Genomic DNA, 54,190 nt, shown 5'->3' with positions numbered 1-54,190 from the left:
TATTTTGAGGTTCCGGTTGGATTCGAACCAACCTACTAACTCTTGCGGAGTTAGGCCTACCACTCGGCCACAGAACCATTTTTTGGTATACGCTCTTAGTATACAGTTTACCACTCACCATTCACCACTCACCACTCACCATTCACCACTCACCATTCACCGTGAACTAATTTTCTGATACAAACATACGGGCTCTTTTGTTGTGCTGACTCATACAGAATTGTTATTTTCAAGCTAGTCCAGCAGCTATAGAAAAAATAAAGCACTCCCCCCCCTCCTCTTTCTCCCTTATGCTGGACCATAAGCCTATTGTAATTCTGTACCACACTCAGGCGTTCAATCACAGCTATCTTTACCGTGTAGAAGGAAAAATAACATCCTTCTCTGCTTTTATTAATTTAATTGTATATACCATGAAAAAAGTAACGTTTTACCACGCAGGATGTCCTGTATGTGTGAGTGCAGAACAAGATATCTTACACCTAATCACTGACCATGCTATTGATATTGTACACTTAGGAGAAGAACCTTCTAAAATACAAGCGGCAGAACGCGAAGGAGTACAATCTGTACCTGCCCTAGTATTGGCCAATGGTCATGTATTACACCTCAATTTTGGCGCTTCTATTGCCGATCTAAAATAAGAGAAGCCCACACAAAAAAACGCTGCGTTTAACACGCAGCGTTTTTTTTTATCTTCCAGATATAGTACATGTAAATTCCCTCTCACAAGCTTGCCTCGGCAAAATAGCGCACCATATAATACAATCCCCAAGCAACGACTACAATGATCGTAATCCACACCCAATACGGAATACTTTGAGGCGTTTCACTCCCTGTAATTAAAAAGGTTTTTTGATCTGCTTTTCCATAGGCATTAACCATAATATCAACAATGCCATCCACTACAGCTTCTTCTTTAATCCCTTCAACAGCTATGGCAGGTCCATTTCTAACCGTGAAGGGAATCTTTCGAATCCCTTCTTTACCTGTATAATCCTTACTAACAATGGTTAGCATATGATCACCATCAATCAGTTTATGGGTATCCAATGCAAAGGTAATGGGTGTTTCCAAAACAGCTATGGGTTGGGTCTCTTCATCAAGGAAGAGGTAAACTTTACTTTTTTGTTCCATGATACAACTCATTTAAAACTGTTCTTTTGATGTGGCTATCGCTCCTTTCTCCTGGCTTAATCAACCATTTAACTGAAAAAATCAATGTGAAGATCACGACAATAGCAACTGCTGTAATAATAAGATAATCCCATTGACTATCAGGGCCTGAACCGTGTACAATTCCCTTTAATACTTTTGGCTGATTGCGTTCACAAACAGGACAGGCCATCAGGGTTCCCGTGGTAAAAAAAACGAGTAACCCCAGGATAATGTTTTGTTTTACTTTCATTGTTTAGCTTTCATTTCATTAATATAATCCATGATCTCTTTTACTTCCTCTACTGTAACTAAAGGGGCTTGATTTCCCCAATTATTTCGTTCGTAATTGACAATAGCGGTTACTTCTTTAGCCGTCCAGTTAAGGTTTGTTCCTACAGCTGGCATTACTCCATATTCTCCTCTGGCATCATATCCATTCATGATAATATCCACAAAGAGCTGTAAGTTCTCTGCCATAACAATCGGGCTGTTTTTCAATGGGGGAAATGCACCAGCTAATCCTTCACCATTCGATTGATGACAAGTCGCACAATTCGTTGCGTAAAGGTTTTTTCCATCCACACCTGTATCTGCTGTTCCTCCTTCTACTTGAACGGTTGCTTTTTCCTTCATTGGATACAGAAATTCAGGTGCTACACTAGCTCCAGGTAATTTCGCTTGTTTGAGTTCACGCAAGTATGCCACGAGATCCAGCGCTTCTTCCGTCGCAACTACTTGTCCTTTTTTGGGGTTGCCAAATCCCTCAGGTACGGATACAATAACATCCGTATCAGACGGGCTGTGTTTGTATTGGAATAAAAAAGGATAGGCGGGCATCACGGATTCTTTTACGACAATTCGCGGATTAAACAGGTGTACAAGATGCCAATCGATACTGGGTTGTCGTGTACCTATATCGGTTAAATCGGGTCCTGTGCGTTCTGTTCCCATCAATGTAGCAGTATTCGTCCATACATCGATCCGTTTATTGCCTGCATAATCAACAGACATAGACGGTCTACTCCCCCATTTTCGATCCATTTCAACATTTCGCACTTGCTGACTGTGGCAGGCGACGCATCCATTGGCTATAAATACTTTTTTTCCGCGTACTGCTGCCTCACTTAGAGGCTCCGCATCGGGCAATGGCTGGATTCTCGACTGATTATCCAAGGCTGGGATAACAGCGACAAACAGCGTTAATACAACAAATAATACACTGGCAACGAGGTATAATTTTTTATGATTATTGAAAATATCCATGAATAAAAATTAAGAGTTTGTACTAGACTTGATTTGATCTTGTAGTTTTTCAAGGGCAAGGGTGACGCTTGCCGTTTCTTTGGGGTGAGGCGATCGAATCATGCTGTAAAAGTTAAAGGCAAAAAACACATGAGAGATCCACATCAAACTGCCCCCAATGGCGCGCCATAACCAATAAGGCATCATGAGCTTTACGCTTTCAATAAAAGGTGCATCTCCCATCCACAGCATACCGCGTAAGGTTCCGCCATACATTAAGGGAATTGAATAAAATAGCAACCCGATCAGTGCTAGCCAAAAATGGGCGCCTACTGTAATTTGTGGTGCCTCTCTTCCCGTTAGTTGTGGTACTAACGCATAAATACCGCCCCATAGTAAAAAAGCAATAATACCATACATAGTTAAATGCGAATGCGCTACGGTAAAATCAGTAAAGTGCCACAGTAAATTGGTAAAGCGAAAAGACTCTGCTGTTCCTTGTAGTGAACCCGTAAAGTAAAAGATGATGCCCACCACAAGAAAAGGCACCGTATAGCTATCTCTAACCTTGTGCCATGCCCCATTAAAGGTCATAATGAAGTTTGTCGTTCCCGCAACTACGGGAATCACCATCCCAACACTGGCAACAATAGCGACTGTTTGCAACCACCAAGGAATGGCACTGAATACAAAGTGATGCGTACCAATAAGGGTATAAAAAAGAATTTGCGTCCAAAAAGCCAAGATTCCCAAACTATAGGAATAAATGGGTTTATTGAGCTGTTGGGGAACGAAGTAGTACACAATTCCCAAGGTAAACAACATAAACCACATTCCTACCGCTTGATGCATATAGTAGCCTTGTACAATAGTTTCACCTAATCCGTCTTGCCAAAAGGGAAGATAGCCTACCACGGCCACAACGCTAATAAAAATAACCGCAGCGACAATATACCAATTGGAAATATAGATTTCTTCTGTTTTACGCTGTGCAATGGTCTTGAGGTAGTTGCGCAAGGTAAAGTATAACCCCAAGGCAAAGAGCAACATAATCGGCCAAATGTACTCGCGATATTCACCTCCTCCATTGTTAATACCCGCCATTAAACTGATCGAACCAAGGAAGACGGAGGCATTAATCAAAATGAGCGAATACCACGCCCATTTGTAACTCGCTAATACCGTATTGCTTACACGAGGAACAATATAGTAACCTAAACCAATCATCCCCAAGGAAGACCAGCCCCAAAATACGGCATTCGTATGTACGGGACGCAAGCGACCGAAACTTAACCAACTGGTTTGATCGATATCTGGAGCGACAAACTTAATCCCCAGGTACTCACCTACTGTTGTTCCAAAAAGCAACCAAAAACTCGCTGTACCCAAAAACCAAAGAATTACTTGAGTAAGCTTAGGATCGATATCGAGGTTCTTTTCATTTTTTTTCTTTGCGGCTACCACAGGTAAGCCATCGCGTTCCTGAATGCTGATCAATCCTTTCTGATCTCGCGCTTCTTGTGCTCCTGATAATTCCTGATCCGAAAGCGTATAATCCAACGCCTCTTTGCGCTGCATAAACACCTCCAGATCTTCTTCTGATAAATTCTCGAAATAGTGAATTAAACGATCTACTTCTTGGTTGTGTAGCTTTTGCCGTTGACTCTTAATAATGTGATAGACTTGAACCGCCATCATCCAACCTCCCAAAATAATGGGAATGGCAATTAGTATAAAAATAATCCAAATGCCGGGCTCTTTTAAAAGTGGACGATCCTCCAACCGCATCGAGGTCTGTGCCCATAGCGGGAGTTGAAAAAAGAACCCCAGTACCAATGCAATAGGCTGTTTTTTTGATCGTATTAAATCAAGCAATTGCTTCATTTGATTGGACTTCAAGCAAGACAACGGTTGCTCTTCTTTCTTCAACTGCGCTGTTTTCCTTTGCTGATACGCCTGTAATAGTTGTTTGGCTTCAACATATAAAAATCCACAAACGATTACCGTTAGTACTGTCATGGCGATCAGAAGTAAAATCGCGGTATTGCTTTCATTAAATGCAAAAGACAACGGCTTCATCGCAGGTGTTTCTATTGCTATGGGGGGTATAAAAAAAGAAGTGCTCAACGGAACAACACCGTCCGTAAAAAAGACAATTTTCATGCTAAGTATGTATTACAGTTTATTTCAAAGACTTACAACAAGGTTGAATCCTCATCAAATGAGTCTTAATTACTCACTGCTTTAAGGACTCCCTTTTATTTAAGTCAAAGGTAAAAGACATCTGAACCATTGGAATAGTTCAGATGACACAAACTTAGCTAGACCAGATTTTAGCCCAATAAAAGCAAACGAAAACCACATGCTGTACAGGAATACAACTGTTTTACTACTGCATGGCTGCTAGGTCAAAATTATTTTCCTTTTAGGAGCACTTCCTCTTTCAATACAATCTCCGTATTAATTCTACTAATTTCAAGTGTAACATCAGGAGAAGACTGTAGTTGTTCTTTCAATTTTTCTTTTTCAGTCAACGTTAATTGCCCCACGTTTTGTCCATTTACTACCTGTATTGTATCCCCCACTTGAATTCCAGCTTGATGCGCAGGTGAATTATGCCAAATAAATGTGACCATCAATTCCCCATTTTCTATCCTTGTTTTCAATCCTTTTCCACTAAAATTCGCTTCGAACTTTTTGTTTTCATACGGGGCGAAATAAAACTTGTTGCCGTGTAGGATTACGCGGTAGTAAGACAACCACTCTACTCCTAGATTGCTTTCCTCATCTTCTTCCACATCCGCTAAAAAGGTCGGAATCAATTGTTTTCCTACCTTCATGGATAGAGGCAACAGTGCGGTTTCTCCTGAACTAACCCCAAAGGCATTTGTACTCAATACACCTTCTCCTGTAATATAATGAGAAGCGTATGGCTTTACCTTTTCAAACATAATAGCACTCAAATAAAACAATCCGTTATAGCCCGTATCAAAATAAATCCCCTTTTCCTTCACCTGATCAAAGTACGTCAATGTAAGCAAGGGAGTGCCAATGGCGGTTTTCTTTACTTTTAAACAAGAGAAATTAGCGGTCTTCCATTGCGTATCGAAATGACTTGAAATCACAATTGCATCGTGATACAGGTCAAAATCCCACACACTCTTGGCTGTCATATTGCCTCCAAGAATTCCATCAATACCCAAGTCGTCAAAAACCGACAGGTCTTCCCGCATAAACACAAAATTTTCAAAGGTTAAATTCCCCATTTTCACAGCAGGTATAGTAACGTATTCGACCTCTTGTGTGTTTTGCATGGCGTCCATGATAGACAGACGTTCTAGAAAAACAGCATCAACATCTAATCCTTTTCGAATTGTTGAAGGAGCTCCAGTATCTACTAGAAAAACATACTCCTTTCCTTTTATTTCCACTGTTACATAAATCAGCTTATCTACCCTTGTATAGCTTAGTTGTTCCTTGTAAACGCTTGGGCTAATTGTTCCTCGTTTAAATATTCCCTTTTGGGCCATTGTATGCAGGTGAATTAACACAAAAAACAAAACAAACAGTATCTTTTTCATAACATAAATAATTATTAATACAAATTAACACATTAAATACTAAATAAAATAAAAAGCACATCTAAATTAACATAAAAAACAACTTTAAACACAAAAAGAATGACGTGATTTTCTTACACCTCTCTCTTGTAATCAGAGGATTTTTGGTGATACATGACATTAAAAACAAGAAAAAGGATAAAAAACTCCTTTATTAACACTTTTGTGATCTGAGTCATAAAATACTCCCTTCATCTAGGGCTAACTTTGGGTTACAATAATATCTAAACTATATCAAGATGAAATCAAAAGCGCTATCATTTATGCTACTAACAGGCTGTTTTACCCTTCTTTCTTGTGGAGACAAAACTGCAAAACCCACATCAGACGGAACAGTAACAACAAATGAAAGAAAAGTAGAAGTTCCTACAGAAACGAAATCTACTTCAACAGATGCAAATGCACCTGCTTCGGAACGCGTAGATTTAGTAAATAAAGGAAAAGGACCGATCAAAACCCTTGTGTTAGGTGACATTGATCAAGCCATGGCTACGAAAGGTCAAGAAGTATTCAAAACGATGTGTACGGCTTGTCACAAGCCTGATAAGAAATTTATCGGACCAGCTCCTAAGGGTATCTTAGAACGTCGCACACCAGAATGGGTAATGAATATGATTTTAAACCCAGAGAATATGATTGAAAATGATCCATTAGCACAAGAGTTATTAAAAGAATTTAACGGTGCACCGATGGCGAATCAGAATCTAACAGAAGAAGAAGCCCGTGCCGTTTTAGAATATTTTAGAACACTGTAACTTAACACCATAACGTATGAAAAAGTTTATCAATTTAACCTTAATGAGTTGTCTGGCGGGCTTTACCTTAGTCAGTTGCACGAAATCAGGACAGAATAGCAAGGGGGCGCTCTCGTCGAATGCCGCAGAAAAAGTATATGTTGCACCAGGAGAATATGACGAGTACTATGGTTTTTTCTCTGGAGGATTTAGCGGTCAGCTCTCCGTATATGGCTTACCCTCAGGAAGACTTTTTAAAGTCATCCCTGTTTTCTCACAAGATCCTGAAAAAGGGTATGGCTATAGTGAAGAAACCAAGCCCATGTTAATGACCTCTCACGGATTTATTCCTTGGGACGACTCCCACCACCCTGATATTTCTCAAACCAATGGGGAATTAGATGGACGTTGGATTTTCATCAACGGGAATAACACCCCGCGTATTGCACGTATTGACTTGGAGGATTTCAGTACAGCTGAGATCATCGAAATTCCAAATAGTGCAGGGAATCACAGCTCGTCTTTCGTAACGGAAAACACGGAATATGTTGTAGCAGGAACGCGTTTTTCTGTGCCTATTCCACAACGCGATATCTCTATTAAAGAATATAAAGGGAATTTTAAAGGAACGCTATCTTTTATCAAAGTAGACCAAAAATCAGGAGAAATGGATTTGTCTTTCCAAATTCAAATGCCTGGTTTTAACTATGATTTATCCCACCCAGGTCGCGGAAAATCACATGGTTGGTTCTTCTTTACAACCTATAATACGGAAGAAGCACACAGCTTACTAGAAGTAAATGCCTCTCAAAATGACAAGGACTTTATTGCGGCGGTAAACTGGAAAAAAGCCGAAGAATACATCAAAGCTGGGAAAGGAAAAAAAATGCCAGTGAAGTATGCGCATAATAAATTTGACAATGCCACACATATGGCTACGCATACGATGAAAGAAGAGGTGTTAATCCTCGATGCCAGTGAATTCCCTGATTTGGTGTACTTATTACCTACGCCAAAATCACCGCACGGTTGTGATGTTGATCCTTCTGGAGAATACATCATCGGAAATGGAAAACTTTCGGCTAACCTAACGGTACACTCTTTTACTAAAATGCTAGATGCCATTGAGAAAAAGAAATTTGATGGAGAAGCTTATGGTTTACCTATCTTAAAATTTGAAGATGTATTAGCAGGTGTAGTAGAACAACCTGGATTAGGTCCGTTGCATACCGAATTTGATGGTCAAGGCAATGCATATACGACGTTCTTTATCTCATCTGAAGTTGTAAAATGGAAATTGGGTACTTGGGAGATTATCGATCGCAAGCCAACGTATTATTCCGTAGGACACTTGATGATTCCTGGGGGGAACTCAAGAAAACCAGATGGTAAATACTTAGTAGCGATGAATAAAATCACCAAAGACCGTTACTTACCTGTTGGACCCGATTTAAATCACTCCGCTCAACTCTATGATATTACAGGGGATAAAATGGAACTATTGCTCGATTTCCCTACAATTGGTGAACCGCATTATGCAGCGGCAATCAAAGCGGATAAGATTAAGGATAAATCTCGACAAATCTATAAGCTCGATGAGAATAAACACCCTTATGCCGTAAAATCACCAGCTGAAACTAAAGTAACGCGAAATGGAAATGAAGTACACATCTATATGACGATGATTCGTAGTCACTTTACCCCAGATAATATCGAAGGTGTAAAAGTAGGTGATAAAGTCTTTTTCCACGTAACGAACTTAGAGCAAGACTTTGACGTTCCACACGGAATCAGCATGTTGGGTGCTAATACATCCGAGCTCCTCGTGACACCGGGTAAAACAGAAACTTTTGTATGGGAACCTAAACAAGTAGGTGTTTGGCCTTTCTATTGTACGGATTTCTGTTCGGCTCTTCACCAAGAGATGCAAGGCTATGTACGCGTATCCCCTGCGGATTCAAACATTCAACTTTCTTGGTCGCTAGATGATGAATAACGTATCATAACAAGCCGCTTTTAATTTTAATCTTTAAAGGACAGGAAGTAAAATTCCTGTCCTTTACAAACAAAAAAGTATGAAAAAATCCTCTATTTTAATGATAGTGGGCTCATGTTTACTCCTATCCTTATTCTACTTTCCACTTTGGAACATTGAACTAGGAGCTCCACAATATCCAATTCCACTAGGAATGAATATTTATATTGATGGGATTAAGGGCGTAGGAGAATTTGATCTTCAAAATATCGATGGTTTAAACCACTATATTGGGATGAAAACCATTCCCAAAGCTGAAGATATGTGGGAATTTACCGTTTTCCCAATCGTAATTGCCACTATGGCCTTCTTGGGAATTGCCTTGGGGATTGGAGGTTACTTCAATAAGGTAAAACCTTCTTTTTTCTTGGGTTGGTTGGTTGTCATGGTTATATTAGGTCTCGCAGGAATGTATGATTTTAACTTGTGGTTGCTTGATTACGGAAGTGATTTAGATCCACATGCAATCATGAAAATGGTCGATGCAAACGGCAATCCATTAACCTATGAACCTCCCCTATTTGGACATCGAAAAATATTAAACTTCGACGCGTATTCTTATCCACACCTCGGTGCTTATCTCATGGCTTTGGGTATGGTATTGATCTTTATCGCTTATTTCGTTGGAGCAAAATCTAAAAAAAATTAGTATGAAACCAATCGCTTATCTTATTCTTATCCTCCTTTTTGTCTCTTGTACAGTTAAAGTACAGCCCATTGAATACGGGACAGACGATTGTGATTTTTGCAAAATGGGCATTGTCGATGCGAAACACGCCGCTCAATTGGTAACTACCAAGGGCAAGAACTACAAATTCGACGCCATCGAATGTATGTTGCATTACCTCGCTGATACAGAACATCCAGAGAAAGAATACTCGCATATCTTGGTCGCTGATCTACGCAACCCAGGGACATTAATTCCCGCTGAACAGGCGAATTTTATTATCTCAAAGAATATTCCCAGTCCAATGGGAGCCTTTCTTTCAGCGACACAAACCAAGGAAGATGCACAAAAATTACTAGACGAGTTTACAGGTGAACGCTATTCATTCACCACCATTCGTCAACAAATGTCGCATCACTAATCACGAGCAGGGCTTTAACTTCTTTAGTACTATGAAAAAAACACTTGAAATACTATGCATTCTTATTTTTCTTGTATCAGGATGGAATACAAAGGCCAAAACCATTACCGTTCAACCCAACTCCACAATCAATACGATTAAAAAAGCCATCGACATAGCCGAAGCCTATGATTTGATTGTCGTTGAAGCAGGAACGTATAAAGAAACGGAAATTCACATCAAAAAGCCACTCACCCTACTCAGTAAAAACGCCATCGTTGATGGTGAAAACAAAGGAGAAATCTTCCTTATTCAATCGGACTATGTCACGATTAAAGACTTCACTATCATCAATGTAGGAACGAGTTATATCAAGGATTACGCCGCGATACGCGTAAGGGAAAGCAAACACTTTATCATTGAAAACAACACCATTAAAGAGCTTTTTTTTGGTATTTACCTCGAGAAATCCAAGGACGGGAAAGTACTGTCCAACAAGATTTACGGCAAGGCGAAAAGTGAATTTAATTCGGGTAATGGCATTCAGTTGTGGTATTGTAACAACATTGAAATCAAAGACAATTACGTCGAACGTGTACGCGATGGTATTTATTTAGAATTTTCTAATTACTGTACCATTCACAACAATATCAGTAAGAACAACGTGCGCTATGGCTTGCATTTTATGTTCTCCAATCACGATGTAGTGACAAATTGTTCCTATACCAATAACGGAGCTGGTGTGGCGATTATGTTTTCCAAATTCATGAAAATGAGTTACAACTTATTCAGTGATAATTGGGGATCTGCTGCCTATGGTGTCTTGCTAAAGGAAGTCAATGATACAGAAATTAGTCGCAATGTATTTAAAAACAACACCACGGCTATTAATATCGAAGGATCCAACCGCGTACAGTACCTACACAATGATTTTATTAGCAATGGATGGGCCTTGAACTCCAGAGGAGCCAATTATCAAAACATCGTAAATTACAATAACTTTTTAAACAACTCCTTTGATTTGCTCTATCAAGGTCAACTCAATCAAAACAATTTTGACCTCAACTATTGGAGTAATTACACGGGCTATGATTTAGACAAGGACGGGATTGGCGATGTACCACACCGACCAATTAAACTCTTTTCGTATATCGTAAATAAAACGCCAGAATCTATTATTTTCTTGCGTAGTCTATTTGTCGACATCATCGATTTCTCAGAAAAAGTATCCCCTGTATTTACACCCGATAACTTAGTAGATACTCAACCTTTTATCAAACAAATTCAACATGATTACGATCACTAATTTACATAAAAAATTTGCCGACAATCAGGTGTTAAAAGGAATTGACCTCACGATTGGGCAAGGCGTACTCGCTATATTGGGTCCCAATGGAAGTGGTAAAACAACCCTCAATAAATGTATTTTATCCATGGTCTATCCCGATCAAGGAACCATCGAAATTGAGGGTAACAACATTGCCAACCAATGGCAATACCGAGAGAATATTGATTATTTACCTCAAATTGCCAATTTCCCCAATACACTTACAGTATTGGAATTAATCCATATGATCAAAGATTTGAGAAACGACAAACAAAAAGATCACCAACCCCTGGTTGAGTTATTTAAGCTCACTCCTTTTCTCAACAAGAAACTCAATAAACTATCGGGAGGAACCAAGCAAAAAGTTAATATTTTATTGGCCTTTATGTTCGATAATCCCATTTTAATTCTCGATGAACCAACTACTGGACTAGATCCTGCAGCGATGATCCTATTAAAACAATTGATTATCAAAGAGAAACAAAAGGGAAAAACCATTATCGTTACCTCTCATATTATGAGTTTTGTTGAGGAAATATCCGATCAAATTATCTTTATTCTCGAAGGAAAAATATACTTCAAAGGCAGCATTGACGAACTAAAAGAAACGACAAAACAAGACAACTTTGAACATGCTATTGCTAACCTTTTAATTGATTCTTATGCTTAAAATTCTAAAATATAGCTTTTTCGATTTAATGCGCAGTAGATGGAGCTACTTCTATTTGTTCTTCTATCTTGCGCTTGGATTTGTCTTGCTATTCCTCAATCGCGATATAGGAAAAGCCATTATTACCTTGATGAATGTGATCATTGTTCTTGTTCCCCTAATCAGTACGATTTTTGGTATTATGTACTACTATGATTCCAAGGAATTTACAGAACTCTTGCTCGCTTTACCCATCAAGCGATCTTCTATTTTTATTGGGCAGTATTTAGGCGTGGCCCTATCACTATCGATGAGTTTACTTATTGGTTTAGGTATTCCCTTTATCTGCTATGGACTTTTTGCCTCTGATATTATCTTCGAATTTCTACTTTTGTTGGGTATCGGTGCTTTTCTAACTTTTATATTCAGCGCTTTAGCCTATAATATCGGATTGCGAAATGAAAATAAAATCAAAGGATTCGGACTGGCTATCTTGTTGTGGTTATTCTTAGCAGTCGTCTATGATGGTATCTTTTTGAGCATCCTCATGGTCTTTGGCGATTATCCGTTGGAAAATATCTCCTTGATTGGTACGATCTTAAATCCCATTGACTTATCGCGCATTATGATCTTACTCAAACTCGATATCTCAGCACTTTTAGGTTATACTGGAGCTGTATTCAAAAAATTCTTTGGCAGTGGATTAGGTAGTTTACTTTCCTTTGCTTTATTAACGCTGTGGACTGTACTTCCTATTTTATTAATCTACAGAACAGGGAAGAAAAAGAATTTTTAAATATGGGAGATTGGAGATTGGAAATGGGAGATTGGAAATGGGAAACCGTAACGAAGTGTAGATTCATCTAACACTAAAACAAAATATAAAATCAGTGAGATACACCGTACAAACCTCACAACGAGCGAACCGCGCGAAAAACAAAAAACAAAGAGCAAAGAGCAAACCGTAATGCAATGAAGGTTCATCGAATACCAAAATAAAATATAAACTAAGTGAGATAAAGAACAAAAAAAGGCGGTTCATCCTGAACTTCACCATTCCAATTAAAGGTATGCGTCTAAAAATTAAAGTATAGCTGCGACCAAAAGAGTAGCTTTGAGTATAAAACTATATAATTATCCCTGTTTAATATCGTAATAAGAAAAGCGCACACCACTAAAAAAACGTTCAGGCAAGATTAACTCACCTGAACGTTCGACTCATAACATAAAAAAATAAAAATAACTGGTTTAATTTGTTTTAGACGTCATTTAGTTGTTAGTTCACTTTGTTCTACTTCTTGCTTTGCCAAGTCTAAAGCTTCTGCATAAGTTTTCACCACAAGAAGCTTATGTCCCCAATACTTTTGAAAAACAACCTGAAAATCAAGTGCTACTTGACGTTTGATCGGATCAGGTTCTACCTGAATCATCGCTAAAACTTGGGTAGATAGTGCCTCTCGATTCTTCTTCATCCAAAGGTTCATCTTTTTCATATGGACTTTATCGCTCTTGGTTTCCTCCACATCTGGAGCACTTACTTCATTGATCATAACAAATGTTTGTCCCCGTTGAAGTAAAGCTTCATAGTCTGCAAAGTATTGATCTTGATTTTTCTCTTTTTGTGTCGATGCAATAGACACACGAACAATAGGAAATTCGGCAACGTTTATGGTACTCATGATCTTTTTTTACAAAGGACTGACTTTACCTCATCCAACGCAATGGAGATAAATGAGATCAGAATGGACAAAACCAAGTTTTTTTTATTTTACACCCTTCATTTGGCTTCCAATGTTTTTTTGATTTCTTTCGCAAGAAACGAAAAACCCAACTGAAATTTGATATTTTTACCATAGACTTATTATATACACTTCATCCACTTGGTCTATTCCTATGCTAGCACTTCTTACCCATCTTTGTGATAAATACAACATTGACGAATCTGCCTTAACGCTTTTACTATCCAACATGGAGCTGGTTACCTTTGAAAACAAGGAAATCATTTTGGATCATACCCATACAAAATCCACCTTTTACATCTTGTCAAAAGGTATTTGGCGCGCGTATAAAATAGTTGATGGAGATGAGAACACCCTGTGGTTTGAACGCTATAGCGATTTGATTTATAGCGAAATTGAGCCAAATTACCTATTGGAGTCCGTGGGTGAAAGTAAAGCTTATTACATGGATAAAAAGGAACTGGATGCCCTTTGTTTGGCCTCTCACGAAATTTCCAATTTAATACGCATCTTGATCGAAAAATTCTACTTTGACGTCACGCGTATCTCTGTTGATTTATCCCATCAATTAGCCAAAGAACGTTACCTGTCTATCTTAGAGAACGATCCTGAATTATTTCAATTGGTTCCCCAAAAGTACATTGCTTCTTTTTTGGGCTTGACCCCACAATCGTTGAGTCGCTTGAGGAGAAAAATTGTTGGCAATTAAACGAAGTTACCAAATGGTAACGTTGATTGAGGGATAAACTTTTATTCTTGCAAAAAAAGTTTACCATGACTCAGGTTATTGATTTACAAGATTGGAAGAAGAAATTCATCCTTATTTGGATGGGACAAACCTTTTCTATTTTAACAAGTTCCATTGCGCAATTTGCCTTGGTACTTTGGATAGGTATGGAGACAGGATCCGCCAAAGTACTCGCTTATGCCACAATTGCAGGTTTATTACCTCAAATTCTCTTAGGTCCATTTGCGGGGGTATTAGTCGATCGCTGGAACAAAAAAGCAACCATGATTGCTTCAGATAGCTTTGTTGCACTTTGTTCAGCAGTAATCGCCTTACTCTTTTACTGGAATTTACTAGAACTGTGGTCTATTTACCTGCTCTTAGCGCTTCGCTCTATTGGAGGGGCTTTTCACACACCTGCGATGAAATCAACCGTACCCCTACTCGCACCAAAAGATCAACTGGTACGCGTAGCAGGAGTCAATGAAGTAATCCAATCGGTTGCTTTTATCAGTGGTCCTGCACTAGGCGCTTTCTTGCTCTTGCATTACAGCATGACCCTTGTGATGCTCTTAGATGTTATAGGCGCTTTTATAGCCTGTATCATGTTGCTATTCGTTGCCTTTCCCAAAACAAAGAAAAGAGTTGAAATTACAGCATCTATTTATAAAGATATGGTAGAAGGCGGTCGTATCATCCTGCGAAATAACCCCATGTCGTGGTTGCTCTTTTCCGAAATTATTGCGCGATTCTTCATTTTTCCCGTTGTAGCTGTAACACCGCTAGTAACCTTAAACTACTACAAAGGAACTCCCTATCAAGTGAGTTTAATTGAGATACTCTTTGGTATTGGATTACTATTCGGCGGTGGTTTACTCGCAGTGCTCAATCAACGTTTTCGAAAAATATCCCTCGCCCTAGTGGGGTATATCCTCTTGGGACTTGCCCTCTTAATTTGTGGTTTGCTCGCTCCGCATTTGTTTATACTATATGCTGTATTAACTGTTTTTCAAGGAATTGCTGTTCCCCTTTACGAAGGATCTATTACCGCATTAATCCAAACTCAATTTGAGTCCCAATACCTCGGAAGAATCTTTGGATTAATCGGTAGTATTTGTCAAATTCCCGCCATTATTGGTTTGCTCTTCACCGCAGAATTAGCCGATCAATTCGGCGTACAAAATGTATATGTAACTGGTGGTATTGCCTTGTGCTTTTGTGCGGTATTCGTAGGAAGTAATAAACGCATGCGACAATTGAAGTGAAACTTGGACTTTCTAAATAAAAACAAGCGAACAAATCGCAACAAAGTTTTAATTCATCAGATATAAAATTCGTGCGATAAACCACGCCTATAAACTAGAGGGATAAAAAACACTACATAAAATAGTTCTCTCCTTCTATCAATCTTTACACTTAAATTAATATATTCGATTAATTTTAACTTTAAAAACAGAAAAATGGGATTGGTAAAAACGATACTCTATAAAATCTCCGAGATAATAGCATTGGAGCAAGTGAAGAAACAATCCATTTTCCCTTACTATCACCTCGTCCACAACGATCAAAAAGAGCATATCAAACACCTCTATTCCTATAAAAATATCGAGCATTTTCAAGTCGATCTCGCTTTATTACATACGCATTACACCACACTTCCACTAGAACAATTATTAACAAAAAACAGTAGTAAAAATACCTACTTACTTACTTTTGATGATGGATTAAGTGAAATATACACCACTATTTACCCTCTTTTAAAGGAAAAGAAAATATCTGCTATCTTTTTTATTAACCCCAACTATGTGGATAATCACAAAATGATGCACAGACACCGCTTAAGTGTTTTGTATTCTCACATCGAAAAAAATAATATCGACGCAACAACCGCAAACAAAATAGCCAAACTTTGCCATTTTACTTATACAAGTACTTTGGATTTCAAGCAGAAGTTCTTAGCTTTAAAAGCGCAACAAGAGCAGCTTATTGAAGCTATTTTTGATCTATTACAACTGGATGAAAAACAGTATTTAAGCAAGCATATGCCTTATATTACTCGTGCACAGATTCAGGAAATGATGGATAATGGTTTTTATTTTGGAGGACACTCCATGTCGCATCGCCCGCTAAACGAATTGTCTTTTGAAGAGCAAAAGAGCGAAATATTAGACTCCGTAGCTTGGCTCAAAACACACTTTGGTATTACCTATTCGCTTTTCGCTTTTCCGTTTAGCGATAGGGGAATTTCCAAACGATTAATCACCGCTTTGTTTGAAATGGATCCCAACCTAATCTTATTTGGTAATTCGGGTATCAAGCAAGATATTGATCCGCGGATCATACAGCGTTTTTCGTTAGAAAATCCAAGGCTGGATACGCGCAAGGTTATTATAATGGAAAATTTATACAAATGGTACAACCAAAAGATTGGAAAATATAGAATTAAAAGAAACTAATGGTGAAAGAGATCAAAGAAATACAGAAGAAAGATATTCCTCAGTTGATGGAAGATACTACATTTTGGGATCATCCTTTTCTAGCTGTAAGCAAGCATCGGTTGTGGTCACACTATCACAATCCCACTTGTGCTGATCGCGATATTGTTCTATTATTAGCTTATATAGACGGTGAACTTGTGGGCTATATGGGCGCATATACTGATTTTGTCTATACGGGAGAACAAAAACAAAAGATTGCTTGGTTATCTACTTGGTGGGTCCATCCTAAAACAAAAGGAACGGGAATTGGACGCTTACTTTTAGATACCATGTACACCAAACAAAATGGGCAAATTGGGATTTCTCAATTTACGCCTAGTGCAAAAAGAGTATATGACAAATCAGGGTATTTTATGGATCTCAAAAGCAGTCCGGGAATAAAAGCTGTGTTGCGCAGCAATTTGTCTTTTATCATTCCAACACTCCTGCCAAAAGCGAAATTTTTATACCCTTTTTTCGACTTTGCTGATCGTGCTTTGAATGTATTGATTAATGCTCGACTTAGCTTTTGTCGTCGAACCCTGCAAAAAAAGCTCAAAAACACTACAATTGACTACTTACCTTTTCCCGACACAGCCGTAAGAATGCTAATTGACACCTACGGAAAACAGGATATTGCTCAAAAAAGCAATGCTTTTTTTAACTGGCTCAAAACTTACCACTGGGTGTATGAAGCTCCTTTACTATCCAATACAACAAAAGATCGCTATGTCTTTTCAATGTACGACCAATCATTTGGGTATTATTTTGTAAAAATAAGTGAGCACAAAACTTGTATTGGTTTCATAGTCTTACAAAAAAGAGGAACGACACTCAAAGTGTTGTTTACGTATTTTGATGATAAAAAGTATGGTGAATTGGTAGCTAACGTAATTAAACAACACGCTATCCAACTAAAGATCCGAGAAATTATTTGTTATGATCCCGCTATTGTTACAGCACTATTTTCTTCTTCTATTTTCTTATACAAAAAAGAAAAAGTCAAACAATCTATTATATCCAAAGCTTTTGGTCTAGAAGATTGTAGCAATATTCGCGTTAATTTTGGCGATGGCGATTGTTGTTTTGCGTAGTCTCTTCTTAACCTTAGCAAAATTATACAACTAAAATTTCTCCCTTGAGAAAATATAAAAACAAAAGAAAAGCGCGACCTACTACAACTAAGTCGCGCTTTATTTATTATATCGATCCCGAATTGGGTTATTCATAAACTATCGTTTGATAATCTAACGGAATTTTACCAAAGTAAATTGCCTTGACGATTCCGTCAGACACTCCTATTTTGGGTACGTAGATTTGCTTAGCACCGCTGGATTTCATGGCAAAGGCATAGATGCGCAAGGCTGGGATAATCACATCGGCACGGTCGGGATTCAATCCCAATATTGCAATGCGTTCGTCATACGTCATTTCAGATAATCGCGTCAACTGTTGATTCAAATAACTATAGCTCAATGGCTTATCCTGACTTTTACCGGACATCTTAAACGCCTTATTGATGTTTCCTCCTGATCCAATGACAACAATATCATGCAGGTGTTTGGTTTCTTCTTTTACCCAAGTTTGAATGTCATTCCACACGCTTTTTGACACCATATCGTTCAATAGGCGAACGGTTCCATTGCGGAAGGACTTCGAAGCGATCGGTTCACCTTCTTTAAAGATGGTAAACTCTGAGCTACCTCCTCCTACATCAACAAACATAACATTCTTCGTTTGATTGATGTAGTTTTTTAAATCTGTCGAAGCAATAATCATTGCTTCTTTCTCTCCGTCTATAATATTAATTTTAATCTTTGATGCTGCTAAAACGGCTTCTGCCACTTCCTGTCCATTATCTGCTTCGCGCATAGCACTAGTAGCACATGCCATAAAGCGCTCTACTTTGTTGACGCGCATCAACAAATAAAAAGCTTGCATCGCTTCTATCATTCGCTGTTTGGATGCTACACTGATTTCTCCTTCTGTAAAAACATCTTGCCCCAAACGGATGGGAACGCGAATCAATGAACTCTTATTAAAAACAGGATCTTTGCCTTTGGTTTCCACGATATTCATAATCAACAAACGCATGGCGTTAGAACCAATATCAATGGCAGCATATTTCTTTATCTTTAACATATTATTCTTTCAGTTTGTTCATGTAATAACGATACATTTCTCGTTGTGATTGGTAATCCGCTTCTCCGTCTCTCTCTCTGTATTTGTTGGTTAAATCGCCCGATTGAATCCGCGTTTTCACATTGCCCTTCCACCCTATCTCAAAGGTTTCAATTAATTCTTTTTTGATTTTATCATCGTAAATGGGGCAGGTCACTTCCACGCGTTCATCTAAATTACGCGTCATAAAATCTGCCGACGAAATAAACACCTCGGGATTGTTGTTGTTTCCAAAAATATAAATACGCGAATGCTCTAAAAAGCGATCTACCACGCTAATTGCCTCTATATTCTCACTCATCCCAGGAATACCAGGAACTAAACAACATATACCGCGAATAATCAATTGTATTTTTACTCCTACATTACTCGCTTCATATAGGCGATCTACCATTCTCAAGTCAGATAGACTATTCATTTTCAATCGAATTGAAGCAGGCAATCCATTTTTAGCATGGCGAATCTCGCGATCAATTAGCTTATTGAATCCCGATCGGGTGTAGTGTGGTGATACCAAAAGATGTTTGTACTTGTGTACGCGATAATTCACTTGTAAAAATTCAAATACCTTAGAGACATCTTTCATAATCTGATTATGCGAAGTCAATAGGGTTACATCGGTATATATTTTCGCTGAACTCTCGTTAAAATTCCCAGTAGAAACAAATCCATAGCGCTTAATCTTTTTATTTTCCAAGCGTTCAATCACGCAAATTTTGCTGTGTACTTTGAGTCCTTTTACCCCAAAAATAAGCTGTACACCTTCAGACTGCATCAATTCGGAATAATAGATATTACTCGCCTCGTCAAAACGCGCTTGCAATTCAATTTGAGCGATTACTTTTTTTCCATTTTTAACTGCATTAATTAGCGAGCTAATAATCTGAGAGTTTTTTGCCAATCGATACAACGTAATCTTAATCGATAATACCTGTGGATCCAAAGCAGCTTCACGCAAAAGACGCACAAGGTAGGAGAATGATTGATAAGGCGTATAAATGAGGTAATCTCTTTTTTGTAGCTGTTGGATAATACTATCCTCCATATCAAGACCTACAACAGCGGCTGGTATTTGTTTAGGGTAAGTCAAATCCGAACGCCCTAAGGTTGGAAAACTCATATAATCACGTCGGTTGTGATAACGTCCCCCAGGAATAATACTATCATTCATCTCAATCTCCACATTTTCGAGCAAATAGTCCAATAAATCTTGGTCCATTTCTTGGTCATAGACAAAACGAACAATTTCTCCCTCTTTACGATCTCTTACCCCACTGGAGATTTTCTCCACAAAGGACTTGTGTAAATCTGTATCTACACCTAGTTCCGCATCACGGGTAATTTTAATCATGAAGGCTTTTTCGGCTTTATAATCGAAAATACGGAAGATTGACGCTAGGTTATCACGGATAATATCGTCGATCATGATGATGTATTTTTTATCATCATCTGAAGGTAGCTCTACAAATCGATTGACAATATTGGGAATTTCGATAATAGCGTATCGCGTCCCCTTTTCTCGCTTATTGGCTTTACTTCTTTTACTGCGCAACTCTTCATCAACCTCAAGTTTAACAGCCAAATACCCATGCGTATCGCGCAACAGGGGGAAAGGTGCTAAATCACTGAGGATAACCGTTACTAAATCATGTGATAGCGTATGTAAAAAATAATCTTTGACGAAGGCTTTTTGCTTCTCATTGATTGTTTTTTCGTTGAGGATAAATATTTTTTCCGCTTCCAGCTGTTTTTCAATTTCAGCTAGAATACGCAAACTTTCACTTTGCAATACAATTACGCGGTTGGTAATTTGCGTCAACAAATCTTTGACAACTACACCACTTCCCAATCGGCGGTTGCTTTGTCCCGTTAGCACCATACGGCGAATGGTTGCATACCGCACTCTGAAAAATTCATCTAAATTATTGGAAAAGATACCAATAAAACGAAGTCGTTCGAGTAAGGGGACAGTGACATCTCCTGCTTCTTGTAGAACTCTCTCATTAAAAGCTAACCAGCTTTTCTCACGATCAACGTAAAAATATTTTGGTGTTACAGTAGTTGTATTCATTTTTTATTTTAAATCTCTTGGAAAAACTTTACTTATTACAGTTCCGTTTTTAATCGCTTTCCAATCCTCTTGGGGAAAGTCCATCACGACTACTCCTGAGGTTGGTACATTATCAATCGAAACCATACCAAATTTATTAACAAAATCTGTGATAGCATCATTATGTCCAAAAATAATCAAGGCATTGTGTGTATTTTCACATTTTTTTATCGTTCGCGCTAGTTTCTTGACATCGAAAGTATAAATATCTTCTTTTTCAATGACATAAGCAGGATTGATTTCTAAGTTTTGACAAAAAATAGTAGCCGTTTGTTTCGCGCGTTTGGCTGTACTGGTCCAAACAATAAACCGTTCAGGCAAAAGAGAGCTAATCGCCTGCGAAACTAAAAGAGCGTCTTGTACGCCTCTATCTTTTGAGATGGGCCTATTTTTATCTTCCGTTATAGTATCCCAACACGATTTGGCATGTCTAATTAAAATAAGCGTTTTCATAACTAATTATTTTTTTCACTATATTAATTAACAAAATAGTGGTTATTTTATTTTCTTTTTTCATAGTTCTTATTAAATCTAAGAAAAAAAATTAGAAAAAAATATATTTTAAGCTATAAAATAAAAACTTTACTTTTGAACCTTACACTTTAAGCTAATACAATGAAAAAATTCTCTATTGAATTCAAATGGGCCGCTTTGGCAACCTTAGCAGCTTTGATTTGGATGTTTATAGGAAAATCGATGGGATTTCACACGGAAAAGGTGCGTTATGAAGTACTTCTTGAAATGCTCTTTAGTTTTTTACTCTTTATTTTCTACTGGTTGGGTATTCGCCAAAAGAAGAAAGAGTATTACGATAATGTCATCCAATGGCAACAAGCGTTTATGACGGGATTGGTCATGTGTGTGATGATCACGCTCTTCTTCCCTATTGTTCAATTCATTACATTCAACCAAGTGAGTCCTAATTTTATGGAGACTCTGGCACATGCGTTAATCAATGAAGCTAATATGACACCGGAGGAAGCGTATCAAAATGCTTCTTTTGACTTATTTTTAAGAAATGGAGTGATGAATAATCTCTCATTTGGTATTATCTTTACTACTATTATTTCGTACGTTCTAAAGACAAAAAACTACGATCAAATAAAAGCTGCTGCACAAAAGCCCGAGATGGTAAAAGTGAAAAAGCAAAAAGGTAAAACAAAACGAAAATAACACAAACACCCGAACAAAATGGATATCAGAAATATACCTCAAATAAAAAATACAGAAGCTGATAATTTCTTTTTATTAGCTGGACCTTGTGCCATTGAAAATGAAGAAATGGCCATGCGCATTGCAGAGCACATCATCAAAGTAACGGATAAGCTACAAATTCCCTATGTATTCAAAGGGTCTTTCAAAAAGGCAAACCGTTCGAGAATTGACAGCTTTACGGGTATTGGCGATGAAAAAGCTCTAAAAATCCTTGCTAAAGTTGGAAAGGAATTTGGTGTTCCAACGGTAACGGACATTCACGAGTCTTCGGATGCAGCCTTGGCAGCTGAATATGTAGATATACTACAAATTCCAGCATTCTTAGTTCGTCAAACGGATTTAGTCGTTGCTGCTGCTAACACAGGAAAAGTAGTCAACTTAAAGAAAGGACAATTCATGAGCCCAGAAAGCATGAAACACGCGGTGCAAAAGGTATTGGATTGCCACAATGAAAACGTCATGGTGACGGATCGCGGAACTATGTTTGGTTACCAAGATATGATTGTTGATTATAGAGGAATTCCAACGATGAAGCAATTTGCTTCTACGGTTTTAGATATTACGCACTCCCTACAACAACCCAACCAATCGAGTGGTGTGACTGGTGGTCGTCCTGACTTAATCGAAACAGTAGCAAAAGCAGGTATTGCTGTTGGTGTGGATGGTATTTTCTTAGAAACCCACTTCAATCCAGCAGAAGCCAAAAGTGATGGTGCTAATATGTTACACCTAGATCACTTCGAAAACTTAATGACAAAATTAGTAGCAATTAGACAAACGGTTCGTCAGTTTTAATGCTAACTTTTATACTACAAAAGGATGCTTAGGCATCCTTTTTTTTATTTTAATTCTCAATCTCAATGTCGTTTTCAGTGGCATAAACTACTATTCTAGCGTATGCTACTTCGTCTTTATACTTGGGATGTTCCTTGTAGTAATAACATAAACGCTCTACTGCATAAGCGTAACCCTGATGTGTTATCGCTGCTTCATAGTGTTCTATTGCCATTTTTTCGCTTGATTTGATTCCATAGCCATGATCGTATAGAATTCCATAGTAAATATGAACATACGGTTCACCGCTGTTGCGTTTCAGATAGCGCAACACCTGTTCAAAATCTCTTCGTTGGTAGTGAATCTCTACTAAGTTCTGTGCATAAGCGCCATAGTAATGTTCTGCCAAAATATAGTGGGAGACGGCCTTGTCATAATCTTGCTCCACTTCTTGTCCATAAAAGTACAAATCCCCAAGATTCATATTCGCCCAAACACATCCTAATTCAACTGCTTTTTTGTAAGCGGCGAGCATGGCTTCTCTATCATAGGGATAACCAAGGCTATTTTGATACAAATAACCAAGAGTATTCCAGGCATTGGCATAGTCTTGCTGGGCCGCTTGCTCTAAATAATATACACCTTGCTCCACATTAGTCCAGGCGTGTTGATCCGTTAAAAGCAAACCAAGCTCATACTGCATACGTGCCTCCCCTCGTTCTGCCCCGATAGAAAAGTATTTGATCGCCAAAGGCCAATCTGCCTCATCCCGAGCTACACATCCTCTCTGATATAGCGTATCCCCATCAAAATAAGTCTCATATTGGTCACCCATGCGCGTGGTCCAAGCTTCATAAAATGAAGTGAAATAGGCCAAGTCATTGCCTCTCAGATTATATCTTTTTTCATATAATTGCCCTAGCTTTTCTGGGGATACTTCTTGTCGTTTCGCATTCTGATCCAAGTAATAAAGCTGGGTGTCTTGAAACAAACAAGCCTCTTGAGTGTACTCGTCAATAGGTTGACTGATATAAGCGTAGCGCTCACTTAATGTAGCGGTTTCCTCGTTGTAATAATACATCCCTTGTTTTTGAATCACCAACAGCAGCCGCTGTTTGAGGTGTTCAATTTTTACGTGATTCTGATCCAATGCAATCAACCACTGATTGGTTGCAGCATGATATACACCACATCCTTCTGCCGTTTGAATAACATAAGTATCTGGCATATAACTACACAAGTAGTTGGCGTTTATCTTATCAATCACCCAATCCGTTAAAAGGGAACGATCTGTTTGACAATCGAATAGCTTCCACTTTTTCTCACTTTTATAAGCAAAAGACGTATAACCTGAAAACACCATGATTTGATCGATTCCTTCGCATATAATTGTCCCTTTTGGATTAAGAATGTGAATTTTTGTTTGGTATTTATTGGGCTTTACCCAAAAGTAGCCCAACGGTAGTTCTTCCAACACACCTTCGGGATACGCTCCAAGGAACTGTCCCGTCAACGTAAAAAATCGTCGCTTTGCGCTTTCTTTTTGTTTGGTAAAAAAGGTAAGTGGATACTCCAATTCAAATGGAAAATCGCTCCGTTCCCCTACTATCTGTTTACCTGTATAATCGAGCAATTGATACTGCCCATTTTGTAGTACATTGTAATATTGACCATAGAGTCGTTCGACCTCATCATATACAACCGCAAGGACCTCTTTTTGAGTATGCAGATGAAGTAATCCCGTTTTTCCAGCTAAGCAAACTTGTGCAACGACCGTCTGGTTAATTAAGTAAGCGTCAAAAGCATCCTCATATTGTAAAGGAATCAGAAGCTTCCCTTGTGTATTGAGGTACCCAAATTTTCCTTCTTTTTCTACCACCGCCACCCCTGCATCTGTAAAAGCATAGATTGTATCATATACGGCTGCTGTCAGTATATGTCCTTTTTTATCTTTTAATCCTTGATAATTACCAGCTGTAAAAACAATTGTACACGTTTGTTTAACTAGGTGCTCTTCCCAATACCCTAGGCCATACTGAACCCAATCGTGTTCCAACGCATCCAAAAAAGAGGTATAACCCGAGGCTTGAATCAAGGAATCCAATACAGCAAGATCTTCTTGGTCTATCGCTTGCTGATACAAGGCCCACTTCTCATTAATCTCAAGGATCCAAGCTTTTGCTTGCTCTTTAGGTTTCTCTTCCTGCATCGCATACACATCACTTGCATCCATATAAAAAGTATCATAGGGCAAAGCATAGAGAAATTCAAACATCTGCTCAACAGCAGATGAAAAAGGGACCATATCGTGTAACTGATAGGTTTCTGTCAGTAAATCATAAAAGCAGCTCAGTCGATGAAGGCCTTCTTCTTTATCAAAGTAAAGCGAATGCCCCTTTGTTTGAGCCTTGGCAGAGACTAGAGGAAGAAGTAAATCGGGAATGACGTAGTTCCACTCGGCTAAATATCCTTCAAAAACTTGTTTTGTCTGACTGTCAATATTATAGAGATAAATGCGATGAGCCATAGTTGTATTTTAGCCCAAAAATAGCGCGAACCCGCTTCTTAAAAAACAAATGAAGAAAAAATCACTAGAATTAGGTAGGGTGTTTTGCTCACCACTCACTACTCACCATCTTATTTGAGCTTTATTTCCTTAATCAAGGCATTCATAGGAATCGCTTTGACTTCTTCACCTTGCAATAGGAAGATATAGTCCGTTGTTTTTCCGATTAAAACCCCTTGTATTTGAGTATTATCCGCATAGGTAACTGCAATTGGGTTTTCGTCTACTACCGCGCGTTTATATCGTTTAGCATATAAATCAGCCCCTAAAAACATATATAACACAAAGAGAAGTAGTCCCATACTCCATTTTTGATTTGCATACCACTTCACTTCATTCGTATGAAACGTAAACTTTGCATAAGAGGTTGGGGACTTCTTCTGCCAAAAGAGATCCAATTGGTAAATCAACACCGTTAAAACAATCGTCCCAATCGTAAATAAAGTAATCGTAAAATCGCCAAAAGGAGCAATCAAGAAATCAAACAAACCGGCATAATCAAAAATATTAATGTCAAATAGGATAAACTTTTTATAGTTGAAGAGCATCCCAATGGCCACTGCCACTAAATAGGCGATCGTTAACATGGTTTGCACGTCTTTGCCAAGCTTCTTCATTATGGATTTTGAAACGGTATCATTCATGAGTACGGAATCTAATTATAGTTTACTTTACCTTTGTAATTGGCCTCTAATTTAAAGAAAAAGCAATGCGAATTAACATTTTATTTCATCCATACACAAAAAAAACGAGCTGGTTATATAGGCTATAACCAACTCGTTTTCATTTGGGTGAAATTAACAATAAACTTTACTTATTCTTTTACCGCATTTTCTACTTCTTCAATCATCATTTTGATTGATTTCAATCCGCCTCCTGATAAATACCATGTTTCAGGATTTAAGAAGATGATTTTATCATTTTTGTAGGCATTGGTTTGTTGAACTAATGCATTGGCAAATTCTTCTTTGCCTAACGTTGCTCTTTTAATAGCAGCTCCTCTATCGATAACGAAGATGTAATCAGGGTTTAATTCTTTGATCAACTCATTAGAGATCACTTGTCCGTGTGTAGCAGCCTCGATGTTTTCATCTGCTGGTTTTAATCCGAATACATCGTGAATAATTCCAAAACGAGATCCTTTTCCGTATGAGCTCAAACGACCTTCATTCGCTAAAACGATCAATCCTTTTTTATCTGATTTCTCGTTGATAGCCTTAATTTCAGCAATACGAGCATCGATGTCTTTCAACTCTGCTTCTACTTGCTCTTCTTTGTCAAACAATTGACCGATAATACGTTGATTTTTCTTGAATGAATTCATGTAGTCTTTTGCATCTACGTCTAAATTAATCGTTGGTGCGATTTTTTTGAATTCGTCATACATCACTGCTGTACGTCCAGAAATAATAATCAGCTCCGTATCCGTTGCATTTACTTTTTCTGCATTAGGCTCTTTAATTCCGCCCACGTTTTCATAAGCTGCATCTTTATATTTATCTAAATAAGCGGGTAGGTTTGATCCTGGCACTCCTTTTACTGGAATTCCCAACTCATCAAAAGTATCCAATACTCCGTAAGTCAATACCACGGGATTTTTGGGATTTACCTTTACTTCAGAAGTACCTGATAAATGATCCACTGTGATTACTTCCGTTGATTCAGAGGCAGAATTCTTTTCCTCATTCTTTGTTTCCTTACAAGAAACAAATAAAAAAACAGATGCTGCTAAACAGCTTACCATAAATTTACTCATAACGATGGTTTTTATAATTATTTAAAATAGACACAAATTTTATGGTCTCCGTTATCGATAATTTTCATATCAATATCGAAAACATCCTTCATTTTTTCCTCTGTAATGACTTCGTTTGTGGGGCCAAAATAGAGGATTTGGTGGTTTTTCACTGCGGCAATATAATCGGCATAAGCCGCTGCATAATTGATATCATGCACCACAATAACGATGGTTTTTTGGTATTTATCGGCTAATTCGCGTAGGGTTTTCATAATTTCGACGGAGTGTTTCATGTCTAAATTATTCAAGGGCTCATCCAATAAAATATATTCCGTATCCTGTGCTAATACCATAGCGAGAAAAGCACGTTGACGCTGTCCACCACTCAGTTCATCAATAAACTGATCTTCAATGTCTTTCAATCCCATGAAAGCTATACTCTCTTCAATTTTTTGATGGTCTTCCTTTTTGAGCTTGCCCTTGGAATGGGGAAAACGCCCAAAAGAAACTAACTCTTTAACAGTTAGTCGAATATTAGGGCTATTACTTTGTTTTAGGATAGCTAAACGCTTGGCAAAATCTTCATTCGTATAGCTTAACACTTCTTTGTTTAGCAAGTTTATTTCTCCTTTATCTCGAGAGACTAAACGACTAATAATCGATAGTAATGTACTTTTACCTGTACCATTTCCCCCAATAAAACAAGAGATCTTACCCTTGGGAAAACTCACACACACCTGATTTAAAATCAGTTTCTCACCATATGATTTTGATACTTGATTAACTTGAATCATACTTTATTACTTTTTAACAGCAAGTAAATAAAATACACTCCTCCAACGAAGTTGATGATAATACTTACTGTTGTTGTCATATTAAACAAATGTTCGACCAAATACTGTGCGCCAATTACCGTTACGGAAGTCAGCAAACAACAGGTAAACACAACTAAGGCATGGTTATTTTTCTTCACCAATTCATAGGTTAGATTGGCGACTAACAAGCCCAAAAAGGTAATTGGACCTACTAAGGCTGTAGAAACAGCAACCATAATTGATATAAGGATGAGGTTTCCTCTCACTACTTTGTGGTAATTAACCCCTAAACTAATGGCGTGGTCACGTCCTAAACTAATTACATCCAGCTGTTTGAAATAACGGATTCCATAGGCCATGGTTGCGATTAGAATCACAGCGGCAATACCCAAAATTTTCAGATTAATACGTTCAAACGAGGCGAACATAGCGTTTTGAATAATGGTAAATTCATTGGGATCAATGAGTAGCATAATAAAAGACGCTCCACTTTTGAAGAGTGTTCCAATAAGCAATCCCACTAAAAGCAAGGTATACAATCCTTTACTCTCTCTTTTAAATACAGCAAAGTACATGATCATAGCAAATAACATCATCAAACCTACTGACAAGACAAAGTTCCATTCCGATCCCAAAACCTGAAAGGTACGATCCCCATACCACAAGACAATCAACGATTGCAACAACAAATAAAAAGAATCAAACCCCATAATAGAAGGTGTTAAAATTCTATTTGCTGTAATCGTTTGAAAGATTACTGAAGAGTATCCAATTCCAAAGGAAACCAAGAGCATCGCCAATATTTTAAACCCGCGTCGGGGCAAAACGTAGTCAAGCTTTGTTCCTGTAAACGTAAACATATAAATAGCAATGCTAATCAGCAAAGCGATGAGTAACAAGGTAACTAATTTATTCTTAGGCATGTTTTGTCTTTTTGAGGATTAAATACAAAAACACAACACCTCCCACAATACTCACCGTCAGTCCAATTGGCACTTCGTAGGGAGCAATTAACGTACGGCTAATCAAGTCGCAAACCAGTAAAAATATTGCACCGACTAAGGCAGTATAACTGATGGTTTTACGGAGGTTGTCTCCAAAAATCATACTAACGATATTGGGAACAATGAGCCCTAAGAAGGGAATCACGCCTGCAGTTAAAACCACAACAGTTGAAGTAATCGAAACAAATACCAATCCTAGATACATAATTCGCTTAGGGTTTAAGCCCAAACTAGTTGCGGCATCTTCTCCTAATCCAACAATAGTAAACTTATTGGCATAGAGGTAACACAGAATTACAACTAAGACCCCCAAATAAAGGATTTCGTAATTTCCCTTTAAGATGGAAGAAAAGTCCCCCATCATCCATCCATCCATATTTTGTACAAGGTTGTAGCGAAAGGCAAAGAAAGTGGCGATAGCACTGAGTATATTTCCGAACACAATACCGATTAAGGGAATAAAGATGACATTTTGTACTTTCATCTTGCTTGCCAAGCGCAGAAAAACAATACTCGCTAACAAAGCAATAGTAAATGACAGTAGCGTTTTCACTACAATTCCCCCATTGGGAAAGAGAATCATACTAAACAAAATCCCCATTTTACAGGCATCAAGGGTTCCCATAGTTGTAGGAGACACAAATTTGTTCAAGGAGATTTGTTGGACAATAAGCCCCGAGATACTCATCCCTACTCCTGCGATCAGCACCGCAATAGTACGGGGTATACGACTAACGACAATAACAAGCAATTCATCTTTCGACAAGCGATACAAATCAAAGATCGAAATATCTTTTACCCCAACAAAAATGGATAAAAAAGAGAGCACTACCAGTATAAGAACTAAGGTAATTCTTATCATAAAAACCTTTTATTTTTATTTAGAATGAAATTAAATAAGAACAAATATATAAAACTCGAGGCAGGAGAAAAAACTATTTGTGATTTTAAACGGTGAAAAACAGCATCTTGTATTTTCATATTTTCATTAGGTTCGTCAATAAATAAAAAACCGCTAAGGATTGCACTTGATCTTGCAGAATAAGCAAACATCTATAGCGTATTATCGATAATCTCGTAAATTGCATAAAATTGCTTTTTTTTACAAATTATACCTACTCTACTCTTTTTTACTTTTATGCACTGCTCATAAGTAAGGATGAGGGTAAGTAGTCCTTGACCAAGAACTAGGCTATACCGATACGGTCCAAAAAAGTAGTAGCAAAAAACAAATGCCTTTTACGCACTAAACACCGCCAATCTCAAGGCATTTAAACATATCCTTTTACTAAAAAACATATCAAGTTCTTAAATAAGAAATAAAAAATCGTTTTTATTTTTGTTAAATTATCCTTTTGACTTCCTAGTAATTTGATCTATTTTTGCGCCAAATAAAATCAACTATGACACATTCAATTAAACTAGCGGGCTTAGCCAGCTTATTATTACTTCTGGGCAGTTGTAGTTCCGATGATTCTAACAAACCTACAACAGAAAAAAAACACTTTATTTCCACTGTAGCTGTTACGAAATACAAACAATACATGTCAGATTCAGAAGTTTCTACTCAGCCTTTTAGCCACTCGCTCTATTCTTTCAATTATAAAGAAAATCAACAACTTTCAACTATAGATACTAAAACAACGGCATACACTCCATTAGGTGAAGTTGATCAAGTATATCAGGGTAATATTCGCTATCAGTTAAATACTGCCAATCAATTACTTTCATTGGATTTTACTCATAATTCAAAAACTACTCAGGCTTTCACCTATACTTATAATCAAGATCTTTTAGCTTCTTACACCTTAGAAACTTTGGATTCTTCCTATCAAATTCAATACACCTACAATACCAAGAAACAATTCATTACTGCCGTTGATATGAATCAATCACCTGAATTTCAAGATAAATTTGGGTATGAGTATAATACAGCGAATCAGCTAATTGAAATAAAAGATTACAATATGGATAACGCAACAGCAATTACCTATACAGCTATACCTAATCCGTTCTATACTCTCCCGTTTGATTTAACAACGTTGATTTATGTAGATTTAGATTTAGTACCATTTAACTATATGTTCTCAACAACAATAGCTTCAATTAAGGGACGTTTCCAGCATGTTGTTATAGAATATGAATACAATGAGGCAAATTTACCAATTAGCGCAACTGCAACTGTTCAAAGAAGTGATAGTACAGTATTTCCCTACATGAAAATAGAGTATACGTATACGGAAAAAGAGGTTCAAATAAAAAACTAAAACTGATACGACAATGGTTTTTTATCACTATATCTTGATTAAATAACCTTCTTTTCTTAACACATTAGACTCTATTTGTACCAAACTAAAAAACAAACATGAACCATTCACTTAAACTAGTGGGCTTAGCCAGCTTATTCTTATTTTTGGGCAGTTGTAGCTCCGATGACAGTACCACGCCTAAACCGGATCATCCAGATGGACTAGATCAATATTTACTTACATCTCTTGACTATACATTTTATAACGTCGAAAGTGATGCAAGTGGGAATCACACGAGCCAAACCCCTCGTTCGCAGGTACACTATACCTTCAACTACAAGGACTTTCATCGATTGGATTCAATCACAAGAGATACACACACCTTCGATAATCAGGGTGCAGTAATCACAGCGGTTCAACACGAACTTGCATTTGAACTCAACGAAAAATTCAAATTAACTACCTTGAACATTCTCTTGCATGGCAATGTACAGCAATCGTATCACTTTAGCTATGACAAGGATCTGCTTCAACATTTTCAAATTGTGAATCAGGGGAAACCTTGGCTTCAACATGATTTGATTTACAATACCAACAAGCTCTTTACCCAAGCCTCTGTTTCTATTTTGGAACAAGAGGAACGAAAACTTGACGTTCAATACAACTATAATCAAAACAACGAGTTGCTTCAAGTTTCTACGGAGAATTATGCGGCTACCTTTACCTATGGAACAGGTAAAAATCCCTTTTACTTCTTGCCCTTTGATTTGACAACCTTACTTTTTGAAGACCTGTTATATGTCCCAATTACGTATCAATTTCCACATCCTTTAGCCAGTTACAAGGTATCAGATGATACGACATTTACCTTTGAATACAGCTATAATAAAGGAAATTACCCTGAAAAAGCAACCGTTTATAAAGGAGCAAAAACAAAGGCAAATCGCTATATGGTTATTGAATACAACTACCATATCCTTTCGATCATGTAAAAAATACAAACGCCCAATCCATCCCGATTGGGCTTTTTTTATTACAGGAGACCTTAGCTTTTACCTCGATATATGAAATACAAAAAGGTAGCGTTGGTATGGCGTATAGTTCCGAAAAACAATTCCGCCAATTAGAAAGAGAATCATACCAAATAAAATTCCCATTTTACAAGCCTCCAAAATACCCCTTGTTCAGAGAAATCCAAATTTATTCAACGCGATTTGTTGGTCAATTCCCCTAGAGATACTCATCCAAAATCCTCTGATAAGATGCTGACTAATCGCGTTGAAAGTCGAAGTACTCCCTTCCCTTTTCAACGAATCAACTCCATTTTATAGCTTTTATTTTTCACCATCGTTACGCCACACCCTGTTTCATTACAACAACCCCATTAATTATTATAAATAATATATATTAATTTATTTTATTAACAAATTTTAATTTTAAAAAAACATATTTTAACTATAATTAAAATATCGTACATTTGTAACTAAATAAATTGACTTATGAATAAAGTAATTAAAACTATTGCACTTGCTAGTTTTTTTTTGACCATTGTTGGATGTAGTTCCGATGATACTAGCAAAACCCCAGAAGGTCCAACCTTTGAAAACAAACAGCTGATTTCTCATGTAAAATCCACCTATTATTGGAATGATGAAGAATACAAGGAAGATGGCACCACGCAACACATTAGTGGAACAGACTATGTAATTGATTTCAATTTTTCGTATGATGACCATCTTGCCCTGTCTGCTTTAACTTATAAAGTGATCTATTACCAAGATAACGAAATAAGAAAAGTAACAGATGGTGTTTTTAATTTTAAACTTAATCAAGCAGGCCAATTAGAAACGTTGGACATTACAGGTGACATCATGTTTCGCAATACCTACACCTACACCTACACTGATGGTTTAGTAAGTAAGATTGAATCAAATGACGGAAGTCAAAAATCGGAACAGACTTTTACCTACAACGCAGCCAAGCAAATGATTCAATCTGAGATTCCCTCTATTCCATGGACTTTTAATTACACTTACAACAATCAAAATCAGCTAATTAAAATTCAAAACAATAGAACTGAATTGCCAGAGCAAATTGAATATGACGCAAAAAGCAATCCATTCAAAGACTTACCTTTTGATTTAACAAGTGTTCTCTTTGAAGGAGTCAACTATATTCCATTGACTTATATGTTTCCTAATAATATACAAGGGTATAAAACGCCTTATTTAGATACGTATCAGTTAGAATATAAATATGATGAAAACAATAACCCAATCAAAGCTTCTATCTATTATCAGAGTGATAACCAGCCAAAAGAATTGGATTATGAAATAGACTACAGTTATATCACTAAAAAAGTAGAGGTAACAAAATAAAACATAGTAGTTTTAAAATAAACAAGCCCAATCCACCTGGATTGGGTTTTTTAATTGGAGCATGTATTGCCCTTTGTGTTACGTCAATACACAACTGCACAAACTTGCTTTTTTTCCTGTATCTTTGTGAAAATTGACGAAAAAGATATATGCTAAAAAAATGGTTGAGCTACCTTACTCCTATACCCGTGCGAAAAATTCGTTCGAACATCAATACGAAGTTAGAAGTTACTTGGCTTAAAGGACAACTGGTATTGGATACCAAAAATACCAATTACTCCTATGGGCAATTGGAACAAGTATTTAAAAGAGGATTCAAATTCATTGGTTATTCAAAGATTAAAGCGATGCATCGCGTACTGAACCTTGGTTTAGGTGCTGGTAGTACCGTCCATTTACTTCGTAATGAGGTTAATTTCACAGGTTCAATCACTAGTATTGAACTGGATGATGCTATTCTATTTGTTGCGAAAAAGTATTTTAATCTCGATCGTTACAACGAAAATCACGAGATTATCCAACGGGATGCTTTTGAGTATGTTTTAGCGTGTCAAGAACAATTTGATTTGATTGTAATCGATATTTTTCAAGACAGTCATATGCCTTCTTTTTTATTTGAACGCTATTTTGTCAATCATCTGCAACAACTTTTACCTGTCAATGGTTTTATTATTTTCAATACAATTATACTCACTGCTGAAGATGAAGAACGAAACGAAACGTATAAACAGCTCTTTGATCCTCTTCAATTTTCTGTACGATCCATGCCTTCTAGTTTGGCACATAACAGCATGATCACCATCAAGCGAATCGCCTAATTTTACGCTACAAGCAAAAGGGTCTCTCAAAAGGTCCCCCCCTCTTGGTAAAGGGTGAGCATATAAGTAGATGGTAAAGGGTTTGTAAGGGGTTTGTAAGGGGTAACATTGGTAAAAAGGCCTAAAACCCTTGTAAGTACTAACTATCCCCTTACAAACCCTTTACAAGTACGTTTCTTGTTTGTTTCAAAACACTTAATTCCTGTAAGTTATGGTTTTTTGTTTCGGAAAATAATGGAAAAGAACTCTTTTTTTATCCAAAGAGTGGAAGAAAACGGAAGAGAATCAAGGTAACATTCACAAAAAAAACCTCACCTAAAATTAGATGAGGTTTTATCTTGTAAGCGCTTATTAGACAGCTTCTTTATTTTTGACTAAGGTCTTAATAATTAAGCTGTAGCCAACCTGTTCGTTGAACGCCATGCGAAATTAAAATGTAGTAATAGGTTCCTGAAGGAAGCGTTTGACCTGATTTATCTTTTCCGATAAATTGATCTTTATAACCTTGGCCATGGGTATAGACTTCCACACCATGGCGATTGAAAATCTGAATTTTTGACACTCCATAACCCGAAAGATCTAAGGCATCGTTAATTCCATCGCCATTGGGTGAAATTCCCTTAGGCAAAGGACATTCTTCATATACAATAGAAAAACTACTTTCATCTGTGCAATACACCGATTGAGATCCTCTTCTTGCATAAATGTACACCGTCATAGGCAGTAAAATTTCTAGGCCTTCTTGTAATTCAACTCCACCTCCTTGGGGTTCCGTATAGTATTTATTTCCAGCTGATAAAGGAGGGAGTACAAAATTCTGACAGGAGATTACTGCATTATCTAGCACATCGGCCTGAATCGGCTCGTAAATCACAAGGTTAAATGTACTTTGATTGTCGCAATGTTGTTCTCCTTTTTTATAGATATACAGGGTAGATGCTCCATAAACAGCATACATGTCACCCCCTTGATAGGTATCCCCTTGTCCATTTGGTTGAGTAAAATAACCCTCTCCCTCTTTCAACGCAGGCAAAGTATAACTTGTACATACCTCTACGTCTTTTAATTGCGTTACTTCTACTAAAGGCAAGCGCTCCACCAAGAAACTGCTAATACGCGAACAACCCGTAGTTTTATTGGTCACTTTTACATAGATACGTCGGGTCGATAAAATTTCAATTTCATCAGCTACGGTATCCATTAAATCTTCATCTGCATAATAGTCCACGGTATATTGTACACTTGCCTGAGCACCTAAAGCAGCTAGAATCGCCTGTCTTTGTTCAGCAATATCAACAAAAATAGTGTGATTTACATTTTCATTTGTTGTACAAACATATTGATTGTCTAATTGAGGAATTTGAAATTCTTCTTTTAGAAAGTTGAATACACGTTCTACGGTGAATGCCTCCCCTTCGCACGTTTGATACATTGCTTTTGCTGTATAATTTACTGATTTTTCGATTTCTACCTCTATTTCTTCCTCAGACGAAAAGAAAACACCGTCTTTATACCATTTAAAATCAACGGTTGACTGCCCATTGGGAACAAAACGCCAAGCTTCATTCGAGGCATTCCAGTTTCCGGTATTTCGATTTACGCCACCATCTTCTCCTGGATAATGTGCTTTTGTTCCATCTTCGTTTTGAATTCCAATTAATCCATTACTTTGATTGTGACTCGATCCAAAATCACGGGCTACAGGTCTATTTTTCACGTGAACTTCAATGATATTTGTTCCTTCATACAGCACAATTTGAGAGGTCTGTGTTGAACCTTCTACATCGTGTGGATTATGACGTACACCAAACAATCCTAAGTGATAGATATTAAATACCAAAGCACGACAGGGGAAGGTTCCCAAAATCTGATAGTTTACTGCATAGTCATCCGGTGAATAATTGGGATCCAAATCTTGCATCACACCAAAAATGGCATTGACAAAAGGCGGTTCAGTTGTTCCTGCCTGATACGGAATAGGTCTTGAAAAACTCCATGGGCTATGTGCTTCTGGTGTATAACGACCTCCTTCTACCTCACCAGCAACACTAAAGGTAATTGCCCCATTGGTCGTGATTAAAATTTTGTTGTAGCTCTTGCCAAAAAAACAAAAGTCAAATCCTAGATTGATGGTATTTGACCAATAATCGTCTCGTGTTAAATCGATCATATCACCACCGTAAAAAGGAAAAGGTGGATTATAGTCAATTGATTCTACTTTATATGTATCGGTTGTTTTAATATCGAAATAACGCGCTTCTAATTTTTGCTTTACAGGCCCTTCTTCGCAAATGCTATAGGTATTGGTTTCAGAAGGCGGTATCCCCTCGATTCCTCCTTGTAGATCTGCACAGCTATCGGGTACAAAATAGGAGTATTTTGTCGGTCCGATCCATATAGTTTTATTTACGCCATTCTCGTCCTCACAGATTGTGCGTACATAGTACACAAAATACTGTCCTGCTGCTACGTCTTCCAGTAACAAGGTAGGTTCACCTTCTACAATAATCCCCGTTGCATCTACTGCGGGTTCAGGTGCACCTTGAGCTGTAACAAATACTTCCCATTTATTTTCTCCCCTTTGTGCTTCCCAAGATAATCGAATATTAGACGTATAACGTACCAATTCTGCTTGCGGTTTGAAAGGACTCAAACAGGTAGATACTTTTACACTAACATTGTCAATTGCCGCTGGTGGTTGTTCTCCTAACGTTCCATTGTTGATCCATTCAAAAACAAGACGGATCACTTCTCCTTGATGGGCTCTTACATCTAAAACGGCCGTTGCTCTTTGCCATTCAGTGGACCCAACATAAAAAGGTTTACCAACCACCACATGATCCTCGGACAATGTGATTGGAGTTGTTCCATCAGGGTTGGTCGTTACGGGTACTTTTATTAGCCTAAAATAGTCTTTCGGATTATTTCTAGAAATTTCTCCCATCGCTTGCCAATCGTATTCGATGGTCAATTCTTCAGCATCCGTTGGAATTAAAATATCGCGATAGGCATGAGAAACAGATGCTTTTGTAATATCATAACGGTGTTGCAATCCAGCATCCGCAGAGATATACAGTGACTGCGTACTTTGATAGCCAATCGCACGACCTACTTCCCATTTGTTTTTGGAAGCAATCGTCGTAGTCCATTTCTTATCTCCCTCAAAATCTTCTAATAAAGGGAGTTCCCCTGGGATTTGTGCTGTTACAAAATCTACAGCATCTAACCAAAAGCCTTGATCCGTACTACTACAAGCTGAGCGAACCCAAACATAGTATCGGGTATTTGGGCTTAAATTGGGTAAGACAAACGGATTGGAAACACCTGGATGAGTTGGCACAGCATGATCAGCTGGTCTCGTATTTGTTGTAGCTACAAAAATATCATAGCTGGATATCCCTGGCGCATTTGTCCAGGCAAGTTGTGCTGTCGTTCGGGTTATATTCGACACGATCACATTACTTGGTCGAAGGCAGTTTCGTACTTTTACCGACAAATTATCAATGGCTGCTGGTGGTTGTTCTCCTCTACTCGTATCATTTTGCCATTCAAACACCAAGCGCATGGGTTGATTGGCAAAATTACTTACAGGTGCATACAAACTGGCACGCGTAAAGGTAGAAGACAAGTAAAAGGCATCGGAATCTAGTTGAATTCCTCCACTTGTAGCCGCTGTGATTCTCCTTCTTTCTGTCGGAATATAATTGGTAGGCACCAACCATACTTTGAAGTAATCTTTGTTTTCTTCTCCCTGATTTTTCCAATCAAATTCAACTAATATCTCTTGACTTCCTGCTGGGATCAGCATATCTTTATAGGCATGAGACGTTTGTTTTACATTCAGCGTATACTGATAGTTACCGTCTCCATTAGTTATATACAACGCTTGGTTATTATCCGTATGAGGAGCTGATCCAATGGTCCATTGATTGGTGGTATCATTGCCAAATTCAAACAGGGGTTGCCCTTCAAAATCTTCTTCGTAAGGCAAGGGGGTTGTGACCATCGGAGCTCTAAATGCAAGAGGGCCTGTCCAGTCAGAATAGGGTTCCTCTCCTTCTCCATCGGCCTGACACACGGCACGTACATATACTTCATAGTCTGTAGATACCACTAAGTCTGGCATCGTATAGCGCGGTTCTTGAACGCGAACACCATTGGTTGTTGGTAATCCATCTTGTGGCGTACGCACCACAACTTCCCATAGGGTTTCTTCGCCATCGGGAGTCCAGCTTGCTTCATTGGACACAACCGTTAAATCAAGTGGTTTTGGACACAATGGTATATTTTCTACTATCACTTCGCTCACCACCAAAGCCCAGCCATTATTTTGACTAGGCGGTACATGCCAAGCAATTGTCACATCTCCCACAATTCCAACGCCATTCGCATCAACTAAATCCACTACATTTTCTACAAATTGGGTGTTGGAATAGAATGCTGTAGGAACTAAAATCTGGGTAAAATTATTAATTTCCGTTCCATTTTGAGAAAGTACGACCCTAAAATCATTGGGGAGGTTTGCAGATTGTACGCGATAGGTATAACGCAAACGCTGATTTCCTGTTAATTTAATTGTCGGTGTCATCAACCAATCGTCGTTATTTCCTCTAGTTCCATTTGTATTGATCAAAGCAACTTCAATAGAGCGATTTGCTTCTGTATTTTCATCAAAGAAAAAATCAGTACCAAATTTCCACAAGCGAAAATCATTGTTATTATTAACGATGGTCCAACAATCTCTAGTGGGAGACATATTGGTAAAATCTTCCACAAAAGGAAAGTTTGTAATTGCCCTACAAGCGACTGCATCAATTTTGAGGTTACGCACAGCGGCTGGTTTTCTTGATCCCACCACAGTACCGTTGGTCCATTCAAAAATGATTTTTACTTCTTGTCCCATCAAGGTACTAACATCCACGGGTCTCATCTCATGGCGTAAGCTCGAATTTTGCACATAGGTTCCGTTGTTTATGTTGATTCCTCCACTATTTGCCGTGGTAATGGCTTGATTTGCCACAGGAACATACGCACTAGGTACAATCCATACCCGCATATAATCCATCGGAATTAACTCTAAGGTTATCCAATTGGTATTGGCATAACCTTCGCTAATCCAGTCAAAACTAACCGTAATTTCTTCCGTATTTGTTGGTAATTGCAGCGTCTTATAAACATGTGAAACCGCAGCTTCTTCCTGTGAATAGGTAAAAGATCCTGAAGTATCCCCTACATACAATCCTTGTGCTGCCTCTCCTGCTGGTAAAAAATCAGCTGGAAATCCGGCATGCCATTTGTTTACTGTTGCATTGACAAATGTCCATCCAGAAGCCTGATTGGTAAAGTCGTCATGTAGAATTACATGATCTTCTGATGCATTATTTTCTTCTGCTGTTTGCAATGCCCATTCACTCTCTTTCGCTTGGTGATATAGCTCATACATGGTTGCCGACAAAGTCACGGTTGGCACAGCAAATAGTATAGCTAATGCCCATTTATTTAACCGCTTTAGATGAATCATAAAATATAAAGTTAATTTTAACGAGTCTAAATTAATCTAAATTAAAAAATCGAAAATTGGATTTCGTTGCCTATATCGAAACAAGAGTGAAGTAAAAAAACAAATAACATTATTTTTACTAAGTTTAAATAAATTTAAAATACTACTTTCCTAAATCTACTCACAAAAAAGGAAGTTATGTTAAATCTCATTATTTAACATTTCTGAGTCCTTCTGCGGGCTTACCTCCAACAGAGGGGGGGTAATTTTATCGGAGATAAAAACCGAATTACAGCATAATATTTAGTATTTTTAGCGAGATTTTAGATTTTAATTCAAAAGAAATGATCGAAGTTAAACAAGCGATTAGCAAAAAGGAAATGAAGGAGTTTGTTCAGTTTCCTTTTACCCTATACAAAGACAACCCCTACTGGGTTCCATCCATAATTAAAGAAGAAGTAAAGAGTTTTGATCTTTCTAATGACATTTTTAAAACAGTAGATGTCCGTTTTTTTCTTGCCTATAAGAACCAAAAGATTGTGGGGCGTATTGCCTGTTGCATCAACTGGACGGAAGTAAAGGATTTACACAAGCCCAAAGTGCGATTTGGTTGGTTTGACTTTATTGATGATCTAGCGGTTACCCAAGCTTTATTAGCGAAGGTTGAGGAGTTTGGAAAAGAAAACAACATGGAATACATTGAAGGTCCGATGGGTTTTTCCAATATGGACAAAGCGGGTATGCTCACCAAAGGATTTGATCGCTTAGCTACGATGATTGGGTTGTACAACTACGAATACTATCCACAGCACCTCACGAGTCTTGGTTTTAAACCCGAAGCAGAATGGTTGGAATACAGCTTGGACATCTCTAGTTTTGACGAAGAAAAGATCACCAAGATGTCAGCCTTAGTTCAACAGCGCTACCACGTGAAGCCGCTAGAATTTAAAACGACGAAGGAATTAATGCCTTATGTTGATGAGATGTTCGCCCTATTAAACAAAACCTATGCTGATTTACAGAGTTTTGTGCCGATTGAGCCCTTTCAGATTGAACACTATAAGAAGAAATACTTGCAATTCATTCACCCCGATTTTATTTCGTGTGTCATGGACGAAAACCACAAGATGATTGCCTTTGCGATTACCATGCCTTCTTTTTCAAAGGCATTCCAGAAAACGAAAGGAAAGCTATTTCCCTTCGGATTTATTCACTTGTTGCAAGCCATGAAGCACAACAACCGAGCAGAATACTACTTAATTGGCATCGATCCAGAATATAGAAATAAAGGCGTAACAGCTCTTATTTTTGAAGAGATATACGCTTGTTTTGTCAAGCATAAAATCAAGCATGTGGAAACCAATCCCCTACTGGTTGAAAATCTAAAAATTCAGCAATTGTGGAAACATTTAAACCCAGAAATCCACAAAGAGCGAAAAACATATCGAAAAGATATTTAGCCTGAATCATTTTGGCGGTAAGCCTATAAAGAACAAGCGTTTCCTTTGTTTTTTATAGGCTTATTTTTTTTGCATAATTCTCAATTTAATCGAAATAAAAATCACATTAATTCTAAAAAATTTGCAAGAAAGCCTATGTTTTTGTACTTTTATGGTTTAAACATTTTATTTTACAATTTTCAACTATTGTAATCGGTATGCTAGGGTTTATCTACCTACTCGAATTATATTTGCTTTTTTTCTCAAGTAAATGCTATACGTCAGCCTTTTTTTCTGCTGATTCTTTATAATTTATTCGGTTTTTACCTCAGTATGTTTACGTAGTTGTAAAAACACACATTATGATTCAAATAGAAAAAAAGAATTCAGACAGTCCCGTCAGTCAAGAACAAGTAGAACAATACGCAAACTTCTTATTTCAGCATCTCGAGCAATACGGAGATGCAAAAGAAGACATTGTCAAAGCCATTGATTATGCGCTAGGCAGAAACAACAAACCAGGTGGGGTCATTGTCATTGCAAAAGAGGAGCATCAAATCGTTGGTATTACTGTTGTTTTAAATACCTTGATGGAAGGATTTATCCCTGAACATATTTTAGTCTATATCGCAACAGACCAAGCCCAGAGGGGAAAGGGAATTGGCGGAAAATTAATCGATCACCTCAAAACAACACTCACGGGTTCCATTGCCTTACACGTTGACTTTAACAATCCTGCGCAACATCTCTATGAGCGCAAAGGATTTGAGAAAAAGTATATAGAAATGAGATTAAACAACAAATAATGGCTTGTATTACCTTAAATAAGACGAAACTAAAACACAATTTTAATCAGCTTCAAACCCTCTTTGATACGGAAGGAATCACTTGGGCTGTCGTGGGTAAATTGCTCTGTGGTCATTCGCTTTTCTTGGAACAAGTATTGGAATTAAAGCCGAAACAAATCTGTGATTCTCGCGTTTCAAATTTAAAGAGCATCAAGCTCATTGATCCCAATATTGAAACGATATATATTAAACCTGCGCCTAATGGCAGTATTGATGAAATTGTAGAGTATGCAGACATCAGCTTCAATACCGAATTGGAAACAATTAAGCTCTTATCTCAAGAAGCCGTTAAGCAGCAAAAGTTACACAAGATCATCATCATGGTGGAGTTAGGCGAGCTAAGAGAAGGTGTTTTACGCGAGGATCTCATCTCTTTTTACGAGAAGGTCTTCAGTTTGCCTAACATTGAAATTATAGGCTTAGGAACAAACCTAACCTGTATGTATGGGATTCTTCCCAACAACGATAAACTCATTCAGCTGAGCTTGTACAAAGAAGTACTTGAATTGAGATTCAACAAGAAACTTCCTTTTATTTCGGGAGGGGCCTCCGTGACCATCCCCCTAATTACTAACCATCAATTGCCCAAAGCAATCAATCACTTTCGCATTGGCGAAACCCTGTTTATGGGTACCAATGCCTATGATGGTAGTCAATATGAAGAATACGAACAGCATATCTTTGAACTTCATGCGGAAATCATTGAGCTACACGAAAAACCAATGATGCCCAGTGGAGAAACGGGAATCAATATGACTGGTGAAAAGGTTGAATTTGATCCTGCCTGGGAACATATCACCAAATTTAGAGCCATCATTGATTTAGGTTTACTCGATATTGATATGGAACATTTCTTCCCCGTGAATCCCAACCATCAACTGGTAGGATCTAGTTCGGATATGATGGTCATTGACCTCGATTCTAATCCTGAGAACCTCAAAGTAGGTGATACCATTTCCTTTCACATGGATTATATGGGAATTCTGCGCTTGATGAACTCAGACTACGTGGAAAAAAAAGTAGTTGAATAAAAAAGGAGAAGCTTGCGCTTCTCCTTTTTTATTTCTATAAATTACTCAAAAAAAGTTTCTCTAAATCTAATGGAGCCACATACGTTCCCTCTTGGTATACGCGCATATTTCCTCCTGATATTTCGTCAATCAAAATAATTTCATTCGTTGCTTTGTCTCTACCGAACTCCAATTTAATATCATATAGTTCTAAATTCTTTTTCGCTAGTTCTTCTTTCACCATCCAACAAATAGTTTTTGTTAGCTCTTTCAACGTACTGTATTCTTGGTGCGATAGGATCCCTAACATAGCTAAAGCATCTTCCGAAATTACAGGATCTCCTTTTTCATCGTCTTTGAGCGTAATTTCAACGAAGCTATCCAATGCTTGTCCTTCTGTGCAATAGCCGTTATATCTTCTGAAAAAACTACCTACTGCACGGTATCTACAGATTACTTCTAATCCTTTTCCGAAGGGAACTGCTTCTTTAACAATCATAGAAACATCGTCCAAGTCAGCAGAAACATAGTGTGTAGGAATTTGTTTTGCATTGGCCAATTCAAAGAAATACTTTGTCATTTTTAGACCACTTCTTCCAGCGCCTTCAATTGTTAGGCCTACTGTATTAGCCCCTGGATCAAAAACACCATCTGTTCCTGTTACATCGTCTTTAAATTTTAAAAGTACTTGATGATTTGCTAAGCTGTAAACATCTTTTGTTTTTCCTTGATACTTTAATTCCATAGTTGTGTTGTTATTTAGGCCCCAAAAATAAGAAAAACTCCGACATAATAGCCATTTTAGGGTCCTAAATTGAAGAAGAAGACAAAAAAAAACTGATGACTAGCATCAGTTTTTTTGTATTACAATAGTAAGAAATCACATCTTCTAAAATCTTTTGCTGATCCCACCGAACCTTCTCGCGTCGTAGGGTTTTGAGACAGTGGTACCACATCTTTGACTAATCGACTTGGGCTAATGCCGTTTTCAATTAGAAAGTCAATAACGCGCTGTGCTCTACGCTCGCCCATCCACGCATTGTATTGTCCGTTGTTTCTCGTTTCCACATAAGAGCGAATCACCACTGACTTGGATGCATTGACGTTCATATACTTCAATAGCTCAAAAGCTACTGCGCGATTGTCATCTGTAAAATAAGAACTATTAAAATCGTATTGGATATAAAACGGCAACAGATCTTTGGCATTTGTTGCAGAACCCGTTGATTGTTTTCCATAGGTCTCCCCTATTTCTTTTGTTTTCTTTGTCGTGCTTAATGCTTTAGTCAACGTAAAATTGATTTCTAAATCGTCTAATACATTGCTTACCACAACCTCTGCAGAATTGAATCCTTCCGCTGTTCCTACAATTTTGTGCACCTGATCTACATTTTTGCTGCTAATTTCAAATGCTCCTTCTGGATCCACCATCATTTCAATGATTTTTTGTTCTTTATCATTGTAAAAAGCAACCCTAGCATCTGCTATCACTTGATTGGTTCCTTTATTATAGAATTTTCCATGAATACTTTGGGCATAAAATTGTTGCGTGCCCATCAAAGACAACCCCAAAACTAAGAAATACACTTTTTTCATATCGCATTATTTTTTACTAATCTAGAAGCTATCCGTCGCTTCTATTAGTTTTTAACATAAACAAATCAAATATAATTAAAAAAACAATACATTTATTTTTTATTTTTCATTTTATATCGCTACAAACATGTCTTTTAGCTTTCATTTTTAACCAAACATCACTTGTCGCCCTGTTTTGCTCTCAATGAAAATCTTGTTCTTTATAGCAACAAAAATACTATTCTTTTTCTATTTTTCTGTATCTTTCTTTCTGCTTGAAAACATTCATATAGCCTAGGCTGACAGCTACTTCACTTTTTTTTAGCATAAATAAGTCTTCTTTATTTATTTACCATATTTTTCAATTATCCAAAAATCATTATCACTAATAATTAAATTATTTTTAAAATAAAACTACTTTTACAAAAAACAACACAACAATAAACCACAAACAGCTTATTTTTTTTAACTATACACAGCGACATTTACCATATCTTTAATTACTTTTTAAGAAAATAAATTAGTTCAACTAAAGAAGGTTATCTAAATTTGTTCAAGAAAGATCCTACATATGAGATGGAATGCGGGATTGGAGTGAAATGCTACCATTTTCTACAGACCTTAGGTGTGGTTATAAATTTGAACGATATAAAGTTTTATACTTTATCTACGTTATATGTTGTTTCCTATGCAAAAGCCCAACGAAAGTCGTTGGGCTTTTGTGCTATTTTCGTTATTTTCTACTTTTTAAAACCAGCGTTTCCATTTAAAGTAGCCAATCATAACTAAGACGAGGATCAACATACCTAGAAGTGTCATAAAATATCCGTTTTCTGCTTTTAATTCGGGCATGTTTTCAAAGTTCATCCCATATACTCCTACAATAAAAGTCAAGGGGATAAAAATTACGGATACAATCGTTAGTACTTTCATAATCTCGTTCATTCGATTACTTTGCGCAGAGAAATAATAATTTGTCGCACTGTCAAGTTTATTGAGATTATACTCAACCTGATCTAAAATTTCAATACTTTTATACTGCAATCGATCATAAAAGATCAAGCTGTCCTTACTAATAATGGTGTGATGCGTCGTTTTTTTATCATGTAAAGTCTTGACGTTATTGAGTATTTCGCGCATCGGCATTACCGCGCGTTTGATATCGTTGAGTTCTTGTGTATATTCTTCAATATTAATTAAGATCTCTTTGTGGTATTTGGTGCGAGCATCAAATAATATTTGTTCTACATTATCCTCCACTACATCTAGGGTAATAAAAAAGCTATCCATTAAGGAATCGATGAGCAAGTATAACAAATAACTGCTATCTCGTTTGCGCACTTGACCGATCTTTTCGCGTATTCGCTCGCGTATGATATGAAAAAACTCCCCTCTTTTTTCTTGAAAAGACAAAAGCAGATTGGGTTGCATAATAAAACTAATCTGTTCAATGTCGACACTTTTTTGAAATTCCTGATAGGGCAACAAAGCTTTGAGACTAAAAAACAGCGTATCATCTAAATCTTCTACTCGCGTTCGGCGACCAAAGTTTAGAATTTCTGCCATAATGTAGGATTGAATCTGAAAAAACTCTCCTATTTCCTGCAAAAGCTCAATATCGTGTAAACCATGCAGGTTGAACCACTTGATAGATTCTGCGCTAGAATTCTTCAACACCTCTTCTATTTCCCTTAAACTTAAGTCATTATACTCTTCGAAGTGGTCTTCTGTATAAATAAACAGCTGCATGGAAATGGGAACATCAGGAAAAGAACCAGAATATTCCAACATATTGGGTTGAAGTTTTCTTATTTTACTATATTTAACTCGTTTCACATTAGTAAATTTGTTTAAATATATAACATTTTTAAACCGTACTTTTATACCTATCAAAAAAATAAGTAAACAACATGAGAATTTTAATAAAAAACATAAAAGAATTACTTCAAACAAGAGCGGAACACGTAGAACTGATTGCAGGCGAAGCGATGAAAGTGTTACCTAAACTAGACGATGCTTTTTTATTAATTGAAGGAGAACACATTGTAGATTACGGCAAGATGGAAGATTGTCCACCAGTTGATCAAGCCCATACGGAAGTGATCGATGCACAGGGGTGTGTGGTACTTCCTACTTGGGTAGATAGCCATACACACCTAGTATACGCTGGTAATAGAACCTTAGAGTTTGTCGATCGCATTAATGGATTGAGTTATGAAGAAATTTTCAATCGCGGTGGGGGAATTCTCAATTCGGCCAAAAAACTACAAGAAACGAGTGAGGAAGAGTTATACGAACAATCAAAATACCGCCTTGAAGAGGTTATTGCACAAGGAACAGGCGCAGTCGAAATTAAATCAGGTTATGGCTTAACTGTTGAATCTGAGTTAAAAATGTTACGCGTAATTAAGCGTTTAAAAGAGAACTATCCGATTGCAATCAAGGCTACTTTTTTAGGTGCACATGCTTTTCCCAGCGAATACAAAGACAACCACAAAGGATATATCGACCTGATTGTCAACGAAATGATTCCTGCTATTGCCAAAGAAAACTTAGCAGAATACATCGATGCCTTTTTAGAAACGGGCTATTTTTCTGTGGAAGAAACCACGCGTATTATGGAAGCGGGCAAACAATATGGTCTACGCGCTAAGATTCACGTTAATCAATTTACGGCGATTGACGGTATTGCAGCTTGTGTAAAACACGAGGCGCTCTCAGTGGATCACTTGGAAATTGTTACGGATGCAGATATTGAAGTTTTAAAAAATAGCGGAACAATGCCTGTGGCTTTACCGACTTGTTCCTTCTTTATTTCCATTCCCTACACACCAGCGAAAAAAATGTTAGCCGCAGGATTACCTCTAGCTTTGGCATCTGATTCCAATCCAGGAACTACCCCTTCAGGCAATATGAATTTTGTGGTTGCGACGGCTTGTATTAAAATGAAGCTAACCCCAGAGGAAGCGATCAATGCTGCAACAATTAACGGGGCATATGCCATGGGTGTAGGAACAACACACGGAAGCATCACTAAAGGTAAAAAGGCCAGCGTTATCATTACCAAACCCCTGCACTCTTTTTACGAGATCCCTTATGCTTTTGCCAGCAACCCCATTGGAACGGTTATCTTAAATGGTCAAATTCAACCATATAAAAACTAATAAACAAAAAAGAACACCAAAAATACTGCGACATGACAAAAGCTAAACTTACATTTTTCACAAGAGATCGCCTCCTTGAATTGACGAGTTTAAGAAACGGGGAAATCAAATTAGGAGAACGCATACATGTGATTCAAAATCCTTCGGATTGGGAAAAGGAACTTACACAAAACGAAAGTAAATACGTCGTGTTGGGCATCCCTGAAGACATTGGTGTAAAAGCAAACTTTGGCCGTACTGGAGCAGCAACGGCTTGGGATAAATTTATCGCTACCTTTTTGAATATTCAACACAACCGCTTCAACAAAGGCTATTGGGTGACCCTTTTAGGCCACCTCGACTTTTATGCTGAAATGGAAGAAGCACAACACTTAGATCCTTCGAATAAAGCAGATCGCAAACGCTTATTTGAATTGGTACAGCTCATCGATAAAGAAGTATCTCATTTGATTGCAAAAATCGTAAAAGCAAATAAAATACCCATTGTCATTGGCGGGGGACATAACAATGCGTATGGCAATATTAAGGGTACTGCTTTGGCTAAAGGAAAAGCCATCAACGCGATTAACTTTGATGCTCACACCGATTTTAGACCACTCGAAGGTCGACACAGTGGCAATGGTTTTTCCTATGCGTTTGAAGAAGGATTCCTCAAGAATTACTTCATCTTTGGTTTACACGAAAATTATACATCAAAAGGTATTTTTAGCGCAATTAAACTTCATACCGATCGCGTAAAATACAATACGTATGAACAAATAAATATCCGCAAAGAAAAGTCGTTTAGCAATGAATTATTAAATGCTAAGAAACACATTGATACTGGTTTTTACGGCATTGAGATTGACTTAGATGCAATTCCGCAAATTGCAAGTAGTGCTATTACGCCTACAGGTTTTTCTGCAGAACGCACCCGTCAATTCCTTCATTTCTTTGCCGAATCGACTCATGTTGCTTATTTACACATTTGCGAGGGAGCGCCTACCTTAGATTACCCAACCAATAATCACGTAGTAGGTAAATTAATTGCGTATCTCGTTTCTGATTTTATGAAATCAAATTCAAATATCAATAAATAGTGAATATATTACTAGTTGAAGACGACAAGCGAATTAGTGAATTCATAGTCAAAGGGTTAGAAGAAAAAGGAATGCATGTTCAATTGGCTTCCTCTGGCGATGAAGCGCGAAAACTCATTCTCAATGGAGATTGGGATCTGATTCTCATGGACATTATGCTACCGGGTATTGACGGAATTCAACTAACGAAAATGATTCGTTTTAAAAAGGATTATACCCCAATCTTAATGCTAAGTGCATTGAGTGATACAACAGATAAAATTGACGCTTTAGACGGCGGTGCTGATGATTACCTGACTAAGCCCTTTCACTTTAGTGAATTGCTCTCTCGTATCAATGCCTTAACAAGGCGAACCAAGTTCAACTACGAGAATAAAACGAATTATTATATCTGTGGGGACTTACAACTCGATCCCGAAAAACACGTGGTTACACAAAACGGCAAGGTCATTGATCTATCGCCAAAAGAATACAAACTTTTGTTATATCTATTGGAAAATAAAGGGCGTGTTATTTCGAGAACTCAAATTTTAGAACAAGTTTGGGGAATTCAGTATGATACCAATACCAATGTTGTCGATGTTTACATTTCGTATATTCGAAATAAAATTGACGAAACAAAAGGCAAATTAATTCATACCATTAAAGGAACAGGTTATATGCTTCAAGAATAATTGCTTATTCTTGAAGTTGTTTCCATCCTGCTTTGCCGTATTGCTCGATCAGCAAATCTAAAAGTACCAAAGCGGTCATCGATTCTACAATAGGAACGGCTCTTGGTAGTACACAAGCATCATGGCGTCCTTTGCCCTGAACGGTAACAATTTCGTGATTGGCATTGATGGATTGTTGGTCTTTCATGATAGTCGCTGTGGGCTTAAAGGCTACGTTAAAATAGATATCCATTCCGTTGCTAATTCCGCCAACAATACCACCTGCATGGTTCGTTTGTGTTGTTCCATCAGGCAGAAGAAGATCATTGTGTTGACTTCCTTTTAATGTAGTCCCTGCAAAGCCACTTCCAAACTCCACTCCTTTTACCGCATTAATACTCAACATAGCTTGTGCTAAGACAGCGTCTAATTTATCAAAAACAGGAGTGCCTAATCCAACGGGAACCTGTTGAACTACACAGGTTATTATCCCCCCTACAGAATCTCCTTCTTTTTTTACTTGTCGAATGAGTTGCTCCATGGCTTGCGCGGTCTGTGGATCTGGGCAGCGCACAGTGTTGGACTCAACCAAACTCAAATCGAGGGCTGTATATGGTTCTTCTAGGCGAATTGATCCAACAGCCGAAACATAGGCTGTAATGCGCAATGGTGCTAACAATTGTTTGGCAATTGCGCCACCTACTACGCGACAAGCCGTTTCTCTAGCTGAACTTCTCCCTCCGCCTCTATAGTCGCGAAATCCGTATTTCTTATCGTACACATAATCGGCATGACTGGGTCTATACGCCTCTTTGATGTGGTCGTAATCCTGCGATTTGGAGTTGTTATTAGCAATGGTAAAGCCAATAGGAGTTCCCGTTGTTTTCCCTTCAAAAATACCCGATAAAAACTTCACTTCATCGGCTTCTTTGCGCTGAGTCACCAAAGTCGATTGTCCTGGTTTTCGTCTATCCATTTCGCGTTGAATGGCTTCCAAATCCAAAACCACACCCGAAGGACATCCATCAATGACTCCCCCAAGTGCCTCCCCATGGGATTCTCCAAACGTCGTTAAGCTAAAGTATTTGCCAAAGGTATTTCCACTCATAATCTCACTGTTTAGTCTCGCTATTTCATTTACTTGTAAAAACAAAGATAATCCCAGATTAAGCATTAGCCAAATACTCCAAAGTATTTCTACTTCATCTCTCTTTCATTAACGCTAGAACCCTACTATAGTATGCTTTTATTGCTAATTCAGTCCTATTTTTTATAATTACTTTTCGTTTATATGTCTATCGCTTAATCTGGGATAATCCAATCCAAGTGTTTCTGCTTTCTATTTGGACAAAATCAATACTTGACGTGCAATATAAGCCGAAATATACCCTAAATAATCTTCAAATAAAGGCAGTCGATGTGTGTCATCGAGGTACACCAATTCACTGGCTATACACGTATAGGGGTTCAATTGGCGCAAATCCAATGTTTCATCCTGTTTACCAATCAAGAGAAAAGCATCAGCAGGCGAAAAAATATCTACCAGACTATTTTTCAAGTTTTCCGTAAAAACCAAGTTTTTATTTAATCGCTGGGAATAGCTCAACAGTGGACTTAACAAGACCAAAATGGTCTGTAATCCCTCTTTTTTTCGCTTTTCTTTTATTTGATAGGCAAAATTAGCACCTGTAGAATCGCCAACGAGCACAATTGTTTGTTCTGTTTTCAGACTGTTATACAAATTGTCCAGCCACAAATCAAAAGCCGTTTCAGGCGTCCATTCTGGGCACCTTGCTTCATAGGAGGTAAAATGACGTTCAAGGAGTACGAATTTTCTCGATGCTCGATTTGAACCATAACCATGGATATAAATAAGTTTCATCTCTTTTATTTTTCTATAATTTTTGTTGTGGTAGATCCTACAAATTCTCGGTAGTAGATTTTAATTAACCACATAAATAAAGAAAATAGAATCGGTCCAAAGATAATACCAATAAATCCAAAAATATTGACGCCAACCACTACCCCAAAAATGGTAATTAAAGGATGGACATCAGCCATTTTCTTTTGCAATAAAAATCGGATTAAATTATCTGAAGTTCCCACAACTACTAGACAATAAATCCCCAAACCAATAGCGCTTCCTTGTTGTCCATTTGCCAACAACATCAACACCAAAGGAATGTAAATAACCGCTGCTCCAACTACGGGCAACAAAGAAGCAAAAGCCGTGAGAATAAAAAACACAAAAGCATCTTCCACACCAAAGATCAAATAACCTATAAAAGCTACAATACCTTGAATAAAAGCAGTTAACGGTACACCTACGCTATTAGAAACAACTAAGCGCTTCATATCAACCTTCATCTCCTCTATATTGCTTTCTTTCATTGGAAGGTATTGCATGATCCAACGTTGTATTTGTCGGTATTCTTTCAGTAAGAAATACAGCATTAAATAGGCTACAGCGATTTCAACAATGCTATTTACAGAAGTATTAACAATAGCCTGAAAGGCTTCTGTTCCAATTTCCGTTGCTTTGCTAATGGTATTCTCATTAAAGATATCAATGTTGTAGTTATCTCTCAAACTGCGGACCGTCGATTCAATACCTTCTTGAATCTTATCCTTATCTTGTAAAACGACGAGGACTTTTTTCGTCAACGTTTGGATGAGTAAGTACAAAGGAGCTAATACCAGTAAACTACTACTCAACATTAAGAGTACAATGGACCCCGTCTTATTCCAACCTTTTTTCTGCGTCATCCAGCGATAAGGAGACAAAAGCAAAACAAATAAACACAGGGCTCCCAAAAAACCAGGGAGAAAAAAAATCAAATTGCTTGCTAAGAGATAAAAGACAAAACCTATCAGCATTAAAAATCCTATCTGCACTAAAATAGAATTGGGAATCAAACGTTTTGAGTCAGTGGCCATAAAGAAGTAATTTAAACGTACCCCTTAAATTTATAAAAAAATAACGTGCCTCAACCTTGATCCATTAGAAACATTTTTTCTATTTCCGATTAATCTTTACTCGACCTTTATTTTTTTACTTTTTTTTAACTATATTCACATTTATATAACACTTAAAAAAAAACAATGAGCAAAAGAGGTTTATTACTTTGTTTTATAATTTGTAGCTTACTACTTGGGTTTGCTGCTTGTTCTTCAGATGATAGCAGTCCACAAAAGAAACCAGAAACAGAAGGTCCTGGAGAAGAAGGCCCTGGAGAAGAACCCGTAAAAGAAGGTACATTCAATTACAAAACGTTTAAAGATGTCAAAGTAGGTTTTGGCGAAGGTTTATCACAAAGTGAAGAAGGAACGTTTACCTTTCCTGCCGATATTGAAAAAGTACAAACGATAAAAATGTACGTACAAAACCCGTGTGTAAATAATGAATGTGATGAATGGGATCGCTTTGCCAATATATATGTAAAAAATAAACAAACAAACGAGTGGTATGAGATTGGACGTTTTATCACGCCATATTGGGTAGGATCGGAAAAATTAGAACGCGGATGGGAATTTGATGTAACGGATTTCAAATCGCTACTAACAGGAGATACAGAAATCAAGATTTACACGGAAACTTGGTTAGCTAAAGGTCGTGTATACAGCGTTGACTTTGATTTCATTTATGGAGAAACTGCTTATAAATACAGTGCTGTAACTCCATTATACCAATACAACCAATCGTCTATAGATGGCGTTCCTTATGGTACAGCTGAAACGACAGATTTAGCGAGAAAAATTACCCTTCCAGCCAATACAGAAATGGCCTACTTCAGAACTACAATTTCTGGTTGGGGACATGCCACACCATTTGATGTAGATGAAAATAAAGAGAGAAGAGGATGTGCAGAATGGTGTTTTCGAACACATCACATTCAACTAGATGGAGCCGATGCTTTTGAACATTATATGGGACCCATTGGTTGTGCAAATAATCCGATCAACAATCAAGCACCAGGAAATTGGAAACCTGATCGTGCAGGTTGGTGTCCAGGAATGGTTGTTCCACCCTACATCAATAACTTAACAGGAGATTTAAAAAATAAAACGCTAAACTTCAACTACAAACTAGAACCTTGGACGGCTAACAATCCGGAAAACAAGGCTTTCTATGCGATTTCTACCTTCGTTGTGGTACATAGTAATACGCCAATCGTAGCTCCAATTGTTAATTAGTGAGTGGTGAGTGGTGAGTGGTGAGTGGTGAACGTCCCTAAATATGGTTGACCGTTTTTAAACATTAACTTCATTATTAAATATAGTAATAAATGGTTTGGAAAA

At 37.6% G+C, this 54,190-nt stretch carries 47 protein-coding genes and 1 tRNA gene; 25 read left to right on the top strand and 23 right to left on the bottom strand.

Annotated features, from left to right (window positions below; all coding sequences use genetic code 11):
• Positions 1-7 precede the first annotated feature (7 nt).
• A tRNA-Cys gene (locus ACPDHL_RS12260) sits at positions 8-77 on the bottom strand.
• 336 nt (positions 78-413) lie between these two features.
• Between ACPDHL_RS12260 and ACPDHL_RS12255 the strand changes: the two genes are divergently transcribed.
• A complete protein-coding gene (locus tag ACPDHL_RS12255; protein WP_430533050.1) occupies positions 414-644 on the top strand; it encodes a thioredoxin family protein in 231 nt (76 codons plus the stop codon).
• Positions 645-726: 82 nt separating this feature from the next.
• Here ACPDHL_RS12255 and ACPDHL_RS12250 read toward each other — a convergent pair whose 3' ends face one another.
• The 5 genes from ACPDHL_RS12250 to ACPDHL_RS12230 all read right to left on the bottom strand — a co-directional run bounded on the left by ACPDHL_RS12250 (position 727) and on the right by ACPDHL_RS12230 (position 5,981).
• Positions 727-1,137, bottom strand: coding sequence for a cytochrome C (locus ACPDHL_RS12250; protein ID WP_430533049.1), 411 nt, complete (start codon positions 1,135-1,137; stop codon positions 727-729).
• The gene (locus tag ACPDHL_RS12245) at positions 1,121-1,408 is read right to left on the bottom strand and encodes a hypothetical protein (protein ID WP_430533048.1); all 288 of its coding nucleotides are present in this window, start codon (positions 1,406-1,408) and stop codon (positions 1,121-1,123) included. Before ACPDHL_RS12245 ends, ACPDHL_RS12250 begins: the two co-directional genes overlap by 17 nt.
• The gene (locus tag ACPDHL_RS12240; RefSeq protein ID WP_430533047.1) at positions 1,405-2,421 is read right to left on the bottom strand and encodes a cbb3-type cytochrome c oxidase subunit II; all 1,017 of its coding nucleotides are present in this window, start codon (positions 2,419-2,421) and stop codon (positions 1,405-1,407) included. The genes ACPDHL_RS12245 and ACPDHL_RS12240 overlap by 4 nt, the downstream gene beginning before the upstream one ends.
• 9 nt (positions 2,422-2,430) lie before the next feature.
• Positions 2,431-4,563 carry a cbb3-type cytochrome c oxidase subunit I gene (locus ACPDHL_RS12235; RefSeq protein ID WP_430533046.1) on the bottom strand — a complete coding sequence of 711 codons (2,133 nt, stop codon included), beginning with the start codon at positions 4,561-4,563 and terminating at the stop codon, positions 2,431-2,433.
• Between the two features lie 251 nt (positions 4,564-4,814).
• The gene (locus ACPDHL_RS12230) at positions 4,815-5,981 is read right to left on the bottom strand and encodes a PDZ domain-containing protein (RefSeq protein ID WP_430533045.1); all 1,167 of its coding nucleotides are present in this window, start codon (positions 5,979-5,981) and stop codon (positions 4,815-4,817) included.
• 278 nt (positions 5,982-6,259) lie between these two features.
• Between ACPDHL_RS12230 and ACPDHL_RS12225 the strand changes: the two genes are divergently transcribed.
• The 7 genes from ACPDHL_RS12225 (at position 6,260) to ACPDHL_RS12195 (ending at position 12,628) form a co-directional block, all read left to right on the top strand.
• Complete coding sequence (locus tag ACPDHL_RS12225; RefSeq protein ID WP_430533044.1) at positions 6,260-6,775, top strand: c-type cytochrome; 516 nt, start codon at positions 6,260-6,262, stop codon at positions 6,773-6,775.
• 16 nt (positions 6,776-6,791) lie between these two features.
• A complete protein-coding gene (gene nosZ, locus ACPDHL_RS12220) occupies positions 6,792-8,750 on the top strand; it encodes a Sec-dependent nitrous-oxide reductase (protein WP_430533043.1) in 1,959 nt (652 codons plus the stop codon).
• A gap of 79 nt (positions 8,751-8,829) precedes the next feature.
• Positions 8,830-9,438: a hypothetical protein gene (locus tag ACPDHL_RS12215; RefSeq protein WP_430533042.1), complete on the top strand. Its 609-nt coding sequence runs from the start codon at positions 8,830-8,832 to the stop codon at positions 9,436-9,438.
• Position 9,439: 1 nt separating this feature from the next.
• On the top strand, positions 9,440-9,877 hold the full coding sequence (locus tag ACPDHL_RS12210; protein ID WP_430533041.1) for a nitrous oxide reductase accessory protein NosL: 438 nt from the start codon (positions 9,440-9,442) through the stop codon (positions 9,875-9,877).
• 31 nt (positions 9,878-9,908) lie between these two features.
• Entirely contained in the window at positions 9,909-11,162 is a 1,254-nt protein-coding gene (nosD, locus tag ACPDHL_RS12205) for a nitrous oxide reductase family maturation protein NosD (protein WP_430533040.1), read from the top strand.
• The gene (locus ACPDHL_RS12200; RefSeq protein WP_430533039.1) at positions 11,146-11,853 is read left to right on the top strand and encodes an ABC transporter ATP-binding protein; all 708 of its coding nucleotides are present in this window, start codon (positions 11,146-11,148) and stop codon (positions 11,851-11,853) included. The genes nosD and ACPDHL_RS12200 overlap by 17 nt, the downstream gene beginning before the upstream one ends.
• Complete coding sequence (locus ACPDHL_RS12195) at positions 11,846-12,628, top strand: ABC transporter permease (protein ID WP_430533038.1); 783 nt, start codon at positions 11,846-11,848, stop codon at positions 12,626-12,628. Before ACPDHL_RS12200 ends, ACPDHL_RS12195 begins: the two co-directional genes overlap by 8 nt.
• Before the next feature lie 469 nt (positions 12,629-13,097).
• Here the strand turns inward: ACPDHL_RS12195 and ACPDHL_RS12190 are convergent, their stop codons facing one another.
• The gene (locus ACPDHL_RS12190; protein WP_430533037.1) at positions 13,098-13,511 is read right to left on the bottom strand and encodes a hypothetical protein; all 414 of its coding nucleotides are present in this window, start codon (positions 13,509-13,511) and stop codon (positions 13,098-13,100) included.
• A 214-nt stretch (positions 13,512-13,725) separates the two neighbouring features.
• On the opposite strand from ACPDHL_RS12190, the gene ACPDHL_RS12185 reads away from it, so the two are divergent.
• The 4 genes from ACPDHL_RS12185 to ACPDHL_RS12170 all read left to right on the top strand — a co-directional run bounded on the left by ACPDHL_RS12185 (position 13,726) and on the right by ACPDHL_RS12170 (position 17,869).
• Complete coding sequence (locus tag ACPDHL_RS12185; RefSeq protein WP_430533036.1) at positions 13,726-14,280, top strand: Crp/Fnr family transcriptional regulator; 555 nt, start codon at positions 13,726-13,728, stop codon at positions 14,278-14,280.
• A 65-nt stretch (positions 14,281-14,345) separates the two neighbouring features.
• Complete coding sequence (locus tag ACPDHL_RS12180; RefSeq protein ID WP_430533035.1) at positions 14,346-15,563, top strand: MFS transporter; 1,218 nt, start codon at positions 14,346-14,348, stop codon at positions 15,561-15,563.
• Positions 15,564-15,758: 195 nt separating this feature from the next.
• Positions 15,759-16,754 carry a polysaccharide deacetylase family protein gene (locus tag ACPDHL_RS12175; RefSeq protein ID WP_430533034.1) on the top strand — a complete coding sequence of 332 codons (996 nt, stop codon included), beginning with the start codon at positions 15,759-15,761 and terminating at the stop codon, positions 16,752-16,754.
• Entirely contained in the window at positions 16,754-17,869 is a 1,116-nt protein-coding gene (locus ACPDHL_RS12170; RefSeq protein WP_430533033.1) for a GNAT family N-acetyltransferase, read from the top strand. Before ACPDHL_RS12175 ends, ACPDHL_RS12170 begins: the two co-directional genes overlap by 1 nt.
• A gap of 127 nt (positions 17,870-17,996) precedes the next feature.
• Here the strand turns inward: ACPDHL_RS12170 and ACPDHL_RS12165 are convergent, their stop codons facing one another.
• The 3 genes from ACPDHL_RS12165 to ACPDHL_RS12155 are packed head-to-tail and all read right to left on the bottom strand — an operon-like array spanning position 17,997 to position 21,519.
• Entirely contained in the window at positions 17,997-18,917 is a 921-nt protein-coding gene (locus ACPDHL_RS12165) for a Ppx/GppA phosphatase family protein (RefSeq protein ID WP_430533032.1), read from the bottom strand.
• Position 18,918: 1 nt separating this feature from the next.
• The gene (ppk1, locus tag ACPDHL_RS12160; protein WP_430533031.1) at positions 18,919-21,027 is read right to left on the bottom strand and encodes a polyphosphate kinase 1; all 2,109 of its coding nucleotides are present in this window, start codon (positions 21,025-21,027) and stop codon (positions 18,919-18,921) included.
• Positions 21,028-21,030: 3 nt separating this feature from the next.
• Positions 21,031-21,519: a SixA phosphatase family protein gene (locus tag ACPDHL_RS12155; protein ID WP_430533030.1), complete on the bottom strand. Its 489-nt coding sequence runs from the start codon at positions 21,517-21,519 to the stop codon at positions 21,031-21,033.
• 162 nt (positions 21,520-21,681) lie between these two features.
• Between ACPDHL_RS12155 and ACPDHL_RS12150 the strand changes: the two genes are divergently transcribed.
• Together ACPDHL_RS12150 and kdsA are read left to right on the top strand one after the other, a co-directional pair.
• Positions 21,682-22,239: a DUF4199 domain-containing protein gene (locus ACPDHL_RS12150; RefSeq protein WP_430533029.1), complete on the top strand. Its 558-nt coding sequence runs from the start codon at positions 21,682-21,684 to the stop codon at positions 22,237-22,239.
• Between the two features lie 18 nt (positions 22,240-22,257).
• On the top strand, positions 22,258-23,076 hold the full coding sequence (kdsA, locus tag ACPDHL_RS12145; RefSeq protein ID WP_430533028.1) for a 3-deoxy-8-phosphooctulonate synthase: 819 nt from the start codon (positions 22,258-22,260) through the stop codon (positions 23,074-23,076).
• Positions 23,077-23,125: 49 nt separating this feature from the next.
• On the opposite strand, the gene ACPDHL_RS12140 is transcribed toward kdsA, so the two are convergent.
• The 6 genes from ACPDHL_RS12140 to ACPDHL_RS12115 form a co-directional block, all read right to left on the bottom strand.
• A complete protein-coding gene (locus ACPDHL_RS12140; RefSeq protein WP_430533027.1) occupies positions 23,126-25,582 on the bottom strand; it encodes an SEL1-like repeat protein in 2,457 nt (818 codons plus the stop codon).
• 110 nt (positions 25,583-25,692) lie between these two features.
• The gene (locus tag ACPDHL_RS12135; RefSeq protein ID WP_430533026.1) at positions 25,693-26,238 is read right to left on the bottom strand and encodes a hypothetical protein; all 546 of its coding nucleotides are present in this window, start codon (positions 26,236-26,238) and stop codon (positions 25,693-25,695) included.
• Between the two features lie 197 nt (positions 26,239-26,435).
• The gene (locus tag ACPDHL_RS12130) at positions 26,436-27,377 is read right to left on the bottom strand and encodes a siderophore ABC transporter substrate-binding protein (RefSeq protein WP_430533025.1); all 942 of its coding nucleotides are present in this window, start codon (positions 27,375-27,377) and stop codon (positions 26,436-26,438) included.
• A 17-nt stretch (positions 27,378-27,394) separates the two neighbouring features.
• Positions 27,395-28,153, bottom strand: coding sequence for an ABC transporter ATP-binding protein (locus ACPDHL_RS12125; RefSeq protein ID WP_430533024.1), 759 nt, complete (start codon positions 28,151-28,153; stop codon positions 27,395-27,397).
• On the bottom strand, positions 28,150-29,097 hold the full coding sequence (locus ACPDHL_RS12120; RefSeq protein WP_430533023.1) for an iron chelate uptake ABC transporter family permease subunit: 948 nt from the start codon (positions 29,095-29,097) through the stop codon (positions 28,150-28,152). The genes ACPDHL_RS12125 and ACPDHL_RS12120 overlap by 4 nt, the downstream gene beginning before the upstream one ends.
• Entirely contained in the window at positions 29,090-30,040 is a 951-nt protein-coding gene (locus ACPDHL_RS12115; RefSeq protein ID WP_430533022.1) for an ABC transporter permease, read from the bottom strand. Before ACPDHL_RS12115 ends, ACPDHL_RS12120 begins: the two co-directional genes overlap by 8 nt.
• A 541-nt stretch (positions 30,041-30,581) precedes the next feature.
• On the opposite strand from ACPDHL_RS12115, the gene ACPDHL_RS12110 reads away from it, so the two are divergent.
• The 4 genes from ACPDHL_RS12110 to ACPDHL_RS12095 all read left to right on the top strand — a co-directional run bounded on the left by ACPDHL_RS12110 (position 30,582) and on the right by ACPDHL_RS12095 (position 34,623).
• On the top strand, positions 30,582-31,445 hold the full coding sequence (locus ACPDHL_RS12110; RefSeq protein ID WP_430533021.1) for a hypothetical protein: 864 nt from the start codon (positions 30,582-30,584) through the stop codon (positions 31,443-31,445).
• A gap of 98 nt (positions 31,446-31,543) precedes the next feature.
• Positions 31,544-32,419, top strand: a complete 876-nt coding sequence (locus ACPDHL_RS12105) for a hypothetical protein (protein ID WP_430533020.1) — start codon at positions 31,544-31,546, stop codon at positions 32,417-32,419.
• 507 nt (positions 32,420-32,926) lie between these two features.
• Positions 32,927-33,805, top strand: coding sequence for a hypothetical protein (locus tag ACPDHL_RS12100; RefSeq protein ID WP_430533019.1), 879 nt, complete (start codon positions 32,927-32,929; stop codon positions 33,803-33,805).
• Positions 33,806-33,954: 149 nt separating this feature from the next.
• Positions 33,955-34,623 carry a spermidine synthase gene (locus ACPDHL_RS12095; RefSeq protein WP_430533018.1) on the top strand — a complete coding sequence of 223 codons (669 nt, stop codon included), beginning with the start codon at positions 33,955-33,957 and terminating at the stop codon, positions 34,621-34,623.
• Positions 34,624-35,005: 382 nt separating this feature from the next.
• On the opposite strand, the gene ACPDHL_RS12090 is transcribed toward ACPDHL_RS12095, so the two are convergent.
• The gene (locus tag ACPDHL_RS12090) at positions 35,006-40,144 is read right to left on the bottom strand and encodes a choice-of-anchor J domain-containing protein (RefSeq protein WP_430533017.1); all 5,139 of its coding nucleotides are present in this window, start codon (positions 40,142-40,144) and stop codon (positions 35,006-35,008) included.
• A gap of 323 nt (positions 40,145-40,467) precedes the next feature.
• On the opposite strand from ACPDHL_RS12090, the gene ACPDHL_RS12085 reads away from it, so the two are divergent.
• From ACPDHL_RS12085 to ACPDHL_RS12075, 3 genes are all read left to right on the top strand, one after another.
• Entirely contained in the window at positions 40,468-41,583 is a 1,116-nt protein-coding gene (locus ACPDHL_RS12085; RefSeq protein WP_430533016.1) for a GNAT family N-acetyltransferase, read from the top strand.
• A 341-nt stretch (positions 41,584-41,924) separates the two neighbouring features.
• The gene (locus ACPDHL_RS12080) at positions 41,925-42,368 is read left to right on the top strand and encodes a GNAT family N-acetyltransferase (RefSeq protein WP_430533015.1); all 444 of its coding nucleotides are present in this window, start codon (positions 41,925-41,927) and stop codon (positions 42,366-42,368) included.
• A complete protein-coding gene (locus tag ACPDHL_RS12075; RefSeq protein ID WP_430533014.1) occupies positions 42,368-43,441 on the top strand; it encodes an alanine racemase in 1,074 nt (357 codons plus the stop codon). The genes ACPDHL_RS12080 and ACPDHL_RS12075 overlap by 1 nt, the downstream gene beginning before the upstream one ends.
• A gap of 34 nt (positions 43,442-43,475) precedes the next feature.
• On the opposite strand, the gene ACPDHL_RS12070 is transcribed toward ACPDHL_RS12075, so the two are convergent.
• The 3 genes from ACPDHL_RS12070 to corA form a co-directional block, all read right to left on the bottom strand.
• Positions 43,476-44,165 carry a phosphoribosylaminoimidazolesuccinocarboxamide synthase gene (locus tag ACPDHL_RS12070; protein WP_430533013.1) on the bottom strand — a complete coding sequence of 230 codons (690 nt, stop codon included), beginning with the start codon at positions 44,163-44,165 and terminating at the stop codon, positions 43,476-43,478.
• A gap of 119 nt (positions 44,166-44,284) precedes the next feature.
• The gene (locus tag ACPDHL_RS12065; protein ID WP_430533012.1) at positions 44,285-45,016 is read right to left on the bottom strand and encodes an OmpA family protein; all 732 of its coding nucleotides are present in this window, start codon (positions 45,014-45,016) and stop codon (positions 44,285-44,287) included.
• A gap of 726 nt (positions 45,017-45,742) precedes the next feature.
• The gene (gene corA / locus ACPDHL_RS12060; RefSeq protein ID WP_430533011.1) at positions 45,743-46,831 is read right to left on the bottom strand and encodes a magnesium/cobalt transporter CorA; all 1,089 of its coding nucleotides are present in this window, start codon (positions 46,829-46,831) and stop codon (positions 45,743-45,745) included.
• A 74-nt stretch (positions 46,832-46,905) separates the two neighbouring features.
• On the opposite strand from corA, the gene hutI reads away from it, so the two are divergent.
• The 3 genes from hutI to ACPDHL_RS12045 are packed head-to-tail and all read left to right on the top strand — an operon-like array spanning position 46,906 to position 49,912.
• Complete coding sequence (hutI, locus tag ACPDHL_RS12055) at positions 46,906-48,159, top strand: imidazolonepropionase (protein WP_430533010.1); 1,254 nt, start codon at positions 46,906-46,908, stop codon at positions 48,157-48,159.
• Positions 48,160-48,191: 32 nt separating this feature from the next.
• Positions 48,192-49,238, top strand: coding sequence for a formimidoylglutamase (locus ACPDHL_RS12050; protein ID WP_430533009.1), 1,047 nt, complete (start codon positions 48,192-48,194; stop codon positions 49,236-49,238).
• Positions 49,238-49,912, top strand: a complete 675-nt coding sequence (locus ACPDHL_RS12045) for a response regulator transcription factor (protein WP_430533008.1) — start codon at positions 49,238-49,240, stop codon at positions 49,910-49,912. The genes ACPDHL_RS12050 and ACPDHL_RS12045 overlap by 1 nt, the downstream gene beginning before the upstream one ends.
• A 4-nt stretch (positions 49,913-49,916) precedes the next feature.
• Here ACPDHL_RS12045 and aroC read toward each other — a convergent pair whose 3' ends face one another.
• The 3 genes from aroC to ACPDHL_RS12030 all read right to left on the bottom strand — a co-directional run bounded on the left by aroC (position 49,917) and on the right by ACPDHL_RS12030 (position 52,828).
• Positions 49,917-50,999, bottom strand: a complete 1,083-nt coding sequence (aroC, locus tag ACPDHL_RS12040; RefSeq protein WP_430533007.1) for a chorismate synthase — start codon at positions 50,997-50,999, stop codon at positions 49,917-49,919.
• Between the two features lie 231 nt (positions 51,000-51,230).
• On the bottom strand, positions 51,231-51,773 hold the full coding sequence (locus ACPDHL_RS12035; RefSeq protein WP_430533006.1) for a YqiA/YcfP family alpha/beta fold hydrolase: 543 nt from the start codon (positions 51,771-51,773) through the stop codon (positions 51,231-51,233).
• A 5-nt stretch (positions 51,774-51,778) separates the two neighbouring features.
• Complete coding sequence (locus ACPDHL_RS12030; RefSeq protein WP_430533005.1) at positions 51,779-52,828, bottom strand: AI-2E family transporter; 1,050 nt, start codon at positions 52,826-52,828, stop codon at positions 51,779-51,781.
• Positions 52,829-52,993: 165 nt separating this feature from the next.
• On the opposite strand from ACPDHL_RS12030, the gene ACPDHL_RS12025 reads away from it, so the two are divergent.
• Positions 52,994-54,085, top strand: coding sequence for a peptide-N-glycosidase F-related protein (locus tag ACPDHL_RS12025; RefSeq protein ID WP_430533004.1), 1,092 nt, complete (start codon positions 52,994-52,996; stop codon positions 54,083-54,085).
• Positions 54,086-54,190: the final 105 nt, after the last annotated feature.

Origin of the sequence: Myroides sp. C15-4 (assembly GCF_050522745.1) — a bacterium.
Lineage (GTDB): Bacteria > Bacteroidota > Bacteroidia > Flavobacteriales > Flavobacteriaceae > Flavobacterium.
Note: the sequence above shows the minus strand (reverse complement) of the source record. Positions and strands in the feature narration are given on the sequence as shown.

Excerpts from the sequence above, each read along its gene's own strand:
- ACPDHL_RS12155 (WP_430533030.1), bottom strand. The coding sequence starts at position 21,519 with ATGAAAACGCTTATTTTAATTAGACATGCCAAATCGTGTTGGGATACT.
- ACPDHL_RS12110 (WP_430533021.1), top strand. The coding sequence starts at position 30,582 with ATGACACATTCAATTAAACTAGCGGGCTTAGCCAGCTTATTATTACTT.
- kdsA (WP_430533028.1), top strand. The coding sequence starts at position 22,258 with ATGGATATCAGAAATATACCTCAAATAAAAAATACAGAAGCTGATAAT.
- ACPDHL_RS12075 (WP_430533014.1), top strand. The coding sequence starts at position 42,368 with ATGGCTTGTATTACCTTAAATAAGACGAAACTAAAACACAATTTTAAT.
- aroC (WP_430533007.1), bottom strand. The coding sequence starts at position 50,999 with ATGAGTGGAAATACCTTTGGCAAATACTTTAGCTTAACGACGTTTGGA.
- ACPDHL_RS12080 (WP_430533015.1), top strand. The coding sequence starts at position 41,925 with ATGATTCAAATAGAAAAAAAGAATTCAGACAGTCCCGTCAGTCAAGAA.
- ACPDHL_RS12170 (WP_430533033.1), top strand. The coding sequence starts at position 16,754 with ATGGTGAAAGAGATCAAAGAAATACAGAAGAAAGATATTCCTCAGTTG.
- ACPDHL_RS12175 (WP_430533034.1), top strand. The coding sequence starts at position 15,759 with ATGGGATTGGTAAAAACGATACTCTATAAAATCTCCGAGATAATAGCA.
- ACPDHL_RS12230 (WP_430533045.1), bottom strand. The coding sequence starts at position 5,981 with ATGAAAAAGATACTGTTTGTTTTGTTTTTTGTGTTAATTCACCTGCAT.
- ACPDHL_RS12085 (WP_430533016.1), top strand. The coding sequence starts at position 40,468 with ATGATCGAAGTTAAACAAGCGATTAGCAAAAAGGAAATGAAGGAGTTT.
- ACPDHL_RS12035 (WP_430533006.1), bottom strand. The coding sequence starts at position 51,773 with ATGAAACTTATTTATATCCATGGTTATGGTTCAAATCGAGCATCGAGA.
- ACPDHL_RS12185 (WP_430533036.1), top strand. The coding sequence starts at position 13,726 with ATGCTAGCACTTCTTACCCATCTTTGTGATAAATACAACATTGACGAA.
- ACPDHL_RS12180 (WP_430533035.1), top strand. The coding sequence starts at position 14,346 with ATGACTCAGGTTATTGATTTACAAGATTGGAAGAAGAAATTCATCCTT.
- ACPDHL_RS12100 (WP_430533019.1), top strand. The coding sequence starts at position 32,927 with ATGAATAAAGTAATTAAAACTATTGCACTTGCTAGTTTTTTTTTGACC.
- ACPDHL_RS12190 (WP_430533037.1), bottom strand. The coding sequence starts at position 13,511 with ATGAGTACCATAAACGTTGCCGAATTTCCTATTGTTCGTGTGTCTATT.
- ACPDHL_RS12065 (WP_430533012.1), bottom strand. The coding sequence starts at position 45,016 with ATGAAAAAAGTGTATTTCTTAGTTTTGGGGTTGTCTTTGATGGGCACG.
- ACPDHL_RS12135 (WP_430533026.1), bottom strand. The coding sequence starts at position 26,238 with ATGAAGAAGCTTGGCAAAGACGTGCAAACCATGTTAACGATCGCCTAT.
- nosZ (WP_430533043.1), top strand. The coding sequence starts at position 6,792 with ATGAAAAAGTTTATCAATTTAACCTTAATGAGTTGTCTGGCGGGCTTT.
- ACPDHL_RS12200 (WP_430533039.1), top strand. The coding sequence starts at position 11,146 with ATGATTACGATCACTAATTTACATAAAAAATTTGCCGACAATCAGGTG.
- ACPDHL_RS12225 (WP_430533044.1), top strand. The coding sequence starts at position 6,260 with ATGAAATCAAAAGCGCTATCATTTATGCTACTAACAGGCTGTTTTACC.
- ACPDHL_RS12090 (WP_430533017.1), bottom strand. The coding sequence starts at position 40,144 with ATGATTCATCTAAAGCGGTTAAATAAATGGGCATTAGCTATACTATTT.
- ACPDHL_RS12150 (WP_430533029.1), top strand. The coding sequence starts at position 21,682 with ATGAAAAAATTCTCTATTGAATTCAAATGGGCCGCTTTGGCAACCTTA.
- ACPDHL_RS12050 (WP_430533009.1), top strand. The coding sequence starts at position 48,192 with ATGACAAAAGCTAAACTTACATTTTTCACAAGAGATCGCCTCCTTGAA.
- ACPDHL_RS12070 (WP_430533013.1), bottom strand. The coding sequence starts at position 44,165 with ATGGAATTAAAGTATCAAGGAAAAACAAAAGATGTTTACAGCTTAGCA.
- ACPDHL_RS12125 (WP_430533024.1), bottom strand. The coding sequence starts at position 28,153 with ATGATTCAAGTTAATCAAGTATCAAAATCATATGGTGAGAAACTGATT.
- ACPDHL_RS12235 (WP_430533046.1), bottom strand. The coding sequence starts at position 4,563 with ATGAAAATTGTCTTTTTTACGGACGGTGTTGTTCCGTTGAGCACTTCT.
- ACPDHL_RS12210 (WP_430533041.1), top strand. The coding sequence starts at position 9,440 with ATGAAACCAATCGCTTATCTTATTCTTATCCTCCTTTTTGTCTCTTGT.
- ACPDHL_RS12105 (WP_430533020.1), top strand. The coding sequence starts at position 31,544 with ATGAACCATTCACTTAAACTAGTGGGCTTAGCCAGCTTATTCTTATTT.
- ACPDHL_RS12115 (WP_430533022.1), bottom strand. The coding sequence starts at position 30,040 with ATGATAAGAATTACCTTAGTTCTTATACTGGTAGTGCTCTCTTTTTTA.
- ACPDHL_RS12250 (WP_430533049.1), bottom strand. The coding sequence starts at position 1,137 with ATGGAACAAAAAAGTAAAGTTTACCTCTTCCTTGATGAAGAGACCCAA.
- ACPDHL_RS12120 (WP_430533023.1), bottom strand. The coding sequence starts at position 29,097 with ATGCCTAAGAATAAATTAGTTACCTTGTTACTCATCGCTTTGCTGATT.
- hutI (WP_430533010.1), top strand. The coding sequence starts at position 46,906 with ATGAGAATTTTAATAAAAAACATAAAAGAATTACTTCAAACAAGAGCG.
- ACPDHL_RS12095 (WP_430533018.1), top strand. The coding sequence starts at position 33,955 with ATGCTAAAAAAATGGTTGAGCTACCTTACTCCTATACCCGTGCGAAAA.
- ACPDHL_RS12215 (WP_430533042.1), top strand. The coding sequence starts at position 8,830 with ATGAAAAAATCCTCTATTTTAATGATAGTGGGCTCATGTTTACTCCTA.
- ACPDHL_RS12245 (WP_430533048.1), bottom strand. The coding sequence starts at position 1,408 with ATGAAAGTAAAACAAAACATTATCCTGGGGTTACTCGTTTTTTTTACC.
- ACPDHL_RS12240 (WP_430533047.1), bottom strand. The coding sequence starts at position 2,421 with ATGGATATTTTCAATAATCATAAAAAATTATACCTCGTTGCCAGTGTA.
- ppk1 (WP_430533031.1), bottom strand. The coding sequence starts at position 21,027 with ATGAATACAACTACTGTAACACCAAAATATTTTTACGTTGATCGTGAG.
- ACPDHL_RS12165 (WP_430533032.1), bottom strand. The coding sequence starts at position 18,917 with ATGTTAAAGATAAAGAAATATGCTGCCATTGATATTGGTTCTAACGCC.
- ACPDHL_RS12030 (WP_430533005.1), bottom strand. The coding sequence starts at position 52,828 with ATGGCCACTGACTCAAAACGTTTGATTCCCAATTCTATTTTAGTGCAG.
- ACPDHL_RS12195 (WP_430533038.1), top strand. The coding sequence starts at position 11,846 with ATGCTTAAAATTCTAAAATATAGCTTTTTCGATTTAATGCGCAGTAGA.
- nosD (WP_430533040.1), top strand. The coding sequence starts at position 9,909 with ATGAAAAAAACACTTGAAATACTATGCATTCTTATTTTTCTTGTATCA.
- ACPDHL_RS12130 (WP_430533025.1), bottom strand. The coding sequence starts at position 27,377 with ATGAGTAAATTTATGGTAAGCTGTTTAGCAGCATCTGTTTTTTTATTT.
- ACPDHL_RS12025 (WP_430533004.1), top strand. The coding sequence starts at position 52,994 with ATGAGCAAAAGAGGTTTATTACTTTGTTTTATAATTTGTAGCTTACTA.
- ACPDHL_RS12255 (WP_430533050.1), top strand. The coding sequence starts at position 414 with ATGAAAAAAGTAACGTTTTACCACGCAGGATGTCCTGTATGTGTGAGT.
- ACPDHL_RS12140 (WP_430533027.1), bottom strand. The coding sequence starts at position 25,582 with ATGGCTCATCGCATTTATCTCTATAATATTGACAGTCAGACAAAACAA.